Source organism: Kineococcus sp. NBC_00420 (assembly GCF_036021035.1).
Taxonomy (GTDB): Bacteria; Actinomycetota; Actinomycetes; order Actinomycetales; family Kineococcaceae; genus Kineococcus.
Genome location: NZ_CP107930.1, coordinates 806561 through 862720, shown reverse-complemented (window position 1 = coordinate 862720; position 56160 = coordinate 806561). Strand labels below are relative to the sequence as shown.

Sequence of the window (56160 nt, the reverse complement as noted above, 5' to 3'; positions counted from 1 at the left end):
ATCGTCATCGCCGGAGGTCACGGACAGATCGCCCTGCTGCTCGCCCGGTCGGCCGTGTCCCGCGGTGACGAGGTGGTCGGCCTGGTTCGCAACCCCGACCACGTGCGCGACCTCGAGGCCCTCGGCGAGCAGGCCCTGGTCCGCGACCTGGAGACCCTCGACGCCGCCACGCTCGCGGGCGACCTCGCCGGTGCCGACGCCGTGGTCTTCCTCGCCGGAGCCGGTCCGGACAGCGGCGCGTCGCGCAAGGACACCGTCGACCGCGGGGCGGCGGTCCTGCTGGCCGACGCCGCCGAGCGCGCCGCGGTGCCGGCCTACCTGCTGGTCTCCTCGATGGGCGTGGAGCAGGTGCGTGACGGCGCCACCCCCGACGGGGTCGGGGAGGTGTTCCTCGCCTACCTCCGCGCCAAACTGGCGGCTGAGGAGGACCTGCTGCAGCGCAGCGGGTTGCGGGTCGGCGTGCTGCGCCCGGGGGCGCTCAGCGACGACGTCGCGACGGGTCGGGTGCGGCTCGCCCCGTCGGTGGCGCGCGGGGCGGTCCCCCGGGCCGACGTCGCCGCCGTCTGCCTGGCCCTGCTCGACCGCCTCGTCGACGGGGACGGGCCGACGCGGGTGCTCGAGCTGGTCGGGGGCGACGCCCCCGTGGCCGACGCCGTCGCGGCGGTCTGAGTTCGCGGGCGCTCGCGGGCGCTCCCGGGCGCACGGTGTTCGGCCCTCGGGTGCGGGTGCGGGAGACTGGCCCCCCACGCACCCGCTCGCAGTTGGAGGAACCCGTGTCCGCCCCCGACCTCGCACCCGTCCGTCGCGGACGTGCGCTGCTGCTGGAGAACATCCACGCCGACGCCCGGACGCTGCTGTCCGAGGCCGGTTGGGAGGTCGAGACCACGTCCGGTGCCCTCGACGAGGCCGAGCTGGCCCGCCGCGTCGAGGGGGTCTCGCTGCTGGGGATCCGCTCCCAGACGCAGGTGACCGCGAAGGTCCTGGAGGCGGCCACCGACCTGCGCACCGTCGGCGCCTTCTGCATCGGCACCAACCAGATCGACCTCTTCGCCGCCGCCGCGAACGGCATCGCCGTGTTCAACGCGCCCTACAGCAACACCCGCAGCGTCGTGGAGCTCGCGCTCGCCGAGATCATCGCCCTCACCCGCCGCCTCACGGTCAAGGACCGGGCGATGCACGACGGCGTGTGGGACAAGTCGGCCGCGGGTTCGCACGAGGTCCGCGGCCGTCGCCTCGGCATCGTCGGCTACGGCAACATCGGCTCCCAGCTGTCCGTGGTGGCCGAGGCGCTGGGCATGAGCGTCTTCTTCTACGACACCACCGACAAGCTCGCCCTGGGCAACGCGCGCCGCTGCGGGAGCCTGCACGAACTCCTCGAGATCGCCGACGTCGTCAGCCTGCACGTCGACGGCCGCCGGTCCAACACCGGGTTCTTCGGCGAGGCGGAGTTCTCCCGGATGCGTCCCGGCTCGATCTTCCTCAACCTCTCGCGCGGGTTCGTCGTCGACGACGAGGCGCTCGCGCGGCACGTCCGGTCCGGCCACGTCGCCGGGGCGGCCCTCGACGTCTTCCCCACCGAGCCCAAGGGCAGCGGCCAGTCGTTCGACTCCGTCCTGCGCGGGCTGCCCAACGTCATCCTGACCCCCCACGTGGCGGGGTCGACGGAGGAGGCGCAGGAGGACATCGGGCGGTTCGTCGCGGCCAAGATGCGCGACTACGCCCTGCACGGCACGACGGCGCTGTCGGTGAACCTGCCGACGCTGGACACCGAGACGGCCCCCGAGACGGTGCGCCTGGCCCACCTGCACCGCAACGTCCCGGGCGTGCTCGCGGCCATCAACAAGGTCCTCGCCGACGCCGGGGTCAACATCGAGGGTCAGCAGCTCGCGACCCGCGGCGACCTCGGCTACGTCGTCACCGACATCGCCGCGCACGCCTCCGAGGAGGTCGGTCGCCGGTTGCGCGAGCTGCCCGAGACCGTCCGGGTGCGCCAGCTCGGCTGATGGCCACCCGGATCGTCGTCGTCTCCGACACCCACCTGCCGGCGCGGGCGAAGGACCTGCCCGCGCCGGTGTGGGCGGCGGTGGAGTCCGCCGACCTCGTCGTGCACGCGGGGGACTGGTGCGACGAGGCCACGGTGCTGGCCCTGCGCGCCCGCTCCGCCGCCCTCGTGGGCGTGGCCGGCAACAACGACGGCGCGGACGTGCGCGCGCACCTGGACGAGTTCGCGGCCTTCGAGGTCGACGGCGTCCGGTTCGGGGTCGTGCACGAGACGGGTGCGAAGGAGGGCCGGGAACGTCGCTGCGACGCCCGCCACGGCGGCTCGCTGGACGTGCTGCTCTTCGGGCACAGCCACGTCCCGTGGGACTCCACGACCCCCGCGGGGACCCGGATGCTGAACCCCGGCTCACCCACCGACCGGCGGCGGATGCCCACCGGCACCTGGCTGGAGCTCACCGTCGAGCACGGCGGGCTCCGCGACCTCGTGCTCCGCGAGGTTCAGAGGTAGATGTCGAGCCGGCCCGCCGGGTGCAGGTCGTCGGAGGGGCCGAGGTCGATTTCGTCCTCGGTCGCGGGCAGGCGACGCACGACCATCGCGGGACGCCCGCGGCGCTGGTCACGCTCGCCGGCGGCGGAGGTCGCGGCGGGTTCGACGGGGGCCGTGGTGATGGCCAGCGCCGAGCCCCAGGTGCTCGTGAGGCTGATCATGTCCTCTCCGTCGGCCGTGACGCTGCGTGCTTGAGCTGCGTCAGACGGGTTCACCCGTTCGGCTCACGTCCTCACCGGACTGCGTGACGCGCGACCACTCCTGGGCCAGCAGCTCGTAGGAGAGCACCCGTTCGGCCTGGTCGTGCACCTGCGTCACGACCATCAGCTCGTCCGCCCCGCTGCGTTCCACGACGTCCAGCAACCGGGGGACGACCTCCTCCGGCGTGCCCGCCACCAGCTTCGACCCCAGCCGCCCCGCCGTGTTGCGCTCCGCGAGGGTCCAGCGGTGCGCCGCCGCCTCCTCCGGGCTCGGCAACGGCCCCGGCATCCCCAGGCGGAGCCGGGTCGTCGCCAGGGTCGTCGCCGCCGCCAGCGCCTGCGCGCGCTCGCTCGTCTCCGCGACCAGCACCGCGAGGGTCAGCACCGCGTGCGGACGCGGCCAGTACCGGGAGGGGACGAAGTGCTCCCGGTAGGAGCGCAGCACCTCGACGGGGGAGACCGAGCCGAAGTGCCCGGCGTAGGCGTAGCCCGTACCCGACCGGGCCGCGACCGCCGATCCGTGCTCGCTGGAACCCAGCAACCACACCGGCGGCAGCGGCACGTCGTCCGGCTGCGCCCGGATCCCGGCGAAGGGGTGACCCGCGGGGAAGCCGTCGACGTAGCCGTGCAGCTCGGCCAGCTGCTCCTCGAAGTCGTCCAGGGCCAGCGCCTGACGTGAACGCTGCAGGGCCAGCGCCGTGCGCGGGTCCGTCCCCACCGCCCGGCCGAGGCCGAGGTCGATGCGCCCCGGGTGCAGACCCTCCAGCGACCGGAAGGACTCCGCCACGGCCAGCGGGGAGTGGTTGGGCAACATGATCCCGCCCGCGCCCACCCGCAGAGTGCTCGTCGCGGCCGCGATCGCGCCGATGAGCACCACCGGGTCCGCGCTGCCGACGGCGCTCAGGTTGTGGTGCTCGGAGACCCAGTGGCGGACGTAGCCCGCCGCCTCGGCCGCCCGCGCCAGGTCCACGCTGCGGCGCAACGCCAGCGAGGCCGGCGTGCCCGAGGAGACGGGGGAGAGGTCGAGGACGGACAGCGCAACGCTCACCCTCACCGGAACTCCGCGAACCGGCACGCTGTTCCACCCGGGGTTAGTGTCGTCCTTCGTGCCCTCAGAACGATCCCGGCCCGCCGGCTGGTTCCGCCGGCTGCTCGGCCACTGCCTGGCCCACCGCCGCGACCTCTTCCTCGCCTTCGGCTCCTCGGTCGTCTCCTACGGCGTCGCCGCGATGGTCCCGCTGGTCGTGCGGCACATGATCGACGACGTCATCGGCACACCCGGGGCCGCCCTGTGGCCGTGGGCCGCTCTCCTCGTCCTCGCCGGGGTGATCGTCTACGCCCTCGGCTTCGTGCGCCGCTTCACCGCCGGGCGGTTGTCGCTGGACGTGCAGTTCGACCTGCGCAACGAGGTCCACGCCGCGGTGCAGCGGATGGACGGGCGCCAGCTCGACGGCCTCTCCACCGGCCAGGTCGTCAGCCGCTCGATCAGCGACGTCCAGCTCGTCCAGGGACTGCTCGCCTGGCTGCCCAACGTCACCGGCAACGCCGTGCTGTTCGTCGTCTCCCTCGTCGTGATGGCCACGCTGTCCCCACCGCTGACCCTGGTGGCGCTCGCGATCGGCCCGGCGTTGTGGTGGATCGCGTTCCGCAGCCGCCGGGACCTGTTCCCGGCGAACTTCGCCGCCCAGGCCCGGGCGGCCGAGGTCGCCGCCCACGTCGAGGCCGCCGTGACGGGGGTGCGGGTCGTCAAGGGTTTCGGGCAGGAGGCCGCAGAGCTGCGCCGCCTGGAGGGGATCGTCGGTGACCTGTTCACCGACCGGATGCGCGTCGTGCGCTACAACTCCCGCTACGGGCCTGCGCTGCAGGCGGTTCCGGCGCTGGGGCAGGTCGGGGTGCTGCTCTTCGGCGGGTGGCTGGCGCTGAACGGGCACCTCACGGTGGGGACGTTCCTGGCGTTCTCGACCTACCTCGGCCAGCTCGTCTCCCCGGTGCGCCAGCTCGCCGGTCTGCTCACCGTGGGCCAGCAGGCCCGCGCCGGGGTCGAACGCGTCCTGCAGGTCGTCGACACCCGTCCGCACGTCCTGGCGCCCCGCACCACCCCGGCCCGGGAACTGCCGGACGGGCCCTTGTCGGTGGAACTGTCCGGGGTGCGCTTCGGGTTCACCGACGACCGCACCGTCCTGCACGACGTCGACCTCCACGTCCCCGCCGGGGGCACCGTCGCCCTCGTCGGGACGGCCGGTTCCGGGAAGTCGACGATCACGAACCTGCTGCCGCGCTTCTACGACGTCGCCGCGGGCAGCGTCCGCATCGGCGGGGTCGACGTCCGCGACCTCGACCCGCGGGCGCTGCGGGCCGCGATCGGCCTGGTCTTCGAGGAGACGTTCCTCTTCTCCGACACCGTCCGCGCGAACGTCGCCTACTCCGTCCCCGACGCCGGCGACGCGGCGGTCCGGTCCGCGCTGAGCACCGCGGCCGCCGACGGTTTCGTCGACGCCCTCGACCACGGCTGGGACTCCCTCGTCGGGGAGCAGGGGCTCACCCTCTCCGGGGGGCAGCGCCAGCGCATCGGCCTGGCCCGCGCGCTGCTGGCCCGCCCCCGCGTGCTGGTCCTCGACGACGCCACCTCCGCGGTCGACCCGACCGTGGAGCAACGCATCCTCGGCGCGCTGGCCGACGCGCGCGAGGAGGGGCGCACGACGCTGCTCGTGGCCCACCGTCGCTCCACGCTGCGCCTGGCCGACCGGATCGTCGTGCTCGACGGCGGTCGCGTCGTCGACGAGGGCACCGAGGCGGAACTGCAGGGACGGTCCGCGGTCTTCCGCCGCCTCTTCGACACCGAGGAGGCCCCGGCGAGCGCTCCCGAACGTGTGCCGGCGGCACCCGTGAAGGGTTCTCCCGTCCCGACCCCGCGCACCGGTCGCTCCGCCGTAGCCGCCGCCGTCGACGCGGGTCTGCCCGTCTCGGCGGCACTGCTCGACCGGATCGCCGCGCTGCCGCCGGTGCGCGACGTGCCGGCCATCGACGTCGCCGCCGCGGAACGGCACGAACCCGCGTTCGGGCTGGGCCACCTGCTGCGCCCGTTCCGGTGGGCGCTGCTCGCGGGCATGCTGCTCGTGGCCGGCGACGCCGCGGCGCAACTGGTCCTGCCCCAGCTGGTCCGCGACGGCCTCGACCAGGGGGTCGCGGCCGACGACCTGCGCGCGCTGCTGTGGGTCTCCGCCATCGCGGCGTTCGTCGTCGCGGCGGACTGGCTGGTGACCGTCGGGCAGGGCCGAGTGACCGGGAGGACCGGGGAGCGGATCCTCTTCAGCCTGCGGCTCAAGACGTTCGCGCAGTTGCAACGCCTCGGGCTGGACTACTACGAGCGTGAGCAGGCCGGACGGATCATGACCCGGATGACCACCGACGTGGACGCGCTGTCGACGTTCCTGCAGAACGGCGTCGCCCAGGCCCTGGTGAGCCTGCTGTCGCTGGTCGGGGTGTTCGTCGCGATGCTCGTCCTCGACCCGGAACTCGCGGTCGTCGTCGTCTGCGTGCTCCCGGTGCTCGTCGTCGCGACGCTGGTGTTCCGGGCGAAGTCCCGTCCGGCCTACACCGAGGCCCGCGAACGGATCAGCGCGGTGAACGTCCAGTTCCAGGAGTCGGTCGCGGGGGTCCGCGTCACCCAGGCCTTCGTGCGCACCGAGGAGGACACCGCGGCGTTCCACCGCAAGGGGTGGGCCTACCGCGACGCTCGGGTCCGGGCCCAGCGCTACATCGCCACGTACTTCCCGTTCGTGCAGTTCCTCAACGAGGTGACGGCGGCGCTGGTGCTCGTCGTCGGTGCCTCCCTGGTGCGCCAGGGGAGCGTCTCGCTCGGCGTCCTCGTCGCGTTCCTGCTCTACGTCGACCTGTTCTTCGCCCCGGTCCAGCAGTTGTCGCAGGTGTTCGACGGGTACCAGCAGGCCGCCGTCGGGTTGCGTCGACTGCGCGACCTGCTCCGCACGCCGACCACGGTCGTCCCCGCCGCGCAGCCGGTCCCGGTGACCCGGCTGCGCGGGGACCTGCGGTTCGAGGGCGTGCAGTTCCACTACCAGAACACCGAGCACCCGGCGCTGGCCGACCTCGACCTGCACGTCCGCGCGGGGGAGACGGTGGCCCTGGTCGGGGAGACCGGCGCGGGGAAGTCGACCGTGGTGAAGCTCGCCGCCCGCTTCTACGACCCGACCGGCGGACGGGTCCTGGTCGACGGGACCGACCTGCGCTCGCTGGACCTCGAAGGGTTCCGGCAGCGGCTCGGCGTCGTCCCGCAGGAGGCGTACCTCTTCGACGGCACGGTCGCCGAGGCGATCGCCTACGCCCGGCCCGAGGCGAGCCCCGAGCAGGTGCGGGCGGCCGCGGCCGCGGTCGGCGCCGACCGGGTGATCGAGGCGTTGCCGGGCGGGTACGGGTTCGTCGTCGGCGAACGCGGCCGCAACCTCTCCACCGGTCAGCGTCAGCTCGTCGCACTCGCCCGGGCCGAACTCGTCGACCCCGACGTCCTGCTGCTCGACGAGGCCACCGCTGCGCTCGACCCCGCGGCCGAGGCGGCCATCGCGGCCGCCAGCGACGCCGCGGCGAGCCGGCGCACCACGATCGTCGTCGCCCACCGGTTGACCACCGCCGCCCGCGCCGACCGCATCGTCGTGCTCGACCTCGGCCGGGTCGTCGAAGAGGGCAGCCACGAGGAACTGCTGGAGCGAGGCGGCTACTACGCGGGCCTCTGGGCCTCCTTCGTCGCCGGGAGGGCCTCGGCGGCCTGACCGGGGCGTTCCATACCCAGTTCGCCGCCCGGCAAACCCGTTGCGCTCGTGTTCCTCTCGACGGGCGCAGCGGAGGTGCGACGGGCACCCTGGTGACCATGAGCAAGACGACCCAGCGTGACGACTTGTCGGTCGACCGGCACGGCGAGAACGCCGACTCCCCGCAGCAGATCCCCGCGAAGGGGTGGCTCGCCGTGACCAAGCGGGCGTGGGGCGAGGCCAAGGACGACCAGGTGCCGCTGCTGGCGGCCGGGGTCGCCTTCAAGGCCTTCCTCGCGATCTTCCCGGCACTCACCGCCGCGTTCCTGATCTGGGGGATCTTCGGCGACACCCAGAACATCACCGACCAGATCAACGGGATCTCGGCGATCCCGGAGGCGGCCCGACAACTGGTCACCGAGCAGGTGAAGACCGTCGCCACCGGCAAGTCCGCGGCCGGCATCACCGCGATCGTCGCCGTCCTCCTGGCCCTGTGGAGCGCCTCCAGCGGCGTCGAGAACCTCATGGCGGCGACCAACACCGCCTACGACGAGAAGGAGACGCGGGGGTTCCTCAAGCGCAAGGGCACGGCCCTGGTGCTCACGATCGGGGCCATCGTCTTCATGCTGCTGGCGATCGCCTTCATCGGCGTCGCCCCCGTCCTGGTCGACGCCCTCGGGGCGAGCGGCGCCGTCAGCATCGTCGTCAACGTGCTGCGCTGGGTACTGCTGCTCGCCCTGATCCTCATCGCGCTCGGCGTCGTCTACCGCGTCGCCCCCGATCGCGACTCGCCGCGGGTGAAGTGGGTGTCGGTCGGCGCCGGGGTCGCCACGGTCCTGTGGCTCATCGTCTCGGCGGGTTTCTCGATCTACGTCTCCACCGCCGGCCAGTCGTCCTACGCCAAGAACTACGGGTCGATGGCCGGGGTCGTCGTCCTGCTCATGTGGCTGTGGCTCACGAGCTACGCGATCCTGCTCGGGGCCGAGGTCAACGCCGAGGCGGAGAAGCAGACCGACAAGGACACCACCGTCGGTCCCGAGCAGCCCATGGGCTCGCGGGACGCGGTGGCCGCTGACCGCAAACCGAACGACCGGTGAGAGGGAACGAGATGGCTGATCAGAAGGACGACCAGAAGGACACGGCCCAGGAGCACCTGGAGAAGTCCGAGGAACTGACCGCGGAGGTCGAGGAGGGGTGGAAGACCCTTCCCGAGACCGAGGAGGCCGACGACGCGGGCGTGCAGGGTGTGCAGGAGTCGCACGCGCCGTCGGACTGATCTCCTAGCGACCGCCCTGCAGCTTGCGGGAACGCTGGGTCGAACCCGGTCCGCCGTAGGGGTAGTCCGCGGGTTCGGGGTCGCTGGCCTCGTCGAGGAGGACGAGTTCGGCGGCCTCGAGCTCCAGGTCGGCCGCGCCGAGGTTCTCGGTGAGCTGCTGCGTGGTGCGGGCCCCGAGGATCACCGAGCTGACGGCCGGCTGGGCCGCGAGCCAGGCGAGCGAGACCTGGGCCATCGTCGCCCCGCGGTCCTCGGCCACCTTCTGCACCGCGTCCACGACCGCCCAGGTGCGGGTCTGGGCGTTGCGCCGGGCGTAGGCCTCGACCCCGCGCTCGGGGTTCTCACCGAGTCGGGTCGCGCCGGTGGGGGCGTTGTCCCGGGTGTACTTGCCGGACAACCAGCCGCCGCCCAGCGGTGACCAGGGGAGCAGGCCCAGGCCGTTCTCCTCGGCCGCCGGGACGATCTCCCACTCGATCTCGCGCACCAGCAGGTTGTACTGCGGCTGCAGGGTGACCGGCGGGGAGAAGCCCGCCGCGTCGGCCACGTCGACGGCCTTCTGCAGCTGCCAGCCGGTGAAGTTCGACAACCCGACGTGGTGGACCTTCCCGGCGCGGACGAAGGAGTCCAGGGTCGCGAGGGTCTCCTCGATCGGGGTCCACGGGTCCCAGGCGTGCACCTGGTAGAGGTCGACGGTCTCGACGCCGAGACGGCGCAGCGACGCATCGAGGGCGCGGGTGAGGTGGCGGCGCGACAGTCCGACGCCGTTGGGTTCCGGTGAGGTCGGGAAACGTCCCTTCGTGGCCAGGACGACCCGTTCGGTGACGTCGGCGGGGCGGTCGGCGAGCCAGGCGCCGATGATCTCCTCCGACGTGCCGTCGGAGTAGACGTCGGCGGTGTCGACGAGGGTCCCGCCGGCGGCCAGGAACGTGTCGAGCTGCTCGAACGAGCCGTCGCGGTCGGTCTCGCTGCCGAACGTCATGGTGCCCAGGGCGAGGTGGGAGACGGACGTGCCGCTGTTCCCGAGGGTTCGGTTCTCCATGACCCGCATCCAACACCCGGCAGGTGCGGTGCACCTCTCGCACGCAGAACGACACATGTCGAATAGAGTTCGAGGGTCCGCCGACCTGCACGCTCGAAGGAGAGGAACACCCATGAGGTTCACCGACAAGGTCGCCTTCATCACCGGAGGCGCGTCCGGGCTCGGGCTCGCCGTCGCGCAGCTGCTCGCCGAGGAGGGCGCCAAGGTCGTCCTGGCCGACATCGCCGAGGACGCCGCCCGCAAGGCCGCCGCCGACCTCCCCGACGCCCTCGCCGTGGGGACCGACACCAGCAGCAGCGCCTCCGTCGAGGCGGCCGTCGCCGCCGCCGTCGCGCACTACGGCCGCATCGACGTCGTGTTCAACAACGCGGGGATCGCCGGGAAGCAGCAACCCCTGCACGAGATGGACGACGCCAACTGGAACCTCGTCTCCGGCATCAACGGTGACGGGGTGTTCTGGACCCTCAAGCACACCATCGCCGCCATGCTGAAGACCGGTGGCGGCGCCATCGTCAACACCGCCTCCACCGCGGGCCTCGGTGGGCAGATCAACATCTCCCCCTACACCTTCACCAAGGGCGGGGTCGTGGCGCTGACCAGGTCGGCCGCGATCGAGTACGCCGCGCACAACATCCGCGTCAACGCCGTCGCGCCGACCACCGTGAAGACCCCGCTGGTCGAGAAGTTCATCGAGACCGCCCCCGACCCGGTCGCGATGAAGGCGCGCATGGAGGCCATGAACCCCAAGCCCGGCATGCCCGAGGCCCGCGACGTCGCCACCGTCGTCGCCTTCCTCGCCAGCGACGACGCCGCCTGGGTCACCGGCCACACGATCCCCGTCGACGGGGGCTACCTCGCGGTCTGACCCAGCTGACAGCATCGGGGGATGCTGACGCAGCAGGAGACGCCCTTCGACGTCCACGTCCGCGGCACGGTGTTCCTGGACATCGTGCTGACGGGCCTGGACTCCGAACCCCGGTTGGGCACCGAGGTCTGGACCTCGGGGATGGGCTCGTGCCCGGGCGGGATCGCCAACATGGCGGTCGCGGCGTCCCGGCTGGGGTTGTCGACGTCGCTGTCGGCGGCGTTCAGCACCGACGCCTACGGCCAGTTCTGCTGGCAGACCCTCGGCGAGCAGGAGGGGATCGACCTCTCGACGTCCTACCGGGTGGCGGACTGGCACTCGCCGCTGACGGTCTCGCTGGCCTACGGCGGGGACCGGGCGATGGTCACCCACGAGCACCCCGCACCCGTCGACGAACCCGCCGCGGTGCCCGTCTCGCGCGCCGCGCTCGTGCACCTGGCGGCGGTCCCGCAGCCGTGGGTGCTGCGCGCGCAGGCGCAGGGTTCGCTGGTCTTCGCCGACGTCGGCTGGGACTCCTCCACCCAGTGGAACCCCGACGTGCTGGGCGGTCTGGAGCACTGCCACGCGTTCCTGCCCAACCACGTCGAGGCCATGCGCTACACCCGGGCCGACTCCGCGGCGGCGGCCGTCGCGGCGCTCGCCGAACTGGTCCCGGTGGCCGTCGTCACCTGCGGGGCCGACGGTGCCGTCGCCGTCGACCAGGTCAGCGGCGAGAGCGTGCAGGTCCCCGGTCTGCCCATGGAGGCCCTCGACGCCACCGGGGCCGGGGACGTCTTCGGGGCGGGTTTCCTCACGGCGACGCTCGGGGGGTGGTCCCTGGACCAGCGGTTGTCCTTCGCGAACCTGTGCGCCGGGCTCTCGGTGCAGCAGTTCGGCGGGTCGCTCTCCGCCCCGGGCTGGGGTGACATCGCCGACTGGTGGTCGCACCTGCGCCGGGGACCGCGCACCTCGGCGACGTCGCAGCTCGTGCGTCGCTACGGCTTCCTCGACGACGTCCTCCCGGCCCACCCGAGCGCGGGCAGCGCGGTCCGGCGGGCGAGCGCGACCCTCTCCGTCCTCAACGACCTCCCGGACGGGGCGACGGCGCCCTCCCGGTGACCGCGTCGTCCGACCTCGTCGCCGGGCGGCGAGCCGCGAAGGGGGCGAGGGTGGTCACGCCGGCCCGCCCGTGGCGGGCACCACCGACGCGAGAGGTCAGGACAACGGCATGGTGACCAAGGTCGAGCGCCCCGGCGCGCAGGAGTGGGTGCCCGAGGGTGCCGACGTCGAGCAGCTGCGCGAGGCGGCGACGAGCTGCCACGGCTGCGAGCTGTGGGAACCCGCCACCCAGGTCGTGTTCTCGGCGGGGTCGCCCACCGCGCGGCTCGCCCTCGTCGGGGAGCAGCCCGGCGACCAGGAAGACCAGCGTGGCATCCCGTTCGTCGGTCCGGCCGGTCGACTGCTGCAGAAGGCGGTCGAGGAAGCGGGCATCGACCTCGCCACGACGTACGTGACGAACGCGGTCAAGCACTTCCGCTTCACCCAGACCGCGCCGGGGAACCGCCGCATCCACGCCAGCCCCGACGTGGGGCACATCACCGCCTGCCGTCCGTGGCTGGCGGCCGAACTCGTCCAGGTCGATCCCGACGTCGTCGTCTGCCTCGGTGCGACCGCCGCGAAGGCGCTGCTGCCCAAGGACTTCCGGGTCACCAAGCACCGCGGCACGCTCTTCACGCTGCCGACCTCCCGCGGGGAGAAGACGTTCCTGGGCACGATCCACCCCTCGGCGGTGCTGCGGACCCCCGAGGCGGAGCGGGACGCGGCGTACGCGGCACTGGTGGCCGACCTGCGGGTGGCAGGATCTGCGCTCCGCTAGCATAGATACATCATGGATACAGCGAGCTCGCGGGTCTACGCGCAGGTCAAGCACGGGATCCTCGACCGGTCCCTGGCCGGCGGGCAGCTGCTCACCGAGGGCGAGATCGCCGACCTCGTCGGCGTCTCCCGCACCCCCGTCCGCGAAGGGCTCCTGCAACTGCAGGCCGAGGGCCTCGTGCACCTCATCCCCAAGCGCGGCGCCCTGGTCGTACCGGTGTCCCCGGCCGAGGTCGAGGACGTCCTCGAGGCGCGCGAACTCGTCGAGGTCCACACCGCCGCCCGAGCCTGGGCACGGCGCGCCGACCTCGCCGCCGACCTCGTCCCGCACCTGCAGGACATGCGTGCCGCCGTCGGGGACCCCTGGGCCTTCACCGCCGCCGACCGCGCCTTCCACGCCACCGTCGTCCGCAGCGCCGGCAACGAGGTGCTCTCCGCCCTCTACGACTCCCTGCGGGACCGGCAGATGCGGATGGGGGTCGCGAACCTCCACGGCTCGGGGGACCGCGTCGCGACGGCCCTGGCCGACCACGAGGCGCTGCGCGCGAGCCTGCTCGGCGACGACGTCGACGCGTGGCTGCACCTGGTGCGCGACCACGTCCGCCGGGCCGGCGATCGGCTCCGGGCGGTGCGCCGGTGACCCGGCGGGAACCCACCGTCCGGGGCGCCTGGCTCGTCTTCGCGGTCGGCGCGCTGGCCTACGTCGTCACCGTCGGGAACCGCACCTCGCTGGCCGCCGCCGGCCTGGAGGCGCAGGCGCGCTACGGGATCGGCGCCGGGACGCTGTCCAGCTTCGCCGTGCTGCAGTTCCTCGTCTACGCCGTCCTGCAGGTCCCGATCGGTGTCCTCATCGACCGCTGGGGTCCGCGCCGGCTCGTGATCGCCGGCGGGATCGCGATGGGCGGGGGACAGCTCCTCCTGGCGCTGAGCACCCAGACCTGGCAGGCCGTGCTGGCCCGCGTCCTCGTCGGGGCCGGCGACGCCGCGACGTTCGTCAGCGTGCTCCGCGTGGTGACGAACTGGTTCCCGCCGCAGCGGGTCCCCGTGATGACCCAGCTGGTCGGGTTGTTCGGTCAGCTGGGCCAGGTGTTCAGCTTCGTCCCGCTCGTCGCGCTGCTGCACGGCCCGGGCTGGACCGCCGCCTACGGGGGGATCGCCGCGTTCACCGTCCTCACCGCGGTCCTCTGCGTGCTCGTCCTGCGCGACGTCCCGCCGGGGACGGTGAACCCCCGTGCGGCGAGACCCCTGCGCGAGGTGCTGGGTGACCTCCGGGCCGCGCTGCGCCACCCCGGGACCCGGCTCGGGCTCTGGTCGCACTGGGCGACCCCGTTCTCCGGCAACGCCTTCGCCGCCCTCTGGGGTTACCCCTTCCTCGTCTCCGGCCAGGGGCTCGGCACCGGCGCGGCGGGCGCCCTGCTGACGCTCTACACCGTGAGCGCGGCCGGGACGGGGCCGCTGATGGGCACCCTCGTCGCCCGGCACCCGTTCCGGCGGTCCTGGATCGTGCTGGCGATCGTCGGCGGCCAGTTCGTCGTCTGGAGCGTCGTGCTGCTGTGGCCGGGACCGGCCCCGCTGTGGGTGCTCGCCGTCATGGTCGTCGTCGTGGCGACGGGGGTACCGGGGTCGATGATCGGCTTCGACTACGCGCGCACCTCCAACCCCGTGCACCGCCTCGGCGGGGCGACGGGCATGACCAACGTGATGGGCTTCACCGCGACCATCGTCTTCATCGCCGCGATCGGCCTCCTGCTCGACCTCCAGGGCGCCGGGACCCCGGCGACGTACTCGCTCGGCGCGTTCAAGGTGGCCTTCGCCGTCCAGTTCCCGCTGTGGTCGGTCGGGGTCGTCGGGATCCTCGTCAGCCGGCGCCAGACCCGGGCGCTGATGGCCCGCAACGGGGTCGTGGTGCCCCGCATGCGGGACGCCCTGCGCAAGGGGGCCGTTCCCCACGAGGGGTCGGGCAGGGCATGATTCCGAGGGTGACCGCAGAGAAGCAGAAGGCGCAGATCGGCGTGACCGGTCTCGCGACGATGGGCCGCAACCTGGCTCGCAACATCGCCCGGCACGGTTACGTGACCGCCGTGCACAACCGCAGCGACGCCAAGACGAAGGCCCTGGTCGAGGAGTTCGGCGACGAGGGCACCTTCGTCCCCGGCTACTCCGCCCAGGAGTTCGTGGACTCCCTGGAGTCGCCGCGCACGATCATCATCATGGTGAAGGCCGGCGGCCCGACCGACGCCGTCATCGACGAGCTCGCCCCGCTGCTCTCCGAGGGCGACATCCTCGTCGACGCGGGCAACGCCCACTTCGCCGACACCCGCCGCCGTGAGGCCGCGCTGCGTGAGCAGGGCATCCACTTCGCCGGGGTCGGCGTCTCCGGGGGTGAGGAGGGTGCGCTGCTCGGGCCCTCGATCATGCCCGGCGGTTCCGAGCACGCCTACGCCAAGCTCGGCCCGATCTTCGCCGACATCGCCGTCTCCGTCGACGGGACCCCGTGCTCCACCCACGTCGGCGCCGACGGGGCCGGGCACTTCGTGAAGATGGTGCACAACGGCATCGAGTACGCCGACATGCAGCTCATCGCCGAGGCCTACGACCTGTTGCGTCACGGCCTGGGTCGCACGCCCAAGCAGCTCGCGCAGGTGTTCACGTCCTGGAACGAGGGCGACCTGGAGAGCTTCCTCATCGAGATCACCGCCCGGGTCCTCGACAAGGACGACCCCACGAACCAGGGCACCCCGCTCGTCGACGTCATCCTCGACGAGGCCGAGCAGAAGGGCACCGGCCGCTGGACGGTGCAGACCGCCCTCGACCTCGGCACCCCCGTCTCCGGCATCGCCGAAGCCGTCTTCGCCCGAGCGCTGTCCGGTCACGCCGAGCAGCGCAAGGCCGCCCAGCCGGTGCTGCCCGGCCCGGCGTCGCAGGGTCCGTTCGTCGCCGACGGGGACGCCGAGCAGTTCATCGACGACGTCCGTGCCGCGCTGTACGCGTCGAAGGTCGTCGCCTACGCGCAGGGTTTCGACATGATCCGCGCCGGTTCCCAGGAGTTCGGCTGGAACGTCGACCCGGGGGCGATGGCGACGATCTGGCGTGGCGGCTGCATCATCCGCGCCAAGTTCCTGGACCGCATCAAGGACGCCTACGCAGGCGCGCCGGAACTCCCGTCGCTGCTGCTGGACCCCTACTTCGCGCAGGCCGTGTCGGAGGGTCAGGAGGCCTGGCGCCGCGTCGTCGTGCACTCCGTGAACTCCGGCATCCCCGCGCCGGGGTTCTCCTCCTCGCTGGCCTACTACGACGGCCTGCGTCGCGAGCGGTCCTCCGCGGCCCTCATCCAGGGTCTGCGCGACCTCTTCGGTGCCCACACCTACAAGCGCACCGACCGTGACGGGGCCTTCCACGTGGACTGGTCCGGCGACGGGTCCGAGTCGCAGGGCTGACCCACCGCGCACGCAGAACGCCCCCTCCGGACCGGAGGGGGCGTTCGTCGTTCGAACCGGTCGTGCGGATCAGTCGTAGAGGTCGTCGTCGTAGACGCTCAGCGTCCCGAACCCGTCGCCCACGACCGCGTGCCGGGGCACCGACAGCGTGACCGTGAGGCGGGCCTGGGCGTCGTTGACCACGTCGTCCCCGACCACCGGCACCACGACGGACCCCGTGAGGCGACCGGCGGGGATCGTCACGTGGGTCCAGGTCGGGGTGATGCGGCCGTCGAGGGCGGCCGCTGCGGTGTCGACCTCCACGGTCACCGGGACGGCGGAGCGTCGCGACAGCACCAGCGGCATCCGCACCTGCTGGGTGCCGTCGTCCTCGTAGACCTCGGCGTCGCCGATGCTGACGGCGGGGAGCGCGGGCACCGTTCCCGTCCCGCTCGCCGGGCGGTCCAGGGCGACGTCGGAGAGGTACACGTCGGTCGACCTGCCCGTCGGGGTGAACGTCACGGTCGCGAGGTCGCCCACGTCGACGCCGGGGAAGGCGTCCAGGGGCAGTCGGACCGTGCGCAGCCACGTCTTGGCCACCGCCGCCCCCTCGCCCCACGGGTCGGCCAGCGCCGGCAGCGGGCGCAGTGCGGAGCTGAACCGCGACACGCGGACGTCGGCGCTGCGACCGGCCCGGTCGGTGGCGGTGACGGTGAGGTCGGTGGCCACGGGCTGCGGTGTCGCCGCGCGGAAGGTCAGGGCCTGGGCGACCTGCGGTGACGTTCCCCGAGGCACCTGGACCGTCACCGGTCGCGGGCTGGAACCCGCCTTCCAGCGTGCGCGCAGCAGCGGCGTCGCGGGGACGTCCGGCGCGAGCCAGGCCGGGGTCCAGTGCGGGAAGGAACTCACCGGGCGCAGGTCGGAGGCGCACCGGGGGAGCTGCCCCGCCGCGGCGACACCGACGCTCGCGCAGTACGCGGTGCCCGCGGGCAGCGAGACGCCTCGCGACGCCGACTCCAACGGCGCGAGGTCGGTCCGCACCGAGGCGGGTTGCTGGGCCTGGGTGTGCACGACGGCCCGCCCGGCCGACCCCGCGCGTCCACCCGTGCCGTCGAAGAGGGGCAGGAACTGCTGCTCGCGGCCGAGGGTGAGGCGGAAGAAGCCCGAGACGTAGGCGGCACCCACCGCGCGCTGCTCGGCGGGGGAGAGGCGTGAGGGTGCGCTCTCACCGCAGACGGGGTCGTCGGCGAGGTACCAGTCGTCGTTCGACGGGGCCTGCGAGAGGCCCGGGGTCCACTCGGAGTTGAAGAAGTTGTGGTTCGCGCCCATGACGAGCAGCGAGGAGCGCAGCACGTCGTCACCCGCGGCGTAGCGGCTGTCGTCGTAGAAGTGCTGACCCTGCTGGTCCGAGACGTCACCGTCGCAGTAGGGGAGCACGACGGCCATCGCGGTGCCCGGCAGGGTCTGGCGGGCGAAGTCCACCGGGGCCAGCGGCATCACCGCCTTGATCCCGTACGGCGCCGGACGTTCGGCGTTCAGCAGGGCCGCGCGCACGACACCCTCACCGCCCCGGGAGTGACCCATCAGGCCGACGTTCGTCAGGTCCAGGCGTCCCTCGAGCGGGCCCCAGGTACGCAGCAGGTCCAGGTGGGCCATCACGAGCTCCCCGCGGGCCTGCGCGCCACCGTCCTCCGCACGCCAGTCCAGCTGGTTGATCCCGTCGGCGGAGATCGAGACCACCGCGTACCCCTGGGAGGCGAGCGCCTGCGCGGCCTCGCCGTAGCCGAGGTGGCTGGGGACCGGGCGGGAGGACCCCGCGCACGGCCAGCCGCCGAAGTCGTCCTCGTCGGTGCCGCCGAAGCAGGCCTGGTGACGACCGTGGAGGAAGACGACCACCGGTCGCGGGCCCGGTGCCCCGGCCGGCAGGTACACCGCCGCCCGTTCCTCCACGGCCTGTCCGCCCAGACCGGGCAGGCGCACCGCTGTGTCACCCAGGTCGTAGTCCGCCCGGCGCACGCCGAACGTCCCGCGCGTGGCGGGGTCGACGCCCAGCAGTTCCCCGCTCAGGGTCTCCGCCTCGGCCGCCGGCACGGCCGCGTGCCGCAGGGCGCGGGCCTCCTCGCCGGCGACGATCCCGTTCCAGGCCAGCTGGACCCGACCCGCCCGGGCGACCCGGGCATCGGCCGTCCGCACCGTCAGGGTGTGCCCGTCGGGGTCCTGGCGGGCGACGCCGAGGACGACCCCGTCCACGGCCAGTTCCGGTTGGGCGGCCCGGACCGGGACCGGTCCGGGCAGCCGCAGGGACACCTCCCAGGAGCTCCCGCCGACCGCGGTCACGTTCCAGCCGGGCCCGGCGGCCCCTGCGGTGGGTGCCACCGCCAGCGTTCCCACGAGCACCGTGGTGCTCGCCGCAGCCAGGACGGCTGCCCTCCTGACCTTCGAGAACCGGGACACCGGCGACCCCCCTTGACGCAGCGCGGGCACCCTGCTCCGCCGCTGCGCTGGACGCTCCCACACGTGATCTTGTGGCACAAGGAACGCACAGCGCCGGTTTCCCTCAGCCCACGCGTTCCCGCCGGCGGCTGCGCACCCGTCGGGCGACGGCCCACACCAGGACCGCCGCGATGGCGGCGTAGAAGGCGTAGTCGAGGTAGTGGCCGTAGCTCTCGACGAGTTCGTACTGCGTCCCCAGTGCCATGCCCAGGCCGATCAGCAGCCCGTTCCACAACCCGCTGCCCAGCACCGTCAGCAGCGAGAACTTCAGCAGCCCCATCCCCGCTGCCCCCGCCGGCAGCGAGATGAGGCTGCGCACCCCGGGGACGAAGCGACCGGTGAAGACGGCCGCCCCCTCGTGGCGGTGGAACCACTCCGCGGACTTGGTGACGTCGGAGGCGTCCATCAGCGGGATCCGGTCGGCGATCCGGGCGGCGCGCTGCAGCCCGACCACCTTCCCCAGCCAGTAGAGGACGAGCGACCCCAGGAACGCGCCCCCGACGGAGAACAGCACCACGGCGACCAGCCCGATGCGGCCCTGCTGGACCTGGTAGCCGGCCAGCGGCAGGACGACCTCGCTGGGGATCGGCGGGAACACCACCTCCAGGAAGCTCATCAACCCCACGCCGGGGGCCCCCAGGGTGTCGACGGTCTCGAGGACGAACCCGGTGAGACCCCCGGTCTGCGAGTCGGCGGGCGGGGCCAGGGTCGTGCTCATGCGTCGGGTTCCTCCGGGGAGCTCGGCGAGATCGCGTCGTCGGTCACAACGCCCGCCCCCGCGCAGAAGTGCCGGGCGTCCTCGCCCGCGACGAGGCGGGCCGGGGCGACGCCACCCGACAACGCCCGGACCAGGGCCCGCTCGGGCAACGGGGACTGCGAGGCGACGAGCAGCGCGTTGCCGTAGCGGCGGCCCCGGAACACCCCGGGCTCGGCCATCAGCGCGACGTGCGCGAAGACCGATCCCGTCGTCGCGAGCTCGGCGCGCGAGTGCGGCATCGGTGGGCGGTCGGCGAGGTTCGCGATCCACACCCCGCCCGGGGCGAGCACGCGGTCCACGTCGCGCAGGAACTCCGCGGTGACCAGGTGGCCGGGCACCCGGTCGCCGGCGAAGGCGTCGCGCACCACCACGTCCTGGGTGCCGTCCGGGACGGCGCGCAGCCCCTCGCGGGCGTCGGCCACCTTGAGCTTGAACCCGGCGGCTCCGCTGGCCCCGAAGCTGGCGCGCACCAGGTCCACCAACCGCTGGTCGACTTCCAGGACCAGCTGACGGGACCCCGGTCGCGTCGCGGCGACGTAGCGCGGGAAGGCGCAGCCGGCCCCCCCGAGGTGGACCATCCGCAGCGGACCCTCGTCGTGGACGGCGTCGATGACGGCGGCCGTCCACTGGTGGTACTCGAAGACCAGCCGGGTCGGGTCGGCCAGGTCGACGTAGGAGCTGGGGACCCCGTTGACGTGCACCGTCCAGCCGTCGGGATCGTCGCGGTCCTGCTCCAGACGCGCTGTGCCCGTGGTGATCAGGGCCTCGCCCTCCTCGGGTCGGGGACCTCGGGTGCGACGGGCGGGACGGGGGGCGGACACCCCGCGATCCAACCAGTTGAAGTTCTCCCGCGGTCCTGCCGAGGTACTCAGCATGTCGACCTTCCTGGAGATGTGCCTCCTCGCCGTGTTCGTCGTCCCCTTCCTCCGTGACCGCCGCGCCCTGCGCCGCCGGGCCGACCTCTCCCGCCTCCCGCAGCTGGACCGGCCCCCGGTCGCTGCCGACCAGCGCCTGCCCCGCGCCTGGGCCCGTCGTCGCTACGTCGAGGACGGCGTCGCCGAGGTGTCCGCGTTCCTCAGCGAGCAGGACCCCGCGCGCTGAGCGGCGTTCTTGCGGCTAGCGTCGTGACGTGAGCCACGACGTGCAGAAGACCTCCGCCACTCCGCCGCCGGGAGGTCTCGAAGGACGTGCCGCCGACCTCGTCCAGCGCCTCCTCGCCGTCGGCATCGACGGCCTCGGCCCCTTCGACAGCGCTGCGGAGGTCGCGCGGTCGGCGCTCGAGCGGCACCCGAGCACCGAGTCGGCCGTGCACGCCGTCCTGCGCCAGCACACCCGTCTCATCGCCGGCAACGGGTTCGTGACCGGTCTCGGCGGACTCGTGACCATGCCGGTGGCCCTGCCCGCCAACGTCTTCGGCTTCCACGTCCTCGCCGTCCGGGCCGTGGCCGCCCTCGCCGAACTGCGCGGTTACGACACGTCGCTGCCCCAGGTCCGTTCCGCCGTCCTGCTGACCCTCGTCGGTGCCGACGCGACCGACGTGCTCAAGGCCGCCGGGCTGCCCACCGGTGGACGCATCGCCGGGCTCGTCACCTCCCGCGTCCCGCGACCCGTCCTGATGCTCGTCAACAAGGGCGTGGGCTTCCGGTTGATCGCGCGCTTCGGGACCAAGACGCTGCTGCGGGTACCCGCCCGCGCGCTGCCCGTCGTCGGTGGCGCCGTCGGTGCCGGGGTCGACGCCGTGATGTTCCGGCGCATCGCCAAGGCCGCCGAGCACGGCCTGCCGCCGCACAAGGGCGACTGAGTCGTGGCCGTCCGCACCGCCGCCCTGCCGGTCCTGTGGCGCACCCTGCGTTCCGGGACCCGTCCCGGCACCCCCGGTGTCGGGACCAGGCTCGCCCAGCTGCCCGCGATGGTCGCCGACAGCGTGCGCGGCCGCTACACCGGAGCCGGACGCTCCCGGCTGGCCTGGGCCGCGCTCGGGCTGGTCTACGTCGTCTCGCCGGTCGACGCGTTGCCCGAGGCCTGGTTGCCGCTCGTGGGCCTGCTCGACGACGGTGTCGTCGCCGCCTGGGTCGCCGGGTCGGTGCTCGTGGCGACGGAGGACTACGCCGCGTGGCGCGCCCACGGCGGACGTCCGGCTGTGCACAGCCCCGGCGGGGACTGACCCCTACCCGGACCTGTGGACGGGTGGGGGAGTCGCGGTCGCCCCCGGTCGAGGCTTCGGTCGTGTCCTCCTCCGCCCCCTCGCAGCAGCCCGGGACCGTGGTCGCCGACGGCCCCGCGCAGCTGTTGGCCCTGGTCCCCTTCCACCTCGGGTTCCGCCCCGCCGACAGCCTGGTGCTGCTGGAGGTGAGGGCCCCCCGACCCGGCAGCACCCGCGAACGGCTCGGGGTCGTCCGGCGGGTGGACCTGCCGCCCACGGACGACGACACGGACGTCTCGGCCGTCGCCGCCGGCGCCGTGCGCGCCCTCCTCGACCGGGCGGAACCCGAGGCCCGGGTCCTCGTCCTCGGCTACGACCCCGAGGCCACCCGCACCGGCGTCCTCACCCCGGGCCCCCGCGCGGGCGCCACCCTGGCCGCGGTGTCCCGCCTGCTCGGCGCCCGGGGCCGTGACGTCCTCGACGTGGTCGTCCTCACCGACCACCGCTTCCGCTCGCTGACCTGCGACCTCGCCTGCTGCCCCCGCGAGGGCACCCCGCTGTCCACGGCGGACGTCGACCGGGTCGTCGCCGAGGCCGTCGGCCTCGGGCTGGGCGTCGCCCCCGACCGTGCGGCCGCGCTGCCCCCCACGACCCCCGTCGAGGCCGGACGCCGCTCCGTGGCCTCCGCCGCCCGACGCGGCGCGACGCGACCCTGGACCCCGGACCGGCGCCGTGCCCTGGTGGAGGAGTGGGACGCCGAGCTCGACCGGCGCGCCGCGGGCACGAGCACGGCACTGCCCGCCCCGGAGTTCTGCGGGCGTCTGCTGGCGGGGTTCGACGACCTCGCGACCCGTGACGCGGTCCTCCTCGTGCCGGCCCTGCGCGAGGAGTCCGGCGGCCGGCGCAGCGCCCTGGCCGCGGCGCTCGCCGTCGACGTCGCCCGGCACGCGAGCGGAACGGCGGCGGCCGGGGCGTGGGCGGTGGCCGCGTGGTCGTCTTGGAACAGCGGGGACGGGGTGCGGGCCGGTGCCGCGGCCGAGGAGGCGTTGCGCCGGGACCCGGGGCAACGGCTGGCCCGGCTGGTCCTGCAGCTCCTGCTCGTGGGTCACCCGCCGTGCGGGGACTGAGCGCGTAGTACGGTCACGCCGTCCATCAACGGCGTCTGGAAGGTGCGGCATGGGGATCGTCGTCGGGTACGTGGCCAACCCGGAGGGCCGAGCAGCCCTGGAACGAGCCGGTGAGGCGGCGCTGCGCTACGCGGTCCCGCTGGTGGTCGTGCACAGCCGGCGACCGGGGCGTGAGGTCGACGCCGCGGACGCCGAACAGCTCGCCGGGGTCCACGCGTCGGTGCAGGAGAAGCTCGTGGCCGCCGGGCTCGCCCACGAGATGCGGGACGTCCCCGACTCCGAGGACCCCGCGGACGACCTCATCACGGCGGCCGAGGAGACGGGCGCCTCGCTCATCGTCATCGGCCTCCGTCGCCGGACCCCCGTCGGCAAGCTGATCCTCGGCGCCAGCGCCCAGCGGATCCTGCTCGACGCGCCGTGTCCGGTGCTCGCGGTCAAGCCGGAGGACTGAGCCCGCCGGAGGGGTCGCGCCCACGCCACGCACGCCGTTCGGGCGGTGTCGTGCGCGCGATCCACCGGGTTCGTGCCACAATCGTGGTTTGTCGTCCTCAGTGGGCATAAGCACTCCGCCCGCGGTGTTGACGTTGTCGGCTGCTGCCCGCGCAGCCTCGTTCCGCCCACGACGAAAGGCAGTCCGTGTCGTCGGTACCGACCTCCCGGCCGCTCCCGCCAGAGTTCGCTTCCGCTCCCTTCCAGGAGCTCCTGCAGCACGGAACCACCCACGGCTACGTGGATGCGCACTCCGTGCGTGTCGCGTGCGAGGACGCGCAGCTGCCCGTGCAGCGCATGAAGGCCGTCCTCCGTGCCCTCGACGACGCCGGTGTGACGGTCAAGGTTCCGGAGGCCGCGCCCAAGCGCGCGGTCGCTGCCGCCTCGGCGCGCCGCACGACGTCCACGGCCACGGCCACCAAGACCGCGCGTCCGGCCGCCAAGCGCGCCGTCGCGCCGGCGGAGGGCGACGCCCCAGCGGCCGTGAAGCCCGCCGCCAAGAAGACGGCGACCAAGGCCGCGACGAAGACGGCGACCAAGGCCGCGGCGAAGACCGCGGCCAAGGCCGGCGGCAAGGGTGACGAGCCCACCGAAGAGGTCGACGAGGTCAAGGAAGAAGACCTCGCCAACGAGGACGACGCCGCGACCGAGGACACCACCGAGGAGACCGGCGCCAAGAAGACCGCCGGTGGCTTCGTCCTGCGCGACGACGACGACGACGACGCCCCTGCCCAGCAGGTGTCCACCGCCGGCGCCACCGCCGACCCGGTCAAGGACTACCTCAAGCAGATCGGCAAGGTCGCCCTCCTCAACGCCGAGCAGGAGGTCGAGCTCGCCAAGCGCATCGAGGCCGGTCTCTTCGCCGAGGAGAAGCTGCACTCCGGGGACGACATCGACTCCATCTTCAAGCGTGAGCTGTGGTGGATCAGCGAGGACGGCCGTCGGGCCAAGAACCACCTCCTCGAGGCCAACCTCCGCCTGGTCGTCTCGTTGGCCAAGCGCTACACCGGTCGCGGCATGCTCTTCCTGGACCTCATCCAGGAGGGCAACCTCGGTCTGATCCGTGCGGTCGAGAAGTTCGACTACACCAAGGGCTACAAGTTCTCGACGTACGCGACGTGGTGGATCCGTCAGGCCATCACCCGCGCGATGGCCGACCAGGCCCGCACCATCCGCATCCCGGTGCACATGGTCGAGGTCATCAACAAGCTCGCCCGCGTCCAGCGGCAGATGCTGCAGGACCTCGGTCGCGAGCCCACTCCGGAAGAGCTCGCCAAGGAGCTCGACATGACCCCGGAGAAGGTCGTCGAGGTCCAGAAGTACGGGCGTGAGCCCATCTCGCTGCACACCCCGCTCGGCGAGGACGGCGACTCCGAGTTCGGTGACCTCATCGAGGACTCCGAAGCGGTCGTCCCGGCCGACGCGGTGAGCTTCACGCTGCTGCAGGAACAGCTCCACTCGGTGCTGGACACCCTGTCCGAGCGTGAGGCCGGTGTGGTCTCGATGCGCTTCGGTCTGACCGACGGTCAGCCGAAGACGCTCGACGAGATCGGCAAGGTCTACGGCGTGACGCGTGAGCGCATCCGTCAGATCGAGTCCAAGACGATGTCGAAGCTGCGTCACCCGTCGCGCTCGCAGGTCCTGCGCGACTACCTCGACTGAGGAGACCGGCTCCACGACGAACGGCCCGGCAGGGTTTCCCTGCCGGGCCCGTTCGTCGTTCCTGTCGCCCGTGGCGGGCTCAGCGCAGGGTGAGCGCGCCCACGACCCAGAGGACGGTCGCCGCCAGCCCGGCGGACGCCTCGAGGGCGACGCTGAGCCCCACGCCCTTGAGGGCGACCACGGTCGCCGCCCACGCGGTCCTGGCCCGGCCCCCGGCGGACTCCGCCCGGGCGAGCTCGGAGAGGAACACGCCGAGGACGAACCCGATCGGCAGCCCCACGACCGGGATCACGAAGAACCCGACGATGCCGAGGACGGCTCCGAGCAGCAGGGTGGTCCTGCGGACCCCTGCCCGGGTCATCCGGCGGCCCGGCAGCAGGTACATCGCGACCTGACCCGCGGCGAGCAGGACGGCGGCGCCGGCGAAGAACAGCCAGGCCGGCCCACCGGTGGTCACGGCCCAGACGAGCAGCCCGAGGGCGATGAGGACGGTGCCCGGCAGGACGGGCACCACGATCCCCACGAGGCCGACCGCGATGGTCAGCGCAACGACGACGAGCCCGGCATCACCCACGGTGATGCCGGGCTCGTCGGAGCTCGTGGAGCAGGGTCAGCGCTCGTCGGGAGCCGCGGACGCCGACGTCGTCGCCGCCAGCTTCTGCGACTCGTCGTGGATGTCGGCGCCGGCCTGACGCAGCGCGTCGCGGTGCTCGCGGCCGTGGTGAGCGCAGAAGAGGAGCTCACCACCGGCGTTGAGCACGACTCGCACGTAGGCCTGGGCACCGCACCGGTCGCACCGGTCCGAGGCAGTCATGTGGTCGTTGCTGAGGGTGGTGCTGGTAGCGGTGGTCACTCCGCGACTCCTTCCGGGTCGTGCACGCTGGCGGGCAGCTGCTGCTCCCACCGGACACTCTTCCCCAACCTTCGGCAGGCCGCTCGCGTTCCCACGCCGTTGGAGCATTCCGTTCGCTCGTAGCGGAGGTGTTGTGCGTCACACCGGTCCGGCGAACGGGTGGCCGGGAGCGGCGTGTAGCGCCACGGTCACCTGCTCGAACACCCGTACCCTCCTTGGGTGACTCCGCCCAGCCCCGCACCGGACGACAAGTACACCGCGGCCAACCTCCTCGTCCTCGAAGGACTCGAGGCGGTCCGCAAGCGTCCGGGCATGTACATCGGTTCCACCGACTCCCGCGGCCTCATGCACTGCCTGTGGGAGATCATCGACAACTCCGTCGACGAGGCCCTGGGTGGCCACTGCTCGCTGATCGACGTGATCCTGCACCAGGACGGTTCCGTCGAGGTCCACGACGACGGCCGCGGCATCCCCGTCGACGCCGAGAAGCGCACCGGGCTGTCGGGGGTCGAGGTCGTCTTCACCCACCTGCACGCCGGCGGCAAGTTCGGCGGCGGGTCCTACTCCGCCTCCGGGGGCCTGCACGGGGTCGGCGCCAGCGTCGTCAACGCCCTCTCCTCCCGCCTCGACGTCGAGGTCGACCGCGGCGGCAAGACCTACGCGACGAGCTTCCGGCGCGGCACCCCCGGTCGCTACGCCGGCGAGGGCCCCGACGCCGACTTCACCCCCGAACAGGGACTGGCGATCACCGGACGCGCCAAGCGCGGGGTGACCGGGACCCGCGTGCGCTACTGGGCGGACCGCCAGATCTTCCTCAGGGAGGCCGCGTTCTCCTACGAGGACCTCGCCGCCCGGGCCCGCCAGACGTCCTTCCTCGTCCCCGGTCTGCGCATCGTCGTCCGCGACGAGCGCTCGGGGGAGCCGACCGAGGAGGTCTTCCAGCACGACGGCGGGATCAGCGAGTACGCCGACTACCTGACCCCCGACGCCCCCGTCACCGCGGTGTGGCGCCTGCAGGGCGAGGACACCTTCACCGAGACGGTGCCGGTGCTCGACGACTCCGGTCACATGAGCCCCCAGGAGGTCACCCGCGACTGCGTCGTCGACGTGGCGCTGCGCTGGGGCACCGGGTACGACCCCACGATCCGCACCTTCGTCAACATCATCTCGACGCCCAAGGGCGGTTCGCACCTCGCCGGGTTCGAACAGGGCCTGTTCGCGGCGGTGAAGAAGCAGGTCGACGCCCAGGCCCGCCGGCTCAAGGTCGGCAAGGACGAGAAGCTCGAGAAGGACGACATCCTCGCCGGGCTGACGGCCGTCGTCACCGTGCGCCTGGCCGAACCGCAGTTCGAGGGTCAGACCAAGGAGGTCCTCGGGACGGCCGCCGTGCGGGCCATCGTCCGCAAGGTCATCGAGAACGAACTCGGCGCCGTCTTCGCCTCGCCCACGCGCGACGACAAGGCGCAGGCCACCGCGGTGCTCGACAAGGTCGTCACTGAGATGAAGTCGCGCATCTCGGCGCGGCTGCACAAGGAGACCCAGCGTCGCAAGAACGCGCTGGAGAGTTCCTCGCTGCCGGCCAAGCTCAAGGACTGCCGCTCCGACGACGTGTCCAACACCGAACTGTTCCTGGTGGAGGGTGACTCCGCGCTGGGCACCGCCATGGGGGCCCGGAACTCCGAGTACCAGGCCCTGCTGCCGTTGCGCGGCAAGATCCTCAACGTCCAGAAGGCGTCCGTCACGGACATGCTGAAGAACGCCGAGTGCGCCTCGATCATCCAGGTCGTGGGCGGCGGCTCCGGGCGCAGCTTCGACCTCAGTGCCGTGCGCTACGGGAAGATCGTCCTGATGACGGACGCCGACGTCGACGGCGCGCACATCCGCACGCTGCTGCTGACGTTGTTCTTCCGCTACATGCGCCCGCTCATCGAGGCCGGCCGCGTCTTCGCCGCGGTGCCGCCCCTGCACCGGTTGGCGGTGACGACGCCGGGCAAGAAGGGCAAGGAGATCATCTACACCTACTCCGACGCCGAGCTGCGCAAGGTGACCGCGGACCTGAACCGGCGCAACCGCCACTACGGCGAACCCCAGCGCTACAAGGGCCTGGGGGAGATGGACGAGGACCAGCTCGCCGAGACGACGATGGAACGCCAGCACCGCACCCTGCGCCGGGTCACGGTCAACGACGGCGCCGTGGCGGACAAGGTCTTCGAACTGCTGATGGGCAACGACGTCGCCCCCCGCAAGGACTTCATCATCGCCGGCGCCGAACGGTTGGACCGTGGTCGCATCGACGCGTGACGCGCAGCGGCACCAGGCCCTCCTCGACGCAGCGCGCGAGGTGCTCCCGGGCAGTGCCGTCCCCGGCCGTCTCCGGTGTCCGTGTCCTGGCCGACTCCGAGAGCCTCGTGAAGGACCTGCAGCGATGACCGACCTCACCGCCCCGGAACTCGTCCTCCTCGACCTCCGGGCGACCGATCGCGTCGACGCGACCCGTCAGCTCGCGCAGACCCTCGCCGCCGCCGGCCGCCTCACCGACCTCGAGCAGTTCCTCGCCGACGTCGCCGCGCGCGAGGAGCAGATGGCGACGGGGATCCCCGGTGGCATCGGCCTGCCGCACGCGCGTTCCGAGGCCGTCACCGTGCCCAGCCTGGCCATCGGGCGGATCCTGGATGGGAACGGTGTCGACTGGGGCGCACCCGACGGCCCCGCCGACCTGGTGTTCCTCGTCGCCGTGCCGACGACCGGCGAGGCCGACCACTTCACGATCCTGACCGCCCTGGCCCGCAAGCTCGTGCACGTCTCCTTCCGCGAGTCCCTCCTCAGGGCCCCTGACGCCGAAGCCGTCGCCGCGGCCGTCCTGAACGAGGTGCACGGACGATGAAGGGCGTCGCGGTGACCCCTGTGTCCACCGCCACCCGCACCGCTGTCGTCGCCTCCCGCGTCGGCCTGCACGCCCGCCCGGCGTCACTCGTCGTCCGGGCCGCAGCGGTAACCGGACTGCCGGTGACCATCGCCCTCGGATCCGGTGACCCGGTCGACGCCCGCAGCATCCTCAGGGTGATGGGGTTGGGTGCCCGGCACGGCGACGAGGTCGTCCTGACGGCGCAGGGGGACGGCGCGGAGGCGGCCTTGGAGACCCTCGCGGGCCTCGTGGAGACCGACCACGATGCGTGAGTCGTCCGGGGTCGGCGTCGGCTCGTCGGCCGCGGTGGGGACGGCCGTCGTGCTCGCCCTCCCCGCCCGCCCGCCCGCCGACGAACCGGCGGCCGCGGACCCGGTGACGGCCGGGGCGGACGTCCGCGCCGCGTTCGACGCCGTCGCGAACTCCCTGCGCGCCCGCGCGGAGCGGGCCGGCGGGACCGTCGCCGACGTCCTGCAGGCGACCGCGCTGATGGCGGCGGACCCCGGTCTGCCGGCCGAGGTCGAGCGCCGACTGGCTCTCGGCACCGGTCCGGCGACGGCCGTCGACGAGGCCGTGGAGACGTTCTGCGAGATCCTCGCGGCCGGCGGCCCCCACCTCGCCGAGCGGGTCACCGACCTGCGCGACGTCCGCGATCGGGTCGTCGCCCGGGTCCTGGGCCTGCCCGAGCCGGGTGTGCCGGAACTCTCCGGTCCCTCGGTGGTGATCGCCCGCGACCTCGCCCCGGCCGACACCGCGGCGCTGGACCTGTCCCAGGTCGTCGGGATCGTCACCGAGCTCGGCGGCCCCACCAGCCACACCGCGATCGTCGCGGCCCAGTTCGACATCCCCTGCGTCGTCCGGGTCGAGGGGGCGCTGCGGATCGCCGACGGGTGCGCCGTGGCGGTCGACGCCCGCTCCGGTTCCGTCACCCTCGATCCCGGCACCGGACTCCGGTCCGCGATCGAGACCCGTCGTGCGGTGCGTGCCGAACTCGCCGCGTCCGCCGGGGGGCCCGGCCGGACGGCCGACGGGGTCGGCGTGCAGTTGCTGGCCAACGTCGGGACCCTCGCCGACGCCGAACGCGCTGCCGCGCTGGACGTCGAAGGGGTCGGGTTGTTCCGCACCGAGGTGCTCTTCCTGGACCGGAACTCCGCGCCGACGCTGGAGGAGCAGACCGAGGTCTACGTCCGCGTGCTTAAGGCGTTCGGCGACCGCAAGGTCGTCGTGCGCACCCTCGACGCGGGGGCGGACACACCGCTGGCCTTCGTCGCGGTCGCGGCCGAGGAGAACCCGGCCCTCGGCGTCCGGGGGCTGCGCACCGCCCGCCGGCACCCGGATCTGCTCGACACCCAGCTGCGGGCCCTGGCCGCAGCCGCCGAGATCAGCGGCACCCAGCCCTGGGTCATGGCGCCCGTGGTCGCCACGCCCGAGGAGGCCCGCGGTTTCGCCGACCGGGCCCGCGCGGCGGGTCTGCGTGAGGTCGGCGCGATGGTCGAGGTCCCGGCCGCTGCGCTGCGGGCCCCGCACCTGCTCGCCGCGGGGCTGGACTTCGTGAGCATCGGGACCAACGACCTCACCCAGTACACGATGGCCGCCGACCGCCTCGAGGGCGATCTCGCCGACCTGCTCGACCCGTGGCAGCCGGCAGTGCTGCAGCTGGTGGGTCTCACCGGTGCGGCCGGGGCCGCGGCGCAGGCGCCCGTTGGTGTCTGCGGCGAAGCGGCCCGCGATCCGCTGCTCGCGCTGGTCCTCGTCGGTCTGGGCGTCACCAGTCTCTCGATGGCTCCCGCGGCCGTGCCCGCCGTCCGGTTCGCGTTGTCGCGCACGACCTCCGCGACGTGCCGGGCGATGGCGGCGGCGGCGCTGGCCGCGGTGACCCCGGCCGACGCGCGCGCCGCTGCGGCGAGGCTGGCCGATCCCGAGGTCGTCGCACGGTAAAGTTCTTCGGGTCACGAGGGAGCACGCCGCGCGCTCCTGACGGATCCCTCGACGGGACGTCCCCCCGGCCTCGTCGAGGGGTCCTTCAGGAACGCGCGGCGGACGTCGGGAGGAGCGGGCGATGCCCAGGGTCGTCGTCACGACGGCGGGTGGCGTCCGAGGTCGGGCGGCCCGGCGCGGAGTGGTCTCCTTCCTGGGCATCCCCTACGCAGCCCCACCCGTGGGCGTCCGCCGCTTCGCCGCCCCCACGCCGGTGGAGCCGTGGTCCGGGGTCCGACCCGCCGACGAGAAGGCCCCGGTCGCCCCGCAGGACCCCCGCTCCGGCTACGGGTGGACGCCGCGGTCCGGGGAGGACCACCTCACCCTCGACGTGCACGTCCCCGAGGCGTTCACGCGCGGTCTGCCGGTCCTCGTCTGGATCCACGGCGGCGGCTGGGTCTCGGGTTCCGGCTCGGCCCCGGGCTACCACCCGGCCGCGTGGGTCGCGCGGGGTTTCGTCGTCGTCTCCATGAACTACCGCCTCGGCTTCGAGGGGTTCGGGGCCGTTCCCGGAGCCCCGCACAACCGCGGCCTCCTCGACCAGATCGCCGCCCTGCGGTGGATCCAGGACAACATCACCCCGTTCGGTGGTGATCCCTCACGGGTCACGATCGCCGGTCAGTCCGCCGGTGCGTCCTCGGTCGCGGCGTTGACCTGCGCCCCCGTCGCCCGGGGGCTGTTCACGCGCGCCATCGCGGCGAGCATCACGGGGGAGACCTACACCGTCGCGCAGGCCGAACGGGTCGCCCGCCACGTCGCCCGCGCCGCGCGCGTCCCGGCCGACCGCGAGGGGTTCGCCGGTCTGCCGCCGATCCGGCTGCTGGCCGCCTCCGACGCGGTCGCCCAGGACCTCGCGGCCGACCCGGACGCCGGGCCGCGGGGTTCCGTCCCGTTGCTGTACCACCCGGTCGTCGACGGTGAGGTGGTCACCGCGCCGTTCATGGAGGGCCCCGGCGCCGGCGGCGACCCGGCGGTCGACCTCATGGTCTCGAGCGTCGCCGACGAGTGGAAGCTGTTCTCCCGCAGTGGTTTCGCGCCTGTCGCGAAGACCTGGGACGAGGTCGTCGAGTTCGCCCTGGCCGTGGGCCTGCCCGCGGCGGCCGTCGAGGAGTACCGGGGGTTCCTGCCCGGGGCGGACCCGGGCACGGTCGGGGACGCGCTCCTGAGCGACGGCCTGTTCGCAGAACCCTCGCGGCGCTTCGCCCGCGCGCACACCGCCCGCGGGGGCCGGACGTTCCTGTCCCGGTTCACCTGGCGTTCCCCGGCCCTCGGTGGCCGGTTCGGCGCGACCCACGGTCTCGACGTGCCGTTCGCGTTCGGCAACCCGCAGGCGATGGAACCCTTCCTGCACGCCGTCCCGGTGCTGCCGCTGGCCCGACGGGTCCCCCGGCTGGGTCCCCGGCTGCGCGGGGTGTTCCCCACCCCGGCGAGTTCCGCGCTGTCCCGGCGGATGGTCGCGGCGTGGACGTCGTTCGCCGCCGACGGTGACCCGGGCTGGCCGGCCATCGGCGCCGAGGGGACCCCCGTGCGGGTCTGGGGTTCCCAGGACTCCCTCGACCACGCGCCGGACCCGCGGGAGCGCACCTGGGCCGACGTCGAGTTCCAGCCCTACGACGAGGTCGCGCTCCGGACCGCCAGGACGTAGCGTCGGGCGGTGCTCCCTGACGACGACGACCTCGGTCTCGCCCTCGCTCGCAGGCTGTCGGCGGAACCCGCCGACGTCCGTCGGGCGGTCGCCCTCGTGGGCGAGGTCCTCTCCGGCGGCAGTCGCTCGACGGTCACCGCGAACGGTTTCGTGGAGGCCCACCTCGAACTGCCGCACACGTCGCTGGTGTCGGAGCTCGTGGAGCTGACCAACACCCGCGCGATCTCGGTGGGCGCGGCGCTGGCCGATCTGGTCGAGGTGCACGGTGCGGCGCTGGGTCCGGTCGAGGACGACGAACCGCCCACCTGGCAGCGCATCGACCTCCTGGACGAGCACGTCTCCGTCCCCACCTCGACGGCGGCGTTCTTCCCGGCCGGGACCGCCGCCGCGGCCGACGTCGTCGTGCAGCTCGCCCAGCACGAGTACGCGCCGCAGCCGGCGTCGCTGCGGGTGCTGTCGCGCCCGGGCGACCACGCCGCCGCGCGGGGTCTGGTGGACTCCCTGCTCGCGACGGCCCGTCGGGACAAGGGCTTCTACCGGGGCCGGATCCTGCACGCCGACGCGCACCTCCCGCTGAAGCTCAAACCCACCGCGCTGGGTCCGGGAGGCCGGGCCGACCTCGTGCTCCCCGCGGCGGTGTGGGCCGAGATCGACGCGAACGTCGCGGCGCTCACCACCCGTGCGGAGCTGTTGCGCGACCTCGGCCTGGGGACGAACCGCGGGGTGCTGCTGGCCGGTCCGCCCGGGGTCGGCAAGAGCGCCCTCAGCCGGGTCGTCGCCCGTGAACTCGCGGGTGACTTCACGGTGATCATCGTCGACGCCTCCGCGGCCTCGTCGGTGCTGCGTCAGGTGTACCGCGAGACGGCGGACCTCGGTCCGAGCGTGGTGGTCCTCGAGGACGTCGACCTCTACCTGGGGGACCGCAAGGCCGGGGCGCGCGGCACCGCGCTGGCCGACTTCCTCGCCGTGCTCGACGGCACCGAGGAGTACCGCGACGTGCTCACCATCGCCAGCACCAACGACCCCGCCGCCCTCGACGCCGCCGCGACCCGTTCCGCCCGCTTCGACGCCGTGATCCACCTCGCCCCGCCGGACCAGGAGGCCTGCGAGGCGATCCTGCGCCGTCTCCTCGGTCGCTTCGGTGAGACGGCCGTGGACTGCACCGCCCTCGCCCGTCAGCTGCCGCCCGGGGTCACCGGGGCCGACCTGCGGGAGGTGGTGCGCCGCAGCGTGCTCGGCCACGGCGCGAACCTCACCACCGAGGTCCTCCAGCAGGTCGTGCGGGAAGGGCGCTGGCAGCCCGCGGCCCTGACCGGCAACTACCTCTGAGGATCAAGGCAGCACGAACGCCCCCGCGGCCTTGCTGGCTGCGGGGGTGTTTCACGTCGGCGGTCAGAAGGGTGGTTCGTCGGGGAGTCCGGGCCAGAGTTCCTTCGGTGTCCCGAGCCGCTGGGCGATTCTGGCGTGGTGGGCCTTGGTGGCTTCGAAGACGTACTGGGTCTTGAAGCGGTGGTGGCCCCGGCAGTAGGCGCGGAGGTTGTTCGCGGTGGTGTGACCTTCCGGCCAGGGGATCGTGTGGTCGAGGTCGCAGTTGACGGCGGGGACGTGGCAGCCGGGTGCCTGGCAGTACTCATCGCGGGCGGTGATGAAGCGGCGCATGGTGTCGGTGATGGCGTAGGCCTTGGCGCCGATGTCGATGACGTCTCGGGTTCCGGGTGAGCAGATGACCTTGCGCCACATCGCACCGGTGGTGGTGGCGAGTTCGCGGGCGACGTGGGCGGGGACCGATCCGAGGCCGTCGACGGTGGCTTCGTCGTCGTCGAGGCCGAGGAGGGTGGTGGCGTCGACGCGGACGTGGACCTGGACCGACGTCGCGGGGCGGTGCGTCCGCCCCGTCACGGCGGGGGAGTCCTCCGTGGCGAATTCAGTCACGTCACTGGCGGCGGGCACGGCGCGGTTCATGGCGTCGGTCAGCATGTCGACGATGACGTCGCGAACTCGCTGCCCGTGGGAGCGGGTGTCGAGGAGGCCGGCCTTCTTGGCGGCGTCGGCGGCCTGGTCGGCGGCGGCGTTGGTGTGGGCGACCAGTCGCAGGGCGAAGGCGGTGGGGGTGATGAACCCGAGGTGGCTGTGGAGGCCGTCTTCGCAGGGGGTGTGTCCCAGTCCGCGGGGGTCGTCGTTCTTCTCCAGGATGACGGATTCGTAGCCAGGGGTGAGAGCTCGGACTTTCTGGGAGCACTTGATGCCCAGTTTCCGCCCGGTCAATCCTGCCTGTGCGTGGTGGACGGCGTCGGTGAGGTAGTCCTGCAGGGCCGCGGTGTAGTCCTCTCCTTGGAGGAGCTTCTCGTCCTCCTCGGCGTGGACGGAGGTGACGCGTCCGTCGAGGTCGATCTCTTCGGTGAGGGTGGCGGTGCGCGCGCTGAGGCGTTCGGCGTGGTCTTCGATGGTGCGCGCCTGGTAGCGGGTGACGGTGGCGTCGGCGACGGCTTGCCAGAGGGCGCGGTGGTCGTGGCCTTTGCGCCAGGCGTTGTGGATGGTGGCGCGGGCGCGGTCGAAGTCCATGCCTTCGTCGCGGGAGTACTCCTCGGCGACGAGGTCGACGGCGGCCTCCCAGCGGTCGAACCCGGTTCCTGGAGCCAGCGCGCTAGCGCTGGAGGATGGTGACCCCGCGGTCTTGGAGCTGGTCGAGGTCGGGGTGGGGGGAGTCGTGGACCATGGTGACGGCGTCGGCGACGCCGAGGTAGAAGAGGGCGTGGGCGGCGTCGGCGAAGCGGCGGTACTTGCCGGGGAGGCCGAAGGCGACCCCGGTGGGGGCCTCTTCTGCTGCGTCCGCGAGTACCGCTGTCATGTCCTGAGTCTACCTCGTTCGCAAGGTTCGAACAAGGTGACCTGTTGTGTCGCAAGGGTTCCGGACGGTTCTCTCGAGTCGGACCCCAGTCAGTCCACGAACCAGTCGGGGGCCGTCGCCGACTTCGCCCAGTACGAGAGTCCGGCCCTCGACCCGCCCGCCGTCACCTCATCGGTGAAGGTGACGTACTTCCCGACCGCCCAGCGGGGGACCGCGATCTCGCCGTACTCCCCGTTGCCGGCGTAGACGTTGTCGCGGAACACGATGTTCTCCATGAGACCCCGCGCGTTCTCCGGTGCCTTCTGCATGACCGAGTAGGAGCCGTCGGAGAAGAAGTTCCCCTCGACGAGGACGTTGCGGGTGGGGGTGCCCAGGTTCTCACCGTCCACCCGTGGACCCTCGGAACCGAGGATGACGGCGGAGTTCCCCTTGGACCCGTCGACCCGGACGGCGAGCAGGGACGAGTTCCGGACGGTGGACCAGACCCCGTCGGCGTTGTCCGCGCCCGTCGACTGCACCCCGTCGGTGTGGACCCGGCTGCCGTTGGGCAGCCGCGCGATGGACTGACCGTCGGTGAGGCAGGTGTCGATGGTCGCGTTCGCCCCGAGCCGGAAGGCGTCCTCGCAGCGGGTGACCCAGACCCGTTCCGCGGTGTAGTTGCCGTAGCCGATGGCCGTGCCGTGGTCGGTGTCGGAGGCCCCCCGCACCACGCAGTCGTGCAGGTGCAGGGACGCTCCCCGGTGACGCGCGGAGTTCACCCGGATCTTCGGGTCCCCGGTGCTGGTGATCCGGCAGTACCGGATCGTCACGTCGCGGTGGTTGATGGTCACGAGGCCGCGCAGGTCGACGAACTCGAGCACCTCCCCGTCGGCGGAGCTGGTGAACGAACTCCTCCGGGGGGTGAGCTGTGTCCCCACCGGCACGCCGACGTGTTCGTACCCGGTCATACCGGTGGGGATGCCCGCGGCCCGCGAACGGGCCGTCCGGGCCGCGAGGGTGTCGCCGGTGCCGACGACGACCGGGGTCACCGACCCCCGCAGCCCCAGCCCGACGCCGCCCAGCAGCCCGAGGCCGAGCAGGTGGCGACGCGAGGGCACGGGCCCACTGTGCCACCTCGGACCTCACATCCGTGCGAACTGCCCCGGCCCGAACGGCAGGTCCAGCACGAACCACAGGCTGAGCATCAGCACCCACGCGATCCAGAAGCAGATCGTGAACGGCAGGAACCGGGCGATGAGGGTTCCCAGCCCGGCCTGGGGTTCGTAGCGGCGGACCATCGCCAGCACGAGCACCAGGTAGGGGTTCAGGGGGGTGAGGATCTGGGTGGCGGAGTCGCCGACGCGGAACGCGGCCTGGGTGAAGGCGGGTTCGTAGCCGAGGAGGGCGAACATCGGCACGAACACCGCACCCATGATCGTCCACATCGAGGACCCCGAGGTGATGAACAGGTTCAGCAGCGAGGCCAGGACGATGAACGCGATGATCGCCTCGAAACCGTCGAGGTCCAGGGCGTCGAGGCCACCGGCACCCGAGACGGCCATCCACGACCCGACCCGGGACCAGGTGAACAACGCGACGAACTGACCCAGCACGAAGGCCAGGACGATGAACGGGGCCATGTCGCGCACGGCCTCGCCCATGGCCTTCGGGACGTCGACGAGGTGGCGCAGGGTTCCCGTGGACCGGCCGAAGGCCAGCGCCGGCACGGCGAGCAGGGCGAACACGATGAAGCGACGGAGTCCAGCAGCGGGGACTCCGGGAGGTAGCCGCCGCTCTCGTTGCGCATCGGCGAACCCGGGACGACGGTCAGCGCGACGAGGACCGCGACGGTGAGCATCGCGGCGACCCCGGCCCGGCGCAACCCTCGGCGGTCGTCGCGCGAGACGGACAGGTCCGAGACGTCCTCGACGGTCCCGATGCCCTCGGAACCCTCCTGCTGCGTCGTGGGAACTCCCTGCCGGGTCAGCCGGGGTTCCAGCACCTTGGTGATGAGCAACCCGCAGACGACCGTGAGGACCACCGAGCACGCGATGTTGTAGAACCAGTTCGACACCGGCGTCACCGGAGTCCCCGCGTCGGGCAGCGACGCCGTCACCGACTGGGTGATCCCCGAGAACAACGCGTCGAGGCTCGTGACGACGAACGACGTCGAGTACGCCGCCCCCGCCGCGGCGAAGGCGCCGAGCAACCCGGCGACGGGGTGGCGTCCGGCGGCCTTGAACACCATCGCCGCCAGCGGCGGGATGACGATCATCACCGAGTCGGCCATCACGTGCCCGACCATGCAGACCGCGGCGACGGCGTAGGGCAGGGCCCACGTCGGGGCCCCGGCGAACGCGACCTTGATGAGCGCGGACATCAACCCGCTGCGCTGGGCGAGACCCACCGCGAGCAGGATCACCACGACCGTCCCCAGCGGGGGGAAGGACACGAAGTTGTCGACGAGGTTCGTCGTGAGCCACCGGATCCCCTCGACGGTGAACAGCCCGCGGACGTCCTGCACCTCCTCGGAGCCGGGGATCCGGACGGTCGTCCCGAGCGCCGCCATGACCGTCGAGACGATCGAGAGAACCAGGAACAGCCCGACGAACAGGACGAAGGGATCGGGGATCTTGTTGCCGATCCGTTCGACGCCCCCGAGGAGCCGGTCGGTGCGCGTCGTGGGTGCGGTCTCGACCGAGGAGCTCACGCCAGGAACTCCTCGACGTCCAGGACACCGCCGGCGGCGTCGAACTCGGCCGTCACGGCCGCCAGGAGTTCGGGGTCCGCGAGGACGTCCAGCGCGGTGAGGGCCAACCCGACGGCTCCGTCGAGCACGCCCGCGTCCCCGGAGGGGGACCCGGCCGCGGCGGCGAACTCCGCCGTGTGCAGCGAGAGCTCCGGGCCGGAGACGGCGAGCATCGGGTGGATCGAGGGGACCCGCACGCTGACGTTCCCGAGGTCGGTGGAGCCCGACAGGGTCTCCGGGACGACCCCCGGGGGCAGGGCGGTGCGTCCGCGTCGCTGCTGGTGCGTGGTCCACCGCGCGGCCATCTCCAGGTTCGCGCGGATCGGCAGGTACGCGGGCTGGCGGTCCCACTCCAGCTCCACCCCGCACCCGGTCATCGCGGCCGCGGCCCGCAGGATCGTGTCGACCCGCCCGCACAGGTCCGTGAGCGTCGCGGGTTCCGCCGAGCGCACGTAGTACTCCGACACGGCGCGGGCCGGGACGACGTTCGGGCGCTGCCCGCCGTCGACGACGATCCCGTGGACGCGGTCGCTGGGGGTGATGTGCTGGCGCAGCATCGCGATGCCGTTGTAGCCGGCGACGACGGCGTCGAGGGCGTTGCGTCCCATGAAGGGTTGCGCCGACGCGTGCGCGGGAACCCCCGTGTAGGTCGCGCGGACCTGGCGGCGTCCGAGGAAGGGCTGCACGGCGACGTCGTAGCTGAACGGGTGCAGCATCACGACGGCGTCGACCCCCTCGAACGCGCCGTCGCGGGCCATGACCTCCTTGCCGCCCCCGCCCTCCTCGGCGGGCGTCCCGAGCAGCACCGCCGTCCCCGAGACCTCCCCGGAGCGCAGGGCGTGGACCAGGCCGAGGAAGGCCCCCACCGCGGTGGCGCAGATGACGTTGTGGCCGCAGCCGTGCCCGACCCCCGGCAGCGCGTCGTACTCCGCGAGGACGGCGACGGTCGGCCCTGCGCCGCTGGAGACGACGGCCTTCAACGCCGTCTCCAGCCCGTGCACCCCGACCGTGGCCTCGACGTCGTGACGGGCGAGGAGGTCGGCGACGGCCCGCACCGAGCGGTGCTCGGCGAAACCCTCCTCGGGGTGGGCGTGCAGGTCGTGGCTCAGGGCGAGGAGGTCCGCCCCGAGCGCCTCCACCGCGGCCTCAGTCGCGTCGAGCAGGGCCTCGGAGGCCCCGGCGTGCTCACTCGTCAGCGGGGCCGCGGTGGCCGCGGCCCGGTCGATGCCCACCCGCACCGAGGTGAGGTAGGTCGTGTCGGGGGTGCTCGGTCGGGTCGGGTCGCTCGTCTGCTCGGCCATGCGCATCAGGCCTACTCGCACCGCGAGCCCGTCGCCAGTCCACGACCGGCGTGGCGGCGAGACGAAACACGGAGTTCACCTACACCTGGGGCGGCCCCGCGATCGCGGCGATCGGCCGTTCCAGCGCGGTACCCGACCCGTCCCGGCGTCCGGGCGTCTCCGGCAGGGCGACGGCGGTGCCGGTCGACGTCGCGGCCTCGGCGGGAGCCGGGCCGGCCCACGCCAGCAGCAGCACGTCCTCACCCCGGGCGAAGCGGTGGCAGCGCACCCCGCCGGTCGCGCGGCCCTTGGCCGGGTACTCCGAGAGCGGGGTGACCTTCGCCGAGCCGAGCTGCGAGACCCCGCTCGTCGAGTCGCCCGCGACGGTCACGACGACGGGGTTCTCGGCGTCGCCGGAGACGGCGGTCATCGCGACCACCCGGGCGCCGGGGGAGAGCTTGATCCCGGCCATCCCGGCGGCGGGACGACCCTGCGGGCGCACCGCCGAGGCGGAGAAGCGCAGCAGCTGGGCGTCGGAGGTGATGAACACCAGCTCCTCCTCGCCGCTCGTCAGCTGGACGGCCGCGACGACCTCGTCCTTCTGGCGCGGGCCGAGGTCCTTCAGCGTGATGACATCGACCTCGTCGCGGTTTCCCAGCGCTTCCAGCACGACGCGCTTCACCGTCCCGCCGGCGGTGGCGAGGGCGAAACCCGGGTCGTCGGGGTCCTCGACGCCGGGGCTGGGCAGCGGCACGATCGTCAGGGCCCGCTCGCCCTTCCCGAACGTCACGAACTCCTTGACGCCGGTGCCACCGGAGAGGTTCGGCCGTCCTGCCGTCTCGGGCAGCGTCGGCAGGTCCAGCACCGGGACCCGGACCAGACGTCCCGCCGAGGTGATGACCCCGACGAAACCCCGGGCCGTCGCGGGGGCCGCGGCGAGCACCAGGTCGTGCCGGCTGCGCCTGCCCTCGGTGCCCAGGGGTTCCACCGAACTCGTCCGCGCCAGCAGACCCGCCGACGACAGCAGGACCCAGCACGGGTCGTCGGAGATCTCCAGCTGCGTCGGGACGGCCGCCGAACCGGTCGCCGGGCCGGAGGCGGTCAGCAGCACCGTGCGGCGCGGCGTCCCGTGCTCCGCGGCGACCGCGCCGAGTTCGTCGCTGACGAGGGTCCGCAACCGGTTCTCGTCGTCCAGGATGGCCTGGAGCTCGGCGATGGTGGCCCGCAACTCGCCCTGCTCGCGTTCCAGCTCGATGCGGGAGAACCGCGTCAGGCGGCGCAGCTGCATGTCCAGGATGTAGCGACCCTGGTTCTCCGACAGGGTGAAGCGCTCCATCAACCGGCTCAACGCGGCCGGGGCGTCGTCGGAGGAACGGACGATCGCGATGACCTCGTCGATGTCCAGGATCGCGACGAGCAACCCGTCGACGAGGTGCAACCGGTCCTGGGCCTTCTCCAGGCGGAACTGCGTCCGGCGGCGCACCACGTCGAGGCGGTGGCCGATGAACACCTCGAGGAGTTCCTTCAACCCCAGCGTCCGGGGCTGGCCCTCGACCAGGGCCACGTTGTTGATGCCGAAGGACTCCTCCATCGGCGTCAACCGGTAGAGCTGCTCCAGCACGGCCTCGGGGACGAAACCGTTCTTGACCTCGATGACCAGGCGCATCCCGTTGTGCCGGTCGGAGAGGTCGGTGACGTCGGCGACACCCTGCAGGCGCTTGTTCTTGACGTGGTCGGCGATCTTCTCGATCAACCGTTCCGGTCCGACGCCGTAGGGGAGTTCGGTGGCGACGATCGCCTGGCGGCGGCCGATCTTCTCCATCGTCACGCTGGCCCGGGTGCGGAAGGAACCGCGACCGCTCGCGTAGGCGTCCTTGATCCCCTCGAGGCCGACGATGCGCCCGCCCGTGGGCAGGTCCGGGCCCGGGATGAAGCGCATGAGGGCCGGGAGGTCCGCCTCGGGGTGGCGGATGAGGTGCTTCGCCGCGTTGACCACCTCGACGAGGTTGTGCGGCGGCATGTTCGTGGCCATCCCGACGGCGATGCCGCTGGCCCCGTTGACGAGCAGGTTCGGGAACGCGGCCGGCAGGACACCGGGTTCGGTGAGCCGGTCGTCGTAGTTCGGGACGAAGTCGACGACGTTCTCGTCCAGGCCCGTCGTCATGAGCAGCGCGGCCGGCGCCATCCGCGCCTCGGTGTAGCGCTGCGCGGCGGGACCGGCGTCCAGGGACCCGAAGTTCCCGTGCCCGTCGACCAGCGGCAGCCGCATCGTCCAGCTCTGGGCCTGGCGCACCAGGGCGTCGTAGATCGCGACGTCACCGTGCGGGTGCAGCTTGCCCATCACCTCGCCGACCACGCGGGCCGACTTCACGTGCGCCCGCGCGGGGACCAGCCCCATGTCCTGCATCATGTAGAGGATCCGGCGCTGGACGGGTTTCAGGCCGTCCCGGGCGTCGGGCAGGGCGCGCGAGTAGATGACGGAGTAGGCGTACTCCAGGAACGCCCCCTGCATCTCCTGCTCGACGTCGATGTCGACGATCCGCTCGGGAACGTCGGACGGCGGCGGCGGAGGTGCGGACTTGCGAGGCATGAGCCGCATTCTGCCGTCCCGCAGGGCGCGATCGTGTCCTAGCCGCCCCAGGGCGCGTCGAAGCGGCCGTCGTGGACGGTGTCGGCGAGGGTCCGCCGGTGCGCCCGCGAGGGGCGCGAGGCCTCGTCGGCGGCGGGGTGGCCCAGGGTCAGCGCGGCGACGACGCGGCGCTCCGCAGGCACCCCGAAGGCCTCCCGCACGGCGGCGTGCGCGGCCGTGGGGACCCCGAACAGGCAGGCGCCCAGTCCCTCCTCGACCGCCGCGAGCAGCACCAGCAACCCCGACATCCCGGTGTCGACGTCCGGCCAGGACACCTCCCAGTGCGCCGCGTCCCGGTCGGGCCCCGGCTTGTCCGGCGCGGCGTAGCGGCGGGCGTAGGCGTCGGGGTCGGCGAGCAGGACGACCACGACGGGTGCGGTGCGCATGCCGGTCAGCCACCCGTCGGCCGGACCGGGCTGCGCCGTGCGCGCCCAGAACAGCTCGCGGTCGGCCGCGCTGCGCAGGACCAGCAGGTCGCGGCCCTGGCTGTTGCCCGCGCTCGGGGCCCGCAGCGCCGCGCTCAGCGCACGCCGCAGCACCTCCTCCGCCACCGGGGCACCGTCGTAGCGGCGCACCATCCGACGTCGGGCCAGGACCTCCCAGAACTCCACGCCCCCATCGTCCTAGGATCACCACCATGCCGCTGCCGCCTGTGGGTTACCCGACCCGGTGGGAGGCCGACGTGGCCCTGCGGGACGGCGGTACGGCGCACGTGCGCCCCATCCGGCCGGACGACGCCGACCTGGTGGCCGACTTCCACGTCCGCCAGTCCGACGAGTCCCGCTACTTCCGCTTCTTCGCCCCGATGCCGCGCCTCTCGCGTCGTGACCTCGCCCGCTTCACCCAGGTCGACCACGTCGACCGGGTCGCGCTGGTGGCGACCGTCGGCGACGACATCGTCGGCATCGCCCGCTTCGACGCGGCCCCCGTGCGACCCGGCAAGCCCCGCTCGGCCGAGGTCGCCTTCAACATCTCCGACGCCCACCAGGGCCGCGGGCTCGGCTCGGTCCTGCTGGAGCACCTGGCCGCCGCGGCCCGCGAGCGCGGGATCCGCCGGTTCACGGCCGACGTCCTGCCGCAGAACGCGAAGATGATCGGGGTCTTCCGCGAGGCCGGGTTCGAGGTGCGCCAGGGCTACTCCGACGGCGTCCTGGAGGTCTCCTTCGACATCGACCCGACCCAGCGCTCCCTCGACGTCATGCGGGCCCGCGAGCAACGCGCGGAGTCGCGCAGCGTCACGGCGCTGCTCTCCCCGTCCTCGGTCGTGGTGATCGGGGCCCGGCGCACCCCCGGCACGGTGGGACACCGGTTGCTGGCCGACCTCGTGACCGGTGGGTTCACCGGCGCGATCCACGCCGTCAACCCCGCCGCGGTGGGGGAGACGCTGCTGGGGATCCCGCTGCTCGCCTCCGTCCGCGACATCGCCGACCCCATCGACCTCGCCGTCATCGCCGTCCTGCCCGCCGCCGTCATCGAAGCCGTCAACGACTGCGCCGCAGCGGGTGTGCGTGGCATCGTCGTGGTGTCGTCGGGTTTCGCCGAGACCGGCCCCGAGGGGGCGGAACTGCAGCGGGAACTCGTCCGCATCGCCCGGGCGAACGGCATGCGCGTCATCGGACCGAACTCCTTCGGCGTCGTGAACACCGATCCGGCGGTCCGGCTGAACGCCTCCCTGGCCGAGGACGTGCCCCGGGCGGGGCGGTTCGGGCTGTTCAGCCAGTCGGGTGCGCTCGCCGTGACCGTCCTCAGCTCCGCGCAACGCCGGGGGCTGGGCATCTCGACCTTCGTCTCGGCGGGCAACCGGGCCGACGTGTCCGGCAACGACCTCATGCAGTTCTGGCACGACGACGACGCGACGGCGGCCGTCGGCCTCTACCTGGAGAGCGTCGGGAACCCGCGCAAGTTCAGCCGGGTCGCGCGCGGGCTCGCCCGGCGCAAACCCGTCATCGTCGTGAAGTCCGGCGCGTCGGGGTTCGGCGTGCCGCCCGGGCACGCCGTGCGGGCCTCGCAGGTGCCCTTCGAGGTCGTCGACTCGATGCTGCGCCAGGCCGGGGTCATCCGCGTCGAGAACGTCCACCAGCTCTTCGACGTCGCCCAGGTCGCCGTCGAGCAGCCCCTGCCCGCGGGGTCGCGGATCGCCATCGTCGGCAACTCCGACGCCCTGGGGACCCTGGCCGCCGACGCCTGCGTCAGCTGGGGCCTGCAGGTCGTGCACGGCCCCACGGCCGTCCACCCCGAGGCCGGCGCCGAGGAGTTCACGGCCGCCCTGCGGGCCGCCTTCGCCGATCCGGAGGTCGACGCCGTCGTCGCCAGCTGGGTCCCCCCGACGGCGACCGTCGACGCGACCGTCGCCGTCGCCGTCGCCCGCACCGCCGGTGAGGGGGGCAAGACCTGCGTGACGTGCTTCCTCGGTACCCGCTCGGTGTCCGCGACCCTCCTCGGGGTCGACGCGGGCGCCCCCGACCTGCCCGACGTCCCCACCGTCCCCAGCTTCCCGACCCCCGAGGACGCCGTCCGCGCGCTGGCGGCCGTCGTCCGCTACGCGCACTGGCGGCGCAAGGACCGCGGCCGGCCGGTGGCCCCCGAGGGCGTCGACCTCGCCCTGGCCCGGACCCTCGTCGAGGACGCCCTGCGCGAGCACCCCGGGGGGACGAACCTGAGCCGCGACGCACGGGCCGCGGTGCTGGAGGCGATCGGGGTCCCGCTGCTGCCCCGGGCCGAGGTCGACGGCGTCGAGGAGGCCGTGGCGGCCGCGGAACGCTTCGGTTGGCCCGTGGCCCTCAAGACCGTCGGCGAGGAGCTGTCGGGGCGCCAGGACCTGCGCGGGGTGCGCCTGGGGCTCTCCACCCCGGACGCGCTGCGGGACGCGGTGGGGGAGATGCGCGACGTCTTCGGCGACGGGGCCCGCACGCTGGCCGTCCAGCCGATGGCCCCCCTCGGGGTGCCCTGCCTGGTCCGCAGCGACGAGGACCCGCTGTTCGGCCCGGTGCTGTCCTTCGGGATCGAGGGCGATCCGCTGGACCTCATGGGGGACATCGCCTACCGCATCCCGCCGCTCACCGACGTGGACGTCTCCGACCTGGTCCGCTCCGTCCGGGCCGCGCCCAAGCTGTTCGGGCACCGCGGCTCCCCGCTGCTGGACGTCGACGCGCTGCAGGACGTCATCGCCCGCGTCGCGGTCGTCGCCGACGCGTTGCCGGAGATCGCGGAACTCCGCCTGTCGCCGGTGCTCGTCGCCGAGCGGGGGGTGAGCGTCCTGGACGCCGTCGTGCGGGTCGCCGCGCCCCAGGGCCGGGCCGACCCCGACCGGCGGACCCTGCCGCTGTGAGCCTGCCGTTGTGAGGCGCGGCCGCAACGTGCGCGAGGATGGTGGCATGCGCGAGCGCACCGACACCCGCGAGGGCACCGACCTCCCCGCCCGACTGCTCACCGACCTCGAGCGGGCCGGCTACTACCCGACCCTCGTCGCGGACAGCCTGCGCACCGCCGTCGCCGGCGAGCCGGTCGAGTTCCACCTCGTGCACCCGGAGACGACGTTCGACGCCAACGAGGTGCGACGCCACGTCACCGTCCTGGCCACGACCCCGACCCGCCTGGTCGTGGCGCACGCCGACGACCACGCCCCCGACGAGACCGCGAGCGAGGCCTACGCGATCTGCTCGACGGAGTCGGTCCCGCTGACGAGGGTGCACTCCGTCGTGGTCTCCCAGGTCGTCACCCGACCGGCCGACCACCGCGTCGGCAGCACCCCCGCGGAGGTCAGCCTGACGCTGGGATGGGGTGCGCTGCACCGCGTCGACCTCGAACCGGCGTCGTGCCCCGACCCCGACTGCGAGGCCGACCACGGCTACACCGGGTCCCTCACCGGCGACGACCTGACCGTCCGGATCGCCGGTGCGGCCGAGGGGGCCGACGCCGTCGCCGCCGCGCTCGCCTTCGCCCGCGCGCTGTCCGCCGTCACCTCGCGCTGAGCGTGCTGCTCCCCGCCCCCGGCTACGGTCGCGACACCCTCGCCGACCTCCTCCCCGCGGTCGCCCGGGCCCTGCGGCTGCCGGACTTCGCCGACGCCTCACCCGACCTGCTCCTCCCCGGGGCGCAACGGGTCTGCCTCGTCCTGATCGACGGGATGGGCGACCTCGCCCTGCAGAGCCGGTCCGGGCACGCGCCGACGATGCGCCGCTGGCGCGCCGACGGCCTGCACCGCACCCTCACCGCCGGGTTCCCGACGACGACGGCGACCAGCATGGGTCTGCTCGGCACCGGTCTCGCCCCCGGCGGGCACGGTCTCGTCGGCTACGAGGTCCTGGACCCCGACCGGGACGTGCTGCTCAACGAACTCCAGTGGGACAGCGCGGTGGACCCGCGCCGTTGGCAACCGCACACCACGGTCTTCCAGCAGGTCGTCGCCGGCGGGGTCGACGTCGTCCGCGTGGCCCCTCCGCACTTCGACGGTTCGGGGTTGACCGAGGCCGCCCTGCGCGGCGGACGCTTCGTCGGGACCCCGGAACGCCTCGAGGCCCGCGTCGACGCTGCCGTCGCCGCGGTCCGCTCGGCCCCGCGCCAGCTGACCTACCTCTACTGGGGGAAGCTCGACCACACCGGTCACGGCTCCGGCGTGGAGTCGGGGGAGTGGACGGCGGAACTCGAACGCGTCGACGAGGCCCTGGGACACCTGGCCCGCCGGTTGCCGAAGGGGACCCTGCTGCTCGTCACCGCCGATCACGGCATGGTCGACGTCGCGCCGCCGGACCGTCTCGACCTCGCCGCCGAACCGGAACTCCTGCGGGGTGTGCGACACGCCGGCGGAGAACCCCGGACCGTCCAGCTCTACACCGAACCCGGTGCGGCGCAGCAGGTCGCGCAGACCTGGCAGGCCCGGTTCGGGGGTTCCGCCGAGGTCGTGCTGCGCGAGCAGGCGATCGCCGCCGGCTGGTTCGGCCCCGTCGAGGAACGCGTCGCCGGGCGCATCGGCGACGTCCTCGCCGTCATGCGCGAACCGATCGCCGTCGTGAACTCCGCCCGGATGCGGCCCGAGACCCTGCGCCTGGTCGGACAGCACGGGGCGCTCTCCGACCTGGAACGCCTCGTGCCGCTGTTCAGCGTCTTCTGCTGATCAGTCCTTCTTCGTCCCGAACATGATGTCGTCCCAGCTCGGGACGCTCGAGCGCTTGGAGCCCGAGGAACCGCCGCTGCGGCCGGCGGAGCGGTTGCGGCGCCGGGGAGCGGGTTTCTCGACAGGAGCCTCCGCCGCGATCTCCGGTTCGGGCTCCGGGGTCGGTTCCGGCTCCGGTTCGACGGCCTCGGGTTCCCCGGCCTCAGGCTCCCCGGCCGCAGGTTCCTCGGCTTCGACGGGTCCCGGCTCGTGGCCGGGCAGGACCGTCCGGTCCTCGAGCTCGTCGGGGGCGGAGGCCGCGGGGTGCGCCGGCGGCGGGTCGGCGGTCAGGTCGTCGACGTGCGGGGCCGATCCGGAGTTGTCGGGGGCCGGTGGCTGCGCGGACTCGGGGCGGACCCCGCGCTGGTGGTCGAGGGCGTCGAGCAGGTCGTCGGTCTGGTTGGTCCGGACCCCGCCGTCGGCCTCGACGTCGTAGACGCGCTCGCCGGCGCGGCCCTCACCGTTGACGGAGACGAGCCGACGGGCGGGCAGCGGCCCCGGTTCGCTCGGTTCCTCCTCGCTCAGCCAGCGGGCCTCGTCGTCGAGCGCGGACAGCACCCGGGCGCTCGCGTCGAACCCCCAGCGGGCGACGCGGCCACGGCCACCGGCGACGAACTCGCACTGCACCGTCCAGGACCCGTCGTCCTCGCGCCAGGCGTCCCAGCGGGCACCCTCGGGGTCGACGGCCCGGGCGGAGAGGCGGGAGACCACGACGTCGTCGAGGCTGCCCGCGACCGAGGAACGCCCGTACGGCGTGCGCCGGGCGAGGCCGACCACGTGGGCCCGTTCCGCCAGGACCGGTCCCTCGTAGCGGCGGACGTGCTCCAGCGTCAGCCCACCCGCGGCGGCCACGTCCTCGGCGGTCTCCCCGGCCCGGATGCGGGCCTGGATGTCGCGGGGCCGCAGCTGCGCCTCCATCTGGATCTGCAGCTGACCCAGGCGGGCGCGATCACGGCGCACGGCCGCGCGCAACGCCTCGTCGACCCGCAACCGGTACCGGCTGCCGTCGGTCGCCACGAGCACGACGTGCTCCCCGTCGTCGTGGACCCCGACGAGCCTCAGGTCCTGCATGAGGGGCGTCCTCCCGGCTGTGTGTGGTCGATCATCATCGCGGGTGCACTCTGCCACCTCCGACCCCGGGGCGCGCACACCCGCACGGTGTGCTGAGAATGACGACGTGAGTGACGCGACCCCGTACGACGCCCTCCTGCTCCTCTCCTTCGGTGGACCCGAGGGCCCCGACGACGTGATGCCGTTCCTGGAGAACGTCACCCGCGGCCGCGGCATCCCGCGCGAACGTCTGGCCGCCGTCGCCGAGCACTACCTGCACTTCGGCGGGCGCAGCCCGATCAACGACCAGAACAAGGAACTGCTGACCCAGTTGCGCGTGGAGCTCGACGCCCGGGGGCTCGGTGGGCTGCCGCTGCTCTGGGGCAACCGCAACTGGGAGCCCTACGTCACCGACGTCCTGCGCGAGGCGCACGAGGCCGGGGCCCGCAAGGTGCTCACCGTCTTCACCAGCGCCTACTCCTCCTACTCCAGCTGCCGGCAGTACCGCGAGGACCTCGGGAAGTCGCTGCAGGCCCTGGCCGAGGAGGGGCGCGAACTCGAGGTCGACAAGATCCGCCACTACTTCAACCACCCGGCCTTCACCGGGGTCAACGCCCAGGCGGTCGCCGACGCCCTCGAGGACCTCCCCGCCGAGACGCGCACCGGGGCCCGGGTGGTCTTCGTCACCCACAGCATCCCGGACGCCATGAACGACGTCTCCGGGCCGCCGGCCGCGGGTGGCGGCGCCTACGTGCGCCAGCACGAGGCCGTGGCCGCCGAGGTCGCCCGCCAGGCCTCGCTGCGGGCCGGGCACGACCTGCCCTGGGACCTCGTGTACTGCTCCCGCAGCGGCCCGCCCACCCAGCCGTGGCTGGAACCCGACGTCAACGACCACCTGCGCGCCCTGCACGCCGACGGCGTACCGGGTGTCGTCGTGGCCCCGATCGGCTTCGTCAGCGACCACATGGAGGTCAAGTTCGACCTCGACACCGAGGCCGCGGAGACCGCCGAGGAGATCGGCCTGCCCTTCTCCCGCGCGGCCACCGTCGGGGCGCACGCGCAGTTCGTCGCCGGTCTCGTCGACCTCGTCGAGGAACGCGCCGAGGAGGCCCGGGGCGGGCACCCCGCCCGACCCACCAGCGGTGCCCTCGGGGCCTCGCACACGGTCTGCCCGGTCGACTGCTGCCGCAACCTGCGGGCCGCCCTGCCGGCGGCGACCGGTGAGGACTTCCGGGCCCCCGTCGTGGCCCACGGGTGAGCCGCCCCGCACCCGACGTCGCGCAGCTGCGCGAGATCGCCGTCACGGTCGCCCTGGCCGCGGGGGAGCTGATCTCCGCGGGGCGTCCGGACCGGGTCGAGGTCGCCGCGACGAAGTCGAGCCCCACCGACGTGGTCACGGCCATGGACACCGCCTCCGAGCAGCTGCTGCGGACCGAGCTCGCCCGGCTGCGCCCCGAGGACGCCTTCCTCGGCGAGGAGGGCGGCTTCGAGCCCGGGCGCAGCGGGCTGACGTGGGTCGTCGACCCGATCGACGGCACCGTCAACTACCTCTACGGCCTACGGGCCTACGCGGTGAGCGTCGCGGTCGTCCTCGACGAGGAATCACCCGAACGGCCCGACCCGGCGACGTGGACGGTGCTGGCCGGAGCCGTCGTCGACCCCTCCCAGGCGGAGACCTGGACGGCGGCCCGGGGCCTGGGGGCGACGTTGACCGACAGCCGGGGAACGCGGCGCCTCACCACCTCCGCCGGACCCCGGCTCGGCCAGGCGCTGGTCGCCACGGGCTTCGGCTACGACGCCGGGCGCCGGGCCGAGCAGGCGGCGGTGGTGGCGCGGCTGCTTCCCCGGGTCCGGGACCTGCGGCGCGTCGGGACGGCCTCGCTCGACCTGTGCTCGGTGGCCGCGGGGCGGGTCGACGCCTACTACGAGCGGGGGCTCAACCCCTGGGACTTCGCGGCAGGGCTCCTGGTGGCCACCGAGGCCGGAGCCGTCGTGACGGACTTCGACGGGGCGCCGGCCGGCTCCCACGGACTGCTCGCTGCAGGCTCTGACCTGCACGAACACCTGCGGCAGGCCCTCGGGAACGACGAAGCCTGACCCTCGGGTCGAGGGTCAGGCTCCGGTACGTCGAGGTGGATCTAAGCCGATCAGGCCGTCGCGCAGCTCGGGCTGGACCGCAGGTCGAGGACCTGACCGTGCTGGCGGTCCGCGAGGTAGGCCACGGTGTCGGGCAGCGCCACGTCGTGCGCGGCGGCGAGGTCCACGAGGGCCTCGAGGTCGTCCAGGAAGGCCTGAGCGAGGTCGTCGTCGCCGTTCGCGGCGGCGGAGTCGATCGTGGCGCGCGTCCGCTGGACGCGCTCGGACAGTTCGGCCACGAACGTGGGGGACGAGATGGGTTCCTGCACGGGTACGGCACCTCCCTGGACTGCTCGGGGGCCCGGCGCTCGCGGCCCGACGCTGGGCGCGTGGGACGAGCGGCCGATCGGCGGGGACGCGTTCAGCGTACGGCCCCGCGGCCCCGCGGCCAACTCCCGGGGTGTCCGTCTGTGGACGGCGGTGGACGCCCCAAAGGTGTTGTGTGAGCACGCTTGTGCACGGCGGGACGGAAGTGCGTCGTGGGGTGCGAGCGTCCTGCGACCCGCCCCGGTTCGAACTGGGCGCGCACGTAGGTCATGATGCGTGCTCGCTCGACCACGTCCCCGGACGTCCGGGCGGGCATGGATCGAGCACGAGCGGTGTTGAGCTCGCCGCACCGGAAGTCCGGTGAGCGCACCACGAGACGGCATGGAGTGTGAGGCAGGGTCATGGCGACCGACTACGACGCACCGCGCAAGAACGACGACGAGCCCGAGGACTCCATCGAGGAGCTGAAGGCCCGGCGGACGGACAAGAGCTCGGGCACGGTCGACGAGGACGAGACGGAAGCGGCCGAGGGCTTCGAGCTGCCCGGCGCCGACCTCTCCAACGAAGAGCTGTCGGTGCGGGTCCTCCCGCGTCAGCAGGACGAGTTCACGTGCACCAGCTGCTTCCTGGTGGTGCACCGCAGCCAGCTGCACAACGCGCCCGACGGGCGCATCATCTGCAACGACTGCGCCGCCTGATCTCGGCGGCCAGCCGCTGCGGCTGACGCGTCGAGACCACCCAGTAGGGGGTGGGATCGGTCGGGTCGGCCAGGTGGATCCGCACCGCGGTGGGGATCCAGGAACGGATCGCGAGGTGGGCCCGGGCGTCCAGCCCGGGCCCCAGCGCGGCTCGCCGCTCACCCTTCGCGATGACGTCGACCTGCTCGACGACGGCGAGCGGCAGTCGGGCCCGTCCGACGCGGAACTCCGTGTCGGTTAGGCTCGTCGACCAGGACAGGCTCAACAGCACCCCGACGCCGAGCAGCGCCCCCACCACCGCGCCCACCAGGGCGCCTCTGGGGCCCCAGATCGGCAACGCGATGAAGGCACCCCCGAAGATGGCCGGCAACCACGTCAACCAGCTCGTGAAGGCTGGCCACCACCGTTCGCGGCCGTCCCACCCCGTCTCCTGCGTCACGCTCTGCACCCGGTCAGGGTCGCACGCGCGGGCGCAACGGTAGTGTCGAGCCCCGTGACCGATCAGCTCCAGCAGACCCTCGCGGTCGAGACGGTGCTCACCGTCCCCGAGGCCCTGCCGACCTACGCCCACCCGGGCGACGCCGGGGCGGACCTCACCACGCGCGTCGACGTCGTCGTCGGGCCGGGGGAGCGGGTCACCGTCCCGACCGGCGTCTCCATCGCCCTCCCCGAGGGCTACGCCGCCTTCGTGGTCCCCCGCTCCGGACTCGCCGCCAAGCGTGGTCTCACCACGCTCAACGCGCCGGGCACCGTCGACGCCGGGTACCGCGGCGAGATCCGCGTCACGCTGCACAACACCGACCTGCGCGAGGCCGTCGAGCTGCACGCGGGTGACCGCATCGCCCAGCTCGTCGTCCAGCGGGTCGAGCGGGTGCGCTTCGTCCCCGCCGCGCAGTTGCCGGAATCCGTGCGCGGCGCCGGTGGCCACGGCTCGACCGGCGGCAGCGACGCTCTTCAGACCACCCCGACCAGCAGCCCGTCCCGCGAGGAGCGACCGTGAGCCTGTTCAACCGCCGCAAGGGCAAGACCGACGCCGGTCTCGGTCCGGACCTCTCCGAGGACGAGACCGTCTCCGCGGCCGCCGGAGTCGTCGGTGACCCCGAGGCCGAGGCGGCCGCCGCCGCCGACGCCCCCGCCAAGGCCGTCGCGAGCGAGACCTTCGACCGGACCGACGGTCCCTACGACGAGTCCGAGGTCGACGAGGACGACGCCCGGCTCGTCCTCGGCGGTCTGCGCCTGGCCGGCCGCGAGGGCATGGAGCTGCGCTTCGAGGTCGAGGAGGCCACCCAGCGCGTCATCGCCGTGACGATCGGGATGAACGGCTCCACGGTCCAGCTGCAGACCTTCGCCGCGCCCCGCAGCGCCGGTGTCTGGGACGAGATCCGCGAGGAGATCGCCGCCGCCGTCGTGGCCCAGGGCGGCACCTCGGAGGAGCAGGACGGCCCGCTGGGCCGCGAACTGCTCTGCCGCCTGCCCGTGCGCACCGAGGACGGCCGCACGGCCCACCAGCCGACCCGGTTCGCCGGCATCGACGGTCCCCGGTGGTTCCTGCGCGCGGTCTTCTCCGGGCACGCCGGTCACGACGCGGCGGCGGCCGCGGAGCTCGAGGCCGTCGTCCGTGACGTCGTCGTCGTCCGCGGCGGGGAGGCCATGGCCCCGCGCGAGCTCATCCCCCTCACGCTGCCGCCCCAGCCGGAGCAGCCGGCGGCCGACGGCGAGGCCGGCGTCGAGGTCGAGGGTGCACCCGGGCAGAACGGTGGGCGCGAAGAGCTCAAGCCGTTCGAGCGCGGACCCGAGATCACCGAGGTGCGCTGAGGAACATCACCACATCGGGTGGTGTTGTTCCCTCAGACCGTGTGAAGGGGCCTATCGTGGGTGCCGTGCCGAAGTCCTCAGTGCTGAGTGCGCCGCTCTGGCGGCGTGCGCTCGCGCGTTTCACCGCTTCCGAGTCCGACCTGGCCGCCGAGGAGGCGCAGGAGGAGACCGTCCGTCAGGGTGGGACTCCGTGCGGGCAGATCCCCGACCGCACCAAGGCCTGCGTGTGCGGGACCCTGCGGTCGGTGACGTTGCGGCCCCGCGGTGGCGTGCCGGCACTGGAGGCGGAGCTGTTCGACGGTTCCGGCTCGGTGTCGCTGGTCTGGCTCGGCCGCCGCAGGATCGCCGGGGTCGAGCCCGGGCGCCGGGTGAAGGCGAGGGGTCTCGTCGCGTGCGACGACGGCCAGCGGGTGATCTTCAACCCCGTCTACGAGCTGCTCTGCTCCGAGAAGGCGTGAGTCCCTCGCCACCTCTCCCGAGCACTCCGCCCACCACCGTCGAGGACCTCGTCCGGACCCGGTTGTCGACGGCCCTGGGTGGGTGGCGAGGCCTGCTCGACTCCGCCGCGCCCGCGCTGGCCTTCCTGGTCAGCTGGCTCGTGACCCACGACCTCAAGGTCTCCGTCGGTGCCTCCCTCGCGGTCCTGCTGGTCGCCCTCGTGGCCCGCATCGCCCGTCGGGAGACCCTCCAGCACGCGCTCGGAGGGATCCTCACCACCGCGGTCGCAGCGTTCATCGCCTCCCGCACGGGACGGGCCCAGGACGTGTTCCTGCCCGGCATCCTGCTCAACCTGGGTCTGGCCGTGTTGTTCGCGCTCTCGATGCTCGCGCGGTGGCCCGTCGTGGGTTTCCTCGTCGGCGCCGTCACCGAGGACCCGACCGCCTGGCGACGTGACAAGGGCATCGTGTCGCTCTGCCAGAAGCTGACCGGGCTGCTGCTCGCCGGCTACGTCGTCCGCGCCGCCGTGCAGCTACCGCTCTACCTGAGCGGGAACACGACGGCGCTGGCGATCAGCAAACTGGCCCTGGGCTGGCCGCTGCTGGTGGCGGGCATCGCGATCGCCGGACTGATGCTGCTCAAGGGGAACACCCCGCTGGCTCCCTCGGCCGATCCGGAACCCGTCGCCGAGGTCTGAGCCCCCGCTCAGCGCTTCTTCCCGGCCTTGGCCGCGTTGTGCTCGATCGCGGCGCGCACCAAGGCCTTCAGGGGTTCCACGCGCACCTCGTCGCCCTCGGAGAACTCCACGCTGCGGCGCTGGTTGCCGCCGAGTTCACCGTTGAACAACCCGTCGGGGTCGGGGAGCGAGGCGCCCCAGAGGAAACCCAGCTTCACCTTCTCCGTGAAGACGTTCCCGACGACGAGGGTCCCACCCAGCGACCACACCGGGGCGCCCATGTACTTCCACTCCTCGACGATGCCGGGGTCGACGTCGAGGATCGCGGCGCGGGCCTGCGCCAGCACGTCCCCGCGCCAGCCGGCGCTCCTGGTGACGAGCTCGTCGATCTTCGCGGTGGGGGACTCGTCGCTCACGGGGTTCCCAACATGGTCCGCAGCGCCGCCTCGGCGTCGGGCACGGAGAGGAAGAGCAGGTGGTCGCCGGCCTCGAGCACGTCGTCCGGGGTGGGCGGCAGCGGGCGCTCGGAGCGGACGATCGCCACGAGAACGGTGTCCTCGGGGAAGACGACCTCGCCGACGGTGCGCCCGAGGACAGGGCTGTGCTCCTCGAGGGTGTACTCCGACATCGAGGAGCGGCCCTGCTGGAAGGTGAAGAGCCGGACGAGTTCGCCGACGCTCACGGCCTCCTCGACCAGGGCGGTCATGAGGCGCGGTGTGGACACCGCGACGTCGACGCCCCACGCCTCGTCGAAGAGCCACTCGTTCTTGGGGTTGTTCACCCGGGCGACCGTGCGCGGGACGCCGTACTCCGTCTTGGCCAGCAGCGACACCACGAGGTTCGCCTTGTCGTCGCCGGTCGCGGCGACGACGACGTCGCAGTCGGCGAGTTCGGCCTCGTCGAGGCTGGCGATCTCGCAGGCGTCGGCGAGCAGCCACTGCGCGTCGGGGACGCTGGTGATCTTCATGGCCGTGGGGCTGCGGTCGATGAGCAGCACCCGGTGACCGTTGCCGAGCAGTTCTCGGGCGATGGACCGGCCGACGATCCCGGCGCCGGCGATGACGACGCGCATCAGGAACCCTCCTCCGGTGCCGCGGCGAGCACGGCGGTCGCCTGCGGCTGTCGTTCGTCGGCGACGACCACGTGGACGATGTCGCCGTCCTGGTAGGCCATGCCGCGGGTCGGGACGACCCCCTGGCCCAGCCGCGTCACGTAGGCGACGCGCACCCCGGCCGCAGCCTCCAGGGCCGAGAGCGGCTTCCCGGTCCAGTCCTCGTGCACGGGCGTCTCGATGAGCACGACGCGACCCGAGGGGTCGCGGAACTCGCTCAGCGCCCCCTGGGGCACGAGCCGGCGCAGGACCTGGTCCGCCGTCCAGCGGACGGTGGCGATGGTGGGGATGCCGAGACGCTGGTAGATCTCGGCGCGGCCCGGGTCGTAGATGCGGGCGACGACGTTGTCGACGTCGAACTTCTCGCGGGCGACACGCGCGGCGAGGATGTTGGAGTTGTCCCCCGAGGACACCGCGGCGAAGGCGCCGGCCTCGTGGATGCCGGCCTCGACCAGGGTGTCGTGGTCGAAGCCGACGCCGGTCACCCTGCGCCCGGCGAAGGTCGGGCCCAGTCGGCGGAAGGCGTCGGCGTTCTGGTCGATGACCGCGACGCTGTGGCCCCGCTGCTCGACGGTGAGGGCCAAGCTCGACCCCACCCGGCCACAGCCCATGATCACGAAGTGCACGGGTCAGACGCTACCGCCTGGGGCGCGCTCCGAGCACGGCGCACACCCGGTCACCGCCTAGCATCTCCAGACGTGCCCTCTGTGACGGACGCGATCAAGCGCGTACTGGTGGGGCGGCCGTTCCGCAGCGAACGACTGTCCGAGACCCTGCTCCCCAAACGCATCGCCTTGCCCGTGTTCGCCTCCGACGCCCTCAGCTCGGTCGCCTACGCACCGGACGAGATCTTCCTGACCCTCTCGATCGCGGGGATCGCGGCCTACGCGTTCTCACCGTGGATCGCGGCGGCCGTCGTGCTGGTCATGGTGGTGGTCGTCGCCTCCTACCGCCAGAACGTCCACGCCTACCCCTCCGGGGGAGGCGACTACGAGGTCGCGACCGTCAACCTCGGCCCCAACGCCGGCCTGACGGTCGGCAGCGCGCTCCTGGTGGACTACGTCCTCACGGTGGCGGTCTCGATCTCCTCGGGCGCGCAGTACGCCGCCGCCGCGATCCCCGCTCTGCGCGGGCACGAGGCGCTCTTCGCGGTCGTGCTGGTGCTGCTGCTGATGACGGCCAACCTGCGCGGACTGCGTGAGAGTGGCGCCGCCTTCGCGATCCCGACCTACATCTTCATGTTCTCGATCCTCGGGATGGCGATCTGGGGCTTCGCCCGGCTGCTGTTCGGGGACCTGCCCGACGCGCCGAGCGCCCAGC

Annotated in this window: 56 protein-coding genes and 1 pseudogene (2 of these 57 only partly in view); 35 read left to right on the top strand and 22 right to left on the bottom strand. The window is 73.1% G+C overall.

All coding sequences use genetic code 11. The features are described from left to right. The 3 genes from OG218_RS04255 to OG218_RS04245 all read left to right on the top strand — a co-directional run. Positions 1-669 carry the 3' portion of an NAD(P)H-binding protein gene (locus tag OG218_RS04255; protein ID WP_328291957.1) on the top strand. It extends 6 nt beyond the left edge of the window, so 669 of the gene's 675 nt are visible here — the last part of the coding sequence; its start codon lies beyond the left edge, outside the window; the stop codon is at positions 667-669. Positions 670-773: 104 nt separating this feature from the next. Further along, positions 774-2003: a phosphoglycerate dehydrogenase gene (gene serA / locus OG218_RS04250; protein WP_328291956.1), complete on the top strand. Its 1230-nt coding sequence runs from the start codon at positions 774-776 to the stop codon at positions 2001-2003. Next, complete coding sequence (locus OG218_RS04245) at positions 2003-2509, top strand: metallophosphoesterase family protein (protein WP_328291955.1); 507 nt, start codon at positions 2003-2005, stop codon at positions 2507-2509. Before serA ends, OG218_RS04245 begins: the two co-directional genes overlap by 1 nt. Here the strand turns inward: OG218_RS04245 and OG218_RS04240 are convergent. Continuing rightward, a complete protein-coding gene (locus OG218_RS04240; RefSeq protein ID WP_328291954.1) occupies positions 2500-2709 on the bottom strand; it encodes a hypothetical protein in 210 nt (69 codons plus the stop codon). The genes OG218_RS04245 and OG218_RS04240 overlap by 10 nt on opposite strands. 40 nt (positions 2710-2749) lie before the next feature. After that, positions 2750-3796, bottom strand: coding sequence for an LLM class flavin-dependent oxidoreductase (locus OG218_RS04235; RefSeq protein WP_328291953.1), 1047 nt, complete (start codon positions 3794-3796; stop codon positions 2750-2752). Between the two features lie 58 nt (positions 3797-3854). Here OG218_RS04235 and OG218_RS04230 point away from each other — a divergent pair, with 58 nt between their 5' ends. From OG218_RS04230 to OG218_RS04220, 3 genes are all read left to right on the top strand, one after another. After that, positions 3855-7532 carry an ABC transporter ATP-binding protein gene (locus OG218_RS04230; RefSeq protein WP_328291952.1) on the top strand — a complete coding sequence of 1226 codons (3678 nt, stop codon included), beginning with the start codon at positions 3855-3857 and terminating at the stop codon, positions 7530-7532. Between the two features lie 98 nt (positions 7533-7630). Next, entirely contained in the window at positions 7631-8608 is a 978-nt protein-coding gene (locus OG218_RS04225) for a YihY/virulence factor BrkB family protein (protein WP_328291951.1), read from the top strand. 11 nt (positions 8609-8619) lie between these two features. Continuing rightward, entirely contained in the window at positions 8620-8787 is a 168-nt protein-coding gene (locus tag OG218_RS04220; RefSeq protein ID WP_328291950.1) for a hypothetical protein, read from the top strand. 4 nt (positions 8788-8791) lie between these two features. Here the strand turns inward: OG218_RS04220 and OG218_RS04215 are convergent, their stop codons facing one another. After that, a complete protein-coding gene (locus tag OG218_RS04215) occupies positions 8792-9826 on the bottom strand; it encodes an aldo/keto reductase (RefSeq protein ID WP_328291949.1) in 1035 nt (344 codons plus the stop codon). Between the two features lie 112 nt (positions 9827-9938). Between OG218_RS04215 and OG218_RS04210 the strand changes: the two genes are divergently transcribed. From OG218_RS04210 to gndA, 6 genes are all read left to right on the top strand, one after another. After that, positions 9939-10691, top strand: coding sequence for an SDR family NAD(P)-dependent oxidoreductase (locus OG218_RS04210; protein ID WP_328291948.1), 753 nt, complete (start codon positions 9939-9941; stop codon positions 10689-10691). Positions 10692-10712: 21 nt separating this feature from the next. Then, on the top strand, positions 10713-11789 hold the full coding sequence (locus tag OG218_RS04205; RefSeq protein WP_328291947.1) for a PfkB family carbohydrate kinase: 1077 nt from the start codon (positions 10713-10715) through the stop codon (positions 11787-11789). Positions 11790-11898: 109 nt separating this feature from the next. Further along, positions 11899-12546, top strand: a complete 648-nt coding sequence (locus OG218_RS04200) for a UdgX family uracil-DNA binding protein (protein WP_328291946.1) — start codon at positions 11899-11901, stop codon at positions 12544-12546. Positions 12547-12558: 12 nt separating this feature from the next. Next, the gene (locus OG218_RS04195) at positions 12559-13185 is read left to right on the top strand and encodes a GntR family transcriptional regulator (RefSeq protein ID WP_328291945.1); all 627 of its coding nucleotides are present in this window, start codon (positions 12559-12561) and stop codon (positions 13183-13185) included. Further along, the gene (locus OG218_RS04190) at positions 13182-14516 is read left to right on the top strand and encodes an MFS transporter (protein ID WP_328291944.1); all 1335 of its coding nucleotides are present in this window, start codon (positions 13182-13184) and stop codon (positions 14514-14516) included. The genes OG218_RS04195 and OG218_RS04190 overlap by 4 nt, the downstream gene beginning before the upstream one ends. A 59-nt stretch (positions 14517-14575) precedes the next feature. Further along, positions 14576-15982 carry an NADP-dependent phosphogluconate dehydrogenase gene (gene gndA / locus OG218_RS04185; RefSeq protein WP_442906458.1) on the top strand — a complete coding sequence of 469 codons (1407 nt, stop codon included), beginning with the start codon at positions 14576-14578 and terminating at the stop codon, positions 15980-15982. 69 nt (positions 15983-16051) lie between these two features. Here the strand turns inward: gndA and OG218_RS04180 are convergent, their stop codons facing one another. The 3 genes from OG218_RS04180 to OG218_RS04170 form a co-directional block, all read right to left on the bottom strand. Continuing rightward, on the bottom strand, positions 16052-18415 hold the full coding sequence (locus OG218_RS04180; RefSeq protein WP_328291942.1) for a poly(ethylene terephthalate) hydrolase family protein: 2364 nt from the start codon (positions 18413-18415) through the stop codon (positions 16052-16054). A gap of 103 nt (positions 18416-18518) precedes the next feature. After that, positions 18519-19172: a DedA family protein gene (locus tag OG218_RS04175; RefSeq protein ID WP_328291941.1), complete on the bottom strand. Its 654-nt coding sequence runs from the start codon at positions 19170-19172 to the stop codon at positions 18519-18521. Continuing rightward, complete coding sequence (locus tag OG218_RS04170) at positions 19169-20086, bottom strand: spermidine synthase (protein ID WP_328291940.1); 918 nt, start codon at positions 20084-20086, stop codon at positions 19169-19171. Before OG218_RS04170 ends, OG218_RS04175 begins: the two co-directional genes overlap by 4 nt. Between OG218_RS04170 and OG218_RS04165 the strand changes: the two genes are divergently transcribed. From OG218_RS04165 to OG218_RS04140, 6 genes are all read left to right on the top strand, one after another. Next, positions 20085-20312 (top strand): hypothetical protein, encoded by a 228-nt coding sequence (locus OG218_RS04165; protein ID WP_328291939.1) that lies wholly within the window; start codon positions 20085-20087, stop codon positions 20310-20312. The genes OG218_RS04170 and OG218_RS04165 overlap by 2 nt on opposite strands. Before the next feature lie 28 nt (positions 20313-20340). Continuing rightward, on the top strand, positions 20341-21012 hold the full coding sequence (locus OG218_RS04160) for an EcsC family protein (protein ID WP_328291938.1): 672 nt from the start codon (positions 20341-20343) through the stop codon (positions 21010-21012). Positions 21013-21015: 3 nt separating this feature from the next. Beyond that, the gene (locus OG218_RS04155; protein WP_328291937.1) at positions 21016-21375 is read left to right on the top strand and encodes a YkvA family protein; all 360 of its coding nucleotides are present in this window, start codon (positions 21016-21018) and stop codon (positions 21373-21375) included. Positions 21376-21437: 62 nt separating this feature from the next. After that, complete coding sequence (locus tag OG218_RS04150; protein WP_328291936.1) at positions 21438-22481, top strand: DUF4192 family protein; 1044 nt, start codon at positions 21438-21440, stop codon at positions 22479-22481. Positions 22482-22530: 49 nt separating this feature from the next. Beyond that, the gene (locus OG218_RS04145) at positions 22531-22932 is read left to right on the top strand and encodes a universal stress protein (RefSeq protein ID WP_328291935.1); all 402 of its coding nucleotides are present in this window, start codon (positions 22531-22533) and stop codon (positions 22930-22932) included. A 251-nt stretch (positions 22933-23183) separates the two neighbouring features. Beyond that, a complete protein-coding gene (locus OG218_RS04140; protein WP_442906457.1) occupies positions 23184-24632 on the top strand; it encodes an RNA polymerase sigma factor in 1449 nt (482 codons plus the stop codon). Between the two features lie 79 nt (positions 24633-24711). Here OG218_RS04140 and OG218_RS04135 read toward each other — a convergent pair whose 3' ends face one another. Continuing rightward, on the bottom strand, positions 24712-25206 hold the full coding sequence (locus OG218_RS04135) for a DUF456 domain-containing protein (RefSeq protein ID WP_328291933.1): 495 nt from the start codon (positions 25204-25206) through the stop codon (positions 24712-24714). A 36-nt stretch (positions 25207-25242) separates the two neighbouring features. After that, complete coding sequence (locus OG218_RS04130) at positions 25243-25446, bottom strand: DUF7455 domain-containing protein (protein WP_380162484.1); 204 nt, start codon at positions 25444-25446, stop codon at positions 25243-25245. 258 nt (positions 25447-25704) lie between these two features. Here OG218_RS04130 and OG218_RS04125 point away from each other — a divergent pair, with 258 nt between their 5' ends. The 6 genes from OG218_RS04125 (at position 25705) to OG218_RS04100 (ending at position 33341) form a co-directional block, all read left to right on the top strand. Next, the gene (locus OG218_RS04125; protein WP_328291931.1) at positions 25705-27786 is read left to right on the top strand and encodes a DNA gyrase/topoisomerase IV subunit B; all 2082 of its coding nucleotides are present in this window, start codon (positions 25705-25707) and stop codon (positions 27784-27786) included. Positions 27787-27910: 124 nt separating this feature from the next. Continuing rightward, entirely contained in the window at positions 27911-28369 is a 459-nt protein-coding gene (locus OG218_RS04120) for a PTS sugar transporter subunit IIA (protein ID WP_328291930.1), read from the top strand. Between the two features lie 20 nt (positions 28370-28389). After that, positions 28390-28662 (top strand): HPr family phosphocarrier protein, encoded by a 273-nt coding sequence (locus OG218_RS04115; protein WP_442906456.1) that lies wholly within the window; start codon positions 28390-28392, stop codon positions 28660-28662. Further along, positions 28655-30328 carry a phosphoenolpyruvate--protein phosphotransferase gene (locus OG218_RS04110; RefSeq protein ID WP_328291928.1) on the top strand — a complete coding sequence of 558 codons (1674 nt, stop codon included), beginning with the start codon at positions 28655-28657 and terminating at the stop codon, positions 30326-30328. The genes OG218_RS04115 and OG218_RS04110 overlap by 8 nt, the downstream gene beginning before the upstream one ends. Positions 30329-30449: 121 nt before the next feature. Beyond that, complete coding sequence (locus OG218_RS04105) at positions 30450-32012, top strand: carboxylesterase/lipase family protein (protein WP_328291927.1); 1563 nt, start codon at positions 30450-30452, stop codon at positions 32010-32012. A 9-nt stretch (positions 32013-32021) separates the two neighbouring features. Beyond that, positions 32022-33341 carry an ATP-binding protein gene (locus OG218_RS04100; protein WP_328291926.1) on the top strand — a complete coding sequence of 440 codons (1320 nt, stop codon included), beginning with the start codon at positions 32022-32024 and terminating at the stop codon, positions 33339-33341. Positions 33342-33404: 63 nt separating this feature from the next. Here OG218_RS04100 and OG218_RS04095 read toward each other — a convergent pair whose 3' ends face one another. The 8 genes and pseudogenes from OG218_RS04095 to OG218_RS04060 all read right to left on the bottom strand — a co-directional run bounded on the left by OG218_RS04095 (position 33405) and on the right by OG218_RS04060 (position 42108). Then, positions 33405-34574 carry an HNH endonuclease signature motif containing protein gene (locus OG218_RS04095; protein WP_328291925.1) on the bottom strand — a complete coding sequence of 390 codons (1170 nt, stop codon included), beginning with the start codon at positions 34572-34574 and terminating at the stop codon, positions 33405-33407. An 82-nt stretch (positions 34575-34656) separates the two neighbouring features. Next, a complete protein-coding gene (locus OG218_RS04090; RefSeq protein ID WP_328291924.1) occupies positions 34657-34860 on the bottom strand; it encodes a hypothetical protein in 204 nt (67 codons plus the stop codon). 89 nt (positions 34861-34949) lie between these two features. Then, on the bottom strand, positions 34950-35957 hold the full coding sequence (locus OG218_RS04085) for a hypothetical protein (RefSeq protein ID WP_328291923.1): 1008 nt from the start codon (positions 35955-35957) through the stop codon (positions 34950-34952). Between the two features lie 24 nt (positions 35958-35981). Continuing rightward, on the bottom strand, positions 35982-36566 hold the full coding sequence (locus OG218_RS04080) for an AbgT family transporter (RefSeq protein ID WP_328291922.1): 585 nt from the start codon (positions 36564-36566) through the stop codon (positions 35982-35984). Positions 36567-36649: 83 nt separating this feature from the next. Then, positions 36650-37549 (bottom strand): annotated as a pseudogene (locus OG218_RS04075) (AbgT family transporter); the annotation flags it as partial. Then, a complete protein-coding gene (locus tag OG218_RS04070) occupies positions 37546-38889 on the bottom strand; it encodes a M20 family metallopeptidase (protein ID WP_328291921.1) in 1344 nt (447 codons plus the stop codon). The gene OG218_RS04070 and the pseudogene OG218_RS04075, both read right to left, overlap by 4 nt. Positions 38890-38968: 79 nt before the next feature. Further along, positions 38969-41458 carry a DNA gyrase/topoisomerase IV subunit A gene (locus OG218_RS04065; protein WP_328291920.1) on the bottom strand — a complete coding sequence of 830 codons (2490 nt, stop codon included), beginning with the start codon at positions 41456-41458 and terminating at the stop codon, positions 38969-38971. Positions 41459-41496: 38 nt separating this feature from the next. Further along, positions 41497-42108, bottom strand: a complete 612-nt coding sequence (locus tag OG218_RS04060; RefSeq protein WP_328291919.1) for a nitroreductase family protein — start codon at positions 42106-42108, stop codon at positions 41497-41499. A 26-nt stretch (positions 42109-42134) separates the two neighbouring features. On the opposite strand from OG218_RS04060, the gene OG218_RS04055 reads away from it, so the two are divergent. The 3 genes from OG218_RS04055 to OG218_RS04045 are packed head-to-tail and all read left to right on the top strand — an operon-like array spanning position 42135 to position 46610. Further along, positions 42135-44825 (top strand): bifunctional acetate--CoA ligase family protein/GNAT family N-acetyltransferase, encoded by a 2691-nt coding sequence (locus OG218_RS04055; RefSeq protein ID WP_328291918.1) that lies wholly within the window; start codon positions 42135-42137, stop codon positions 44823-44825. A 46-nt stretch (positions 44826-44871) separates the two neighbouring features. After that, a complete protein-coding gene (locus OG218_RS04050; protein WP_328291917.1) occupies positions 44872-45468 on the top strand; it encodes a DUF5998 family protein in 597 nt (198 codons plus the stop codon). A gap of 2 nt (positions 45469-45470) precedes the next feature. Beyond that, entirely contained in the window at positions 45471-46610 is a 1140-nt protein-coding gene (locus OG218_RS04045; RefSeq protein WP_328291916.1) for an alkaline phosphatase family protein, read from the top strand. Here the strand turns inward: OG218_RS04045 and sepH are convergent, their stop codons facing one another. Continuing rightward, a complete protein-coding gene (gene sepH, locus OG218_RS04040) occupies positions 46611-47720 on the bottom strand; it encodes a septation protein SepH (protein WP_328291915.1) in 1110 nt (369 codons plus the stop codon). It lies immediately after the preceding gene. A gap of 106 nt (positions 47721-47826) precedes the next feature. On the opposite strand from sepH, the gene OG218_RS04035 reads away from it, so the two are divergent. Both OG218_RS04035 and OG218_RS04030 read left to right on the top strand, forming a co-directional pair. Further along, positions 47827-48957, top strand: coding sequence for a ferrochelatase (locus OG218_RS04035; RefSeq protein ID WP_328291914.1), 1131 nt, complete (start codon positions 47827-47829; stop codon positions 48955-48957). Further along, positions 48954-49796 carry an inositol monophosphatase family protein gene (locus OG218_RS04030; RefSeq protein WP_328291913.1) on the top strand — a complete coding sequence of 281 codons (843 nt, stop codon included), beginning with the start codon at positions 48954-48956 and terminating at the stop codon, positions 49794-49796. The genes OG218_RS04035 and OG218_RS04030 overlap by 4 nt, the downstream gene beginning before the upstream one ends. A 50-nt stretch (positions 49797-49846) precedes the next feature. On the opposite strand, the gene OG218_RS04025 is transcribed toward OG218_RS04030, so the two are convergent. Further along, positions 49847-50104 (bottom strand): hypothetical protein, encoded by a 258-nt coding sequence (locus OG218_RS04025; protein WP_328291912.1) that lies wholly within the window; start codon positions 50102-50104, stop codon positions 49847-49849. A 399-nt stretch (positions 50105-50503) separates the two neighbouring features. Between OG218_RS04025 and OG218_RS04020 the strand changes: the two genes are divergently transcribed. Next, on the top strand, positions 50504-50800 hold the full coding sequence (locus tag OG218_RS04020) for a DUF4193 domain-containing protein (RefSeq protein WP_328291911.1): 297 nt from the start codon (positions 50504-50506) through the stop codon (positions 50798-50800). On the opposite strand, the gene OG218_RS04015 is transcribed toward OG218_RS04020, so the two are convergent. Further along, positions 50775-51248 carry a DUF3093 domain-containing protein gene (locus tag OG218_RS04015; protein ID WP_328291910.1) on the bottom strand — a complete coding sequence of 158 codons (474 nt, stop codon included), beginning with the start codon at positions 51246-51248 and terminating at the stop codon, positions 50775-50777. The genes OG218_RS04020 and OG218_RS04015 overlap by 26 nt on opposite strands. Positions 51249-51332: 84 nt before the next feature. Here OG218_RS04015 and dut point away from each other — a divergent pair, with 84 nt between their 5' ends. The 4 genes from dut to OG218_RS03995 are packed head-to-tail and all read left to right on the top strand — an operon-like array spanning position 51333 to position 53750. Continuing rightward, positions 51333-51800 carry a dUTP diphosphatase gene (gene dut / locus OG218_RS04010; RefSeq protein ID WP_380162488.1) on the top strand — a complete coding sequence of 156 codons (468 nt, stop codon included), beginning with the start codon at positions 51333-51335 and terminating at the stop codon, positions 51798-51800. After that, positions 51797-52615, top strand: a complete 819-nt coding sequence (locus OG218_RS04005) for a DUF3710 domain-containing protein (protein WP_328291908.1) — start codon at positions 51797-51799, stop codon at positions 52613-52615. Before dut ends, OG218_RS04005 begins: the two co-directional genes overlap by 4 nt. A gap of 56 nt (positions 52616-52671) precedes the next feature. Further along, positions 52672-53073, top strand: coding sequence for an OB-fold nucleic acid binding domain-containing protein (locus OG218_RS04000; RefSeq protein ID WP_380161680.1), 402 nt, complete (start codon positions 52672-52674; stop codon positions 53071-53073). After that, positions 53070-53750: a DUF3159 domain-containing protein gene (locus tag OG218_RS03995; protein WP_328291906.1), complete on the top strand. Its 681-nt coding sequence runs from the start codon at positions 53070-53072 to the stop codon at positions 53748-53750. The genes OG218_RS04000 and OG218_RS03995 overlap by 4 nt, the downstream gene beginning before the upstream one ends. A gap of 8 nt (positions 53751-53758) precedes the next feature. Here OG218_RS03995 and OG218_RS03990 read toward each other — a convergent pair whose 3' ends face one another. From OG218_RS03990 to OG218_RS03980, 3 genes are read right to left on the bottom strand one after another with little or no spacing between them, the layout of a single operon-like run. Then, complete coding sequence (locus OG218_RS03990; RefSeq protein WP_328291905.1) at positions 53759-54145, bottom strand: DUF1801 domain-containing protein; 387 nt, start codon at positions 54143-54145, stop codon at positions 53759-53761. After that, positions 54142-54801 (bottom strand): potassium channel family protein, encoded by a 660-nt coding sequence (locus tag OG218_RS03985; protein ID WP_328291904.1) that lies wholly within the window; start codon positions 54799-54801, stop codon positions 54142-54144. The genes OG218_RS03990 and OG218_RS03985 overlap by 4 nt, the downstream gene beginning before the upstream one ends. After that, positions 54801-55466: a potassium channel family protein gene (locus OG218_RS03980; RefSeq protein ID WP_328291903.1), complete on the bottom strand. Its 666-nt coding sequence runs from the start codon at positions 55464-55466 to the stop codon at positions 54801-54803. Before OG218_RS03980 ends, OG218_RS03985 begins: the two co-directional genes overlap by 1 nt. Before the next feature lie 72 nt (positions 55467-55538). On the opposite strand from OG218_RS03980, the gene OG218_RS03975 reads away from it, so the two are divergent. Beyond that, positions 55539-56160: the beginning of an APC family permease gene (locus tag OG218_RS03975; RefSeq protein ID WP_328291902.1), read on the top strand. Its footprint extends 1412 nt past the window's final position; only the first 622 of its 2034 coding nucleotides appear in the window; the start codon lies at positions 55539-55541; the stop codon falls past the right edge of the window.

Coding starts and splice junctions, on each gene's coding strand:
- sepH (WP_328291915.1), bottom strand. CDS start 47,720: ATGCAGGACCTGAGGCTCGTCGGGGTCCACGACGACGGGGAGCACGTC.
- OG218_RS04105 (WP_328291927.1), top strand. CDS start 30,450: ATGCCCAGGGTCGTCGTCACGACGGCGGGTGGCGTCCGAGGTCGGGCG.
- OG218_RS04165 (WP_328291939.1), top strand. CDS start 20,085: ATGTCGACCTTCCTGGAGATGTGCCTCCTCGCCGTGTTCGTCGTCCCC.
- OG218_RS04205 (WP_328291947.1), top strand. CDS start 10,713: ATGCTGACGCAGCAGGAGACGCCCTTCGACGTCCACGTCCGCGGCACG.
- OG218_RS04240 (WP_328291954.1), bottom strand. CDS start 2,709: ATGATCAGCCTCACGAGCACCTGGGGCTCGGCGCTGGCCATCACCACG.
- gndA (WP_442906458.1), top strand. CDS start 14,576: ATGGGCCGCAACCTGGCTCGCAACATCGCCCGGCACGGTTACGTGACC.
- OG218_RS04170 (WP_328291940.1), bottom strand. CDS start 20,086: ATGCTGAGTACCTCGGCAGGACCGCGGGAGAACTTCAACTGGTTGGAT.
- OG218_RS04055 (WP_328291918.1), top strand. CDS start 42,135: ATGCCGCTGCCGCCTGTGGGTTACCCGACCCGGTGGGAGGCCGACGTG.
- OG218_RS04120 (WP_328291930.1), top strand. CDS start 27,911: ATGACCGACCTCACCGCCCCGGAACTCGTCCTCCTCGACCTCCGGGCG.
- OG218_RS04225 (WP_328291951.1), top strand. CDS start 7,631: ATGAGCAAGACGACCCAGCGTGACGACTTGTCGGTCGACCGGCACGGC.
- OG218_RS04070 (WP_328291921.1), bottom strand. CDS start 38,889: ATGGCCGAGCAGACGAGCGACCCGACCCGACCGAGCACCCCCGACACG.
- OG218_RS04065 (WP_328291920.1), bottom strand. CDS start 41,458: ATGCCTCGCAAGTCCGCACCTCCGCCGCCGCCGTCCGACGTTCCCGAG.
- OG218_RS04145 (WP_328291935.1), top strand. CDS start 22,531: ATGGGGATCGTCGTCGGGTACGTGGCCAACCCGGAGGGCCGAGCAGCC.
- OG218_RS04050 (WP_328291917.1), top strand. CDS start 44,872: ATGCGCGAGCGCACCGACACCCGCGAGGGCACCGACCTCCCCGCCCGA.
- OG218_RS04175 (WP_328291941.1), bottom strand. CDS start 19,172: ATGAGCACGACCCTGGCCCCGCCCGCCGACTCGCAGACCGGGGGTCTC.
- OG218_RS03985 (WP_328291904.1), bottom strand. CDS start 54,801: ATGCGCGTCGTCATCGCCGGCGCCGGGATCGTCGGCCGGTCCATCGCC.
- OG218_RS04200 (WP_328291946.1), top strand. CDS start 11,899: ATGGTGACCAAGGTCGAGCGCCCCGGCGCGCAGGAGTGGGTGCCCGAG.
- OG218_RS04220 (WP_328291950.1), top strand. CDS start 8,620: ATGGCTGATCAGAAGGACGACCAGAAGGACACGGCCCAGGAGCACCTG.
- OG218_RS04210 (WP_328291948.1), top strand. CDS start 9,939: ATGAGGTTCACCGACAAGGTCGCCTTCATCACCGGAGGCGCGTCCGGG.
- OG218_RS04110 (WP_328291928.1), top strand. CDS start 28,655: ATGCGTGAGTCGTCCGGGGTCGGCGTCGGCTCGTCGGCCGCGGTGGGG.
- OG218_RS04090 (WP_328291924.1), bottom strand. CDS start 34,860: ATGACAGCGGTACTCGCGGACGCAGCAGAAGAGGCCCCCACCGGGGTC.
- OG218_RS04130 (WP_380162484.1), bottom strand. CDS start 25,446: ATGACTGCCTCGGACCGGTGCGACCGGTGCGGTGCCCAGGCCTACGTG.
- OG218_RS04245 (WP_328291955.1), top strand. CDS start 2,003: ATGGCCACCCGGATCGTCGTCGTCTCCGACACCCACCTGCCGGCGCGG.
- OG218_RS04020 (WP_328291911.1), top strand. CDS start 50,504: ATGGCGACCGACTACGACGCACCGCGCAAGAACGACGACGAGCCCGAG.
- OG218_RS04195 (WP_328291945.1), top strand. CDS start 12,559: ATGGATACAGCGAGCTCGCGGGTCTACGCGCAGGTCAAGCACGGGATC.
- OG218_RS04095 (WP_328291925.1), bottom strand. CDS start 34,574: ATGGACTTCGACCGCGCCCGCGCCACCATCCACAACGCCTGGCGCAAA.
- OG218_RS04215 (WP_328291949.1), bottom strand. CDS start 9,826: ATGGAGAACCGAACCCTCGGGAACAGCGGCACGTCCGTCTCCCACCTC.